The organism is Photobacterium nomapromontoriensis (assembly GCF_050336815.1).
Lineage (GTDB): Bacteria > Pseudomonadota > Gammaproteobacteria > Enterobacterales > Vibrionaceae > Photobacterium > Photobacterium nomapromontoriensis.
This window is the reverse complement of the sequence record NZ_JAKJSL010000015.1, coordinates 172,251-229,921: the sequence shown is the minus strand read 5'-3', so window position 1 is coordinate 229,921 and position 57,671 is coordinate 172,251. Positions and strand designations below refer to the sequence as shown.

Genomic DNA, 57,671 nt, shown 5'->3' with positions numbered 1-57,671 from the left:
TGGAGTAAGAGCTGTGGTCTATCTCGCCGTGAAGTCAGAGAGCAGGCTAACCATTGTTTTATTATTCTGGTTACGTGTTCTTAGAGACCCTTTAAGCTAAACACCATCATCAGGACGGTATTTAATTTAAAGCAGGCAGCAGCTTCCGTTCAGCTCCCAATGTTAAAACGTGCTAACTCTACCGCGTGATCTAGATCAGTCAAGTTCTTCTCAATGAACTTATTTAAGATTGTTAAAATTCATCGAAAAACGCGGTGTATACACGGGATTTGCACGTGATTTTGAAATATATTATTACACCTTTCAGATTACTTTGCGCTTCGTCAAGTTTTGCTTCAGATGGCGATGAACCTAGGAAATAGATGCAGTTAATATCACTTTTACATATTCACTTACAGTGTATTGTGACTGGTTCGAGTGCTTGTTTGAGCAATTGGGTAGGCAATCGGTGAAAACTGGTGGTATGATGAGTTAATAAAAATAGAGCAAGAAGCAACTGGAAAATTAATCAGATGGTAATAAAGGCTGATAGCCCAGCAACATTTGCTGAGAAATACATCATTGAGAGTATCTGGAATAATCACTTCCCACAGGGCTCAATTCTTCCTGCAGAACGCGAATTGTCTGAACTCATTGGCGTTACCCGTACAACCCTTCGAGAAGTGTTACAGCGATTAGCTCGTGACGGTTGGCTGACTATTCAGCATGGTAAGCCGACGCGGGTGAACAACTATATGGACACTTCAGGGCTGAGTATTCTTGATACATTAATTACCTTAGACGGACAGGATGTTCAGAGCGTACTGGAAGACTTATTGTCAGCACGTACTGACATTAGCAGCGTTTATATGCGTTATGCAATAAAAGGTAATCCTGAAGAGTCAGCTGCGCTGATTGCGCATGTGATTGAAGAGTGTGAGTCTTTACTCAAGGTAGAGAGCTTTGCTGATTTTATTGAAAACAGTGATGATAAAGTGGAGCTAGCACAGGAAATTAAGAAAATTGTCGATAAATACGGCAAAGAAGATCCTGAGCTGTGTGAAGCCGTTTGTCGCGCTCGTGCCTTCAATTATTATGACTACCGCATGTTCCAAGGTATGGCGACAAAATCAGGTAATACGCTGTATGTTTTGACAATTAATGGCTTGCGTAAAATCTATACTCGCGTTGGCGGTTACTATTTCATGTCGAAAGAGGCCTGTGAATTAGCATTGGCATTCTACCGTGATGTGAAATCATACTGTGATAATCACCAACCAGAATTGGTGGCTGATCGTATCCGTAAATATGGCCGTGAAAGTGGCACTATTTGGTATGCTAACCGGATTGAAATTGCGCGTTATTTGTATGAAGAAGAGCAGTAATAGTATTACTGTAAAATAAGTGAGTTGCCAAAAGGAGATGCTAAAGCATCTCCTTTTTTATTGGTGGAAAGCGAGCCTAGGCACTGTGAGTTACCGCGCTAAATTTCCGTATTGTACTGGTTTCTGGTCGGACAGGTGCCGATGATCTGAGTGCGCCCGTCGGTAAGCTCTTCTTCTAATGTGACATCAAAGCCCCATAGCCGATGCATATGCTTTAACACTTCCTGATGACCATCAGCCAGAGGGATTCGGTTGTGCGGTACGTAACGTAAGGTCAATGAGCGATCACCTTTGAGCGCTACATTCCAGACTTGAATATTCGGCTCGTTGTTGCTGAGGTTATATTGAGAAGACAACTTCTCCCGAATAGCCCGATAGCCTTCCTCATTATGGATTGCACTGACTTCAATATAGTTATGCCTGTCATCATCATTGACGGCAAACAGCTTGAAGTCACGAATAATTTTAGGCGACAGGAATTGGCTGATAAAGCTTTCGTCCTTAAAGTTTTCCATCGCAAAATGGAGTGTATCCAGCCAGTTTTTCCCCGCGATATCCGGGAACCAGTATTTATCCTCCTCAGTTGGGTGTTCGCAGATCCGTCGGATGTCTTGGAACATAGCAAAGCCAAGCGCGTACGGGTTTATACCGCTGTAAAATTTGCTGTTGTAATCAGGTTGTGCCACCACATTGGTATGGCTGTGTAAAAACTCAAGAATAAACCGCTCGGTAACAAGCCCTTCATCATAGAGATGGTTGAGGATGGTATAGTGCCAAAAAGTCGCCCAGCCTTCATTCATGACCTGAGTCTGTTTTTGTGGGTAAAAATACTGGCTGACTTTACGCACAATTCGGACTATTTCACGTTGCCAAGGCTCAAGGAGTGGAGCATGTTTTTCAATGAAATAAAGAATATTCTCTTGTGGTTCAGCAGGGTAGCGCTGTTCTTCAGTCACTGATTCTTTTTCTTGCTGGACAGGAATGGTTCGCCATAGTGCATTGACCTGAGTTTGGAGATAATCCTCTCGGGCTTTTTGACGGGCTTTTTCCTCCACCATGGAAATTTTTTGCGGACGTTTATAACGATCAACGCCATAGTTCATTAAGGCATGGCAGGAGTCGAGCAGCTTCTCGACTTCATCAAGCCCATACTTTTCCTCACATTCGGTAATATACTTGCGGGCAAATAGCAGGTAATCAACGATGGAACTGGCATCGGTCCAGGTTTTGAACAAATAATTGCCTTTAAAGAAGGAATTATGTCCATAGCAGGCATGGGCCATCACCAATGCCTGCATGGTGATAGTATTTTCTTCCATTAGATAGGAGATACAAGGATCGGCATTGATCACGATCTCATAGGCTAGCCCCATCTGGCCGTGTTTGTACCCCCGTTCCGTTTCGATAAAGCGCTTGCCGAATGACCAGTGGTGGTAGTTAATGGGCATCCCGATACTGGAATAGGCATCCATCATCTGTTCGGCAGTGATGATCTCGATCTGGTTGGGATAAGTATCAAGTCGATAATGATTAGCGACGCGATTAATTTCCACGCGGTATTGCTCTAACAGATCGAACGTCCAATCTGGGCCATCACTGAGTGTTTTTGACTTGGTGGTTGTCTCCATAGCACACTCCCCCTAAAGTGACATTAACTGACTTGCTTTTTAAAAAGCTCCCGGAACACAGGGAAAATGTCATCCACACTCCTTATGTTTTGCATTGCAAAATTGCCGTGGCTGGCCTGGAGTGCCTCATATTCTCGCCATAATGTTTGGTGGGCCCGACGTGTAATTTCGATGTATGAATAATACCGGGTGACAGGCAGAATTTGTTTATCCAGTAACTCTCGACAGCCTGGTGAATCGTCCGCCCAGTTATCCCCATCGGAGGCCTGCGCGGCATAAATATTCCATTCTGCAGGTGAATAACGTTTTTTGATAATTTCATCCATTAATCGTAAGGCACTTGAAACTATGGTTCCGCCTGTTTCCTGCGAGTAGAAAAACTCATGCTCATCCACTTCCTTGGCTTGGGTATGATGACGAATGAAGACGACATCGACATTTTTATAGGTTCGATTAAGGAACAGATATAGCAAAATATAAAAGCGCTTAGCCATATCTTTGGTTGCTTGATCCATCGATCCAGAGACATCCATCAGACAGAACATGACTGCTTGGCTGGTGGGTTGCGGCCGTCGCTCATAATTTTTGTAGCGTAAGTCAAACGTATCAATAAACGGCACTTTGTTGATACGGTCACGCAGTGTCAGAATTTCACTTTTGACACGTTCTTCTTCAAAAGGCTGAGCCGGCTCGGTGTTCATGAGTCGATCCAGTGCCTCTTCTAACTCATGCAGATGTCGGCGTTTCGCGGCGGTCATTGCCGTGCGTCGAGCCAGTGAATTCTGTAGTGATTTCACGATGGCAATGTTGGCCGGAACACCTGACGATTTGTAACCGGAACGGAATGTTTTCCATTCTACGACTTTGTTTAGCTGATTTTTTTCAAGATTTGGTAATTCTAAATCTTCAAAGAGTAGATCGAGATATTCATCTTTAGAGATCTGAAATACGAACTCATCCTGACCTTCACCATCCTGACTGGCCTGTCCTTCGCCGGCGCCCCCTTGTCCCGCCCCCCCTTGGGGGCGGTCGATACGGTCTCCGGGACTGAACTGGTCATTGCCTGGGTGGACAACTTCACGTTGTCCACCTCGGCCCTGGTGAAAGCTTGGCTCATGGATGTCACGAGAAGGAATGGTAATATCCTCCCCGCTTTCCACATCGGTAATCGAACGTTTGTTCACCGCATCAGCAATCGATTCTTTGATCTGTTGCTTGTGACGGCGTAAAAAACGCTGGCGGTTTACCGTGCTTTTATTTTTACCGTTGAGCCTGCGGTCTATAAAATGCGCCATAAGCTCTCCCCTTATTCATCCCATTCAATTGGTTATGATGATTTACGTACACGTAGGTACCATTCAGATAGCAGGCGTACTTGTTTACGGGTGTAGCCTTTTTCCATCATACGAGCCACGAAGTCATCATGCTTTTTCTGCTCGTCGGTGGAAGTCTTGGCATTGAATGAAATCACCGGGAGTAACTCTTCTGTGTTTGAGAACATTTTCTTCTCAATCACAGTACGCAGTTTCTCATAGCTGGTCCAATTGGGATTCTTCCCGGCATTACTGGCTCGAGCACGCAAGACGAAGTTCACAATCTCGTTTCGGAAATCTTTCGGGTTACTGATCCCAGCGGGCTTTTCAATTTTTTCCAGCTCATTGTTCAGGGCTGAACGGTCGAAGAGTTGGCCCGTTTCTGGGTCTCGGTATTCCTGATCTTGAATCCAGAAGTCAGCATAGCTGACGTAGCGGTCAAAGATATTCTGGCCATACTCGGAATACGATTCGAGATACGCGGTTTGAATTTCTTTTCCAATAAACTCAACATATTTCGGCGTCAGATACCCTTTTAGGTGCTCAAGGTATTTCTCTGCGAGTTCTTGTGGAAATTGCTCTCGTTCAATTTGCTGCTCAAGCACATAGAATAAATGCACAGGGTTTGCAGCCACTTCGGAATGATCAAAGTTGAATACACGTGACAGGATCTTAAAGGCAAATCGCGTTGATAGCCCCGACATACCCTCGTCGACACCCGCATAATCACGATACTCTTGATAAGATTTCGCTTTAGGGTCGGTATCCTTAAGTGTTTCACCATCATAAACTCGAATTTTCGAGTAAATACTGGAATTTTCAGGTTCTTTTAAGCGTGATAATACGGAGAATCGAGCCAAAATCTCTAACGTACTGGGTGAGCAAGGTGCGGCAGAGAGCTCACTACTTTGTAACAGTTTTTCGTAGATTTTCATCTCTTCCGAAACACGGAGACAGTATGGGACTTTGACAATATAGACCCGGTCAAGGAAGGCTTCGTTATTTTTGTTGTTACGGAAGGTTTGCCATTCTGACTCATTAGAGTGGGCGAGAATGATGCCATCGAATGGCAGCGCAGAGAGACCTTCTGTACCGTTGTAATTGCCCTCCTGCGTCGCTGTGAGTAAGGGGTGCAAGACTTTCAATGGCGCTTTGAACATCTCGACAAACTCCATTAGCCCTTGGTTTGCTTTACACAGGGCCCCAGAATAGCTGTAAGCATCTGGATCATCTTGAGAGAAGTGTTCAAGCTGGCGAATATCCACTTTACCGACCAGAGATGAAATATCTTGGTTGTTTTCATCGCCCGGTTCTGTTTTTGCAATACCGACCTGATCAAGTATTGATGGGCGTACTTTTACGACTTTGAACTGGCTGATATCACCACCAAAATCATGCAGTCGCTTAGCCGCCCATGGCGACATAATATTATTAAGATAACGCTCGGGTATGCCGTATTCTTTGCTCAGGAGTTCACCGTCTTCATGTTTGTCAAACAAGCAGAAAGGGTGGTCATTAACTGGGCTTCGTTCGCCATTTGCGGTTAGAACATAAATTGGCACTTTCTGCATCAAGCTCTTGAGTTTTTCAGCCAGTGATGACTTACCGCCACCAACAGGCCCGAGCAAGTAGAGAATTTGTTTACGTTCTTCGAGACCCTGTGCCGCGTGTTTTAGGTATGAAACAATCTGCTCTATGGCATCTTCCATGCCATAGAAGTCTTCGAACGTTTTATAACGAGAGATAACACGGTTCGAAAATAGGCGGCTCAAACGTGGGTCTTGAGCGGTATCAATCATTTCGGGTTCGCCGATTGCCATTAGCAAGCGTTCTGCTGCATTGACATAGGCACTGCGATCGTTGCGACAAATATCCAGGAATTCTTGCAATGAAAGTTCTTCATCCTTGGATTCTTCATAGCGCTGACGATAGTGGTCAAAAATACTCATGGTATGCCCCCTGAATCGTTCTTCAATCAATTAGAAAGGACGAAAACAAAATTCTTTCACATCCCTCATCTCTTAAGACTAGACCTAACTGATTAAATTGCTTTAGTGAGTTATTGGTTTATAAACTAAATTTCCAATTAGCCTATCGCCCAATAATCCAAATACCTCACAAACATAACTCCACTATCCTCCTATTCATGGTGCTTCGCAAGGAAATGCGGTCAAAGAATAACCAGTAATATGCACCTGACTTAATGGTTCGGGTGTAATGAAAATGGGTGGGCGGTTATTGCTATGTTTATGGCTTTCTTTGTTATATTTGGCTTAATTTAAGGAAATTATTAGGTTTAATACTGAGTTTTAAGGTGAACTACGGGGTAAAGTACTTTATTTAAGATAAAGCTTTGTTTTGATGTATATAGCGATAAAAAAAGCAAATTAGAGCCATCTTCTGCCAGTACACAGAGAGAGTGGTTGCTGTGAAATAAGTATGTGGCCTCCTTTCGTAATATCTGCTTCTAGATCTAACGGGGCAATATAAGCAACGAATGATCATTATTTTGTGAGCGAAATCAAAAACTCTGGATTAAGCTAAGAAAATGCAAATAGTAGGGAGCGCTTGAATAATGAGTATTTCTCGAGTAGATACCGTTTCAATACCAGTGACCGATCAAGGGTTAGCATTGGCATTTTATCGCGATGCATTGGGGTTTGAACTGATTCGCGATCACCAGGCAGATAAACATAAGCGTTGGATACAGTTGGCGCCTAAAGGCGCTGAAACCACCATTAGTCTCGTGACGCCATTCGGTGGCATGAAGGCCGGTTCTGTACAGGGGCTTGTTGTTCAGACCGATGATATTCATTCCACCCATGATGAGTTGTCTAGTCGCGGGGTGCCGTTATCAGAGATTGTTACTATTATTGGTGGACGATTTGCAACATTTGCCGATCCTGATGGGAATGGATGGGTATTGATTGAAGCCAATTCTCAGATGCTAGCCTGATAAGTTACTTCAGCATATAGACTGCGCAGCCAGTTATTACTGGCTGCGCAGGACTATTAGTGAGTAACTGATGCGGTGGTGGTGAGGGTATGAGATTCGCCAGGTGCCAGCGTGATGCTTTGACTGCCGTGAATAGTTGATTCCACGCAGACCATGGTTTCAAAGCTATTGTCAGCCATATCGGCCATACTTTCAGATAACGCCTGCCACGGATTCCAGATCACGGCGGCATTGTGGCCACTGTTGGTGACCTGTATTTTACGGTCATCGTGATCGGCAATAATGATGCTGGTTTCCGGTTGCGTATACACTCTGTCTACTTCACCGCTGAAGGTTAAGGTGTTATCACCGAGACAAGCTTTATCACCAAGCGTGCTGTCTGAGTAGCAAGGCCCCATTCCTGTAATGTCAACATGGTGGATATCAGTCACGGCAAAGTAGGTATGCAGAGCACCTGAATAATGCCATGGTGTGTCGTCGGTGTTGGTTGAGGTCAGCGATACTGTCAGTTCTTTTCCGATCTCAAACGTTAATAAATTACGGAATTTATGTGGCCAGATGGCCAGCGTTTCGGCACTGTCTTCAAGCTGTAGAGCGAGGATCACTCCATTACTATTTTCACGGTGTTCCAGCAGTGACCATTCGCTGGTACGTGCAAATCCATGTGATGGTGTGCCGGCTTTGCCAAACCATGGCCAGCAGACGGGAATGCCACCACGAATTGCTTTTGTCGTATTAAAGTCCGCTTTGTCACTGAGCCAAATCACATCATCTTCACCCGCTGGCTTGAACCAGATTAAGTGACCACCGTGTAGTGAGATACCTGCTTCAGCAGTATCATGAATGATTCGAATGATCTTTATCCCTTGATACTCACAAACAGTTACCGCATCAGATAATGCTGCGAGAGTAGGTAGGTTTCGAAGTGCCATTAGACTATCCCTTAAAAACGCAATGTGTATACCCAATTTACCTCAGCCTTTGGGCTAATACGCTTGAAGTAACTTGGGTATAATTCATTGCCATTGGTTTCAAATGAACAAAAATAGGACAAATTCACAAACTTAATTTTATTTAAAAAATATCAATAGAAATTAAAATTAATTTGTTAAATTTGTAAGTAAATTTTAGTCGATATTGACGCTAGCTGTGCCGTTTTGGCGTAATATAGCACCTAGCACCTAGCACCTAGCACCTAGCACCTAGCACCTAGCACCTAGTATTCCTGATTTTTACATACAAAAAAGGCGACACCGTAGCGTCGCCTTTTTATCTAGCTAAAAGCTTACATTACTTAGAGATGTGAGCGATTAGGTCTAGAACTTTGTTTGAGTAACCGATTTCGTTGTCGTACCAAGATACAACTTTAACGAATTTGTCAGTTAGAGCAACACCCGCTTTAGCATCGAATACTGAAGTCTGAGTTTCGCCGATGAAGTCTTGAGAAACAACTGCATCTTCAGTGTAACCTAGAACACCCTTAAGCTCGCCTTCTGATGCTTCTTTCATAGCAGCACAGATTGCTTCGTAAGAAGCTGCAGTTTTAAGGTTAACAGTTAGGTCAACAACAGAAACGTTAGCAGTTGGTACGCGGAAAGCCATACCAGTTAGAAGACCGTTTAGTTCAGGAAGAACAACGCCTACAGCTTTAGCAGCACCAGTTGATGATGGGATGATGTTCTGAGAAGCACCACGGCCACCACGCCAGTCTTTAGCAGAAGGACCATCAACAGTTTTCTGAGTTGCAGTCGTTGCGTGAACTGTAGTCATAAGACCAGATTCGATACCGAACTTGTCGTTAAGAACTTTAGCTACAGGAGCTAGACAGTTAGTTGTGCAAGATGCGTTAGAAACGATGTCCTGACCTGCGTAAGAGTTGTGGTTAACACCCATTACGAACATTGGAGTCGCGTCTTTTGATGGACCAGTTAGAACAACTTTCTTCGCGCCAGCAGTGATGTGCTTACGAGCAGTTGTATCGTCTAGGAATAGACCAGTTGCTTCAGCAACAACGTCAACACCGATTGCATCCCACTTAAGATCTTCTGGGTTACGCTCAGCTGTTACACGTACAGTTTTACCGTTAACGATTAGGTTACCGTCTACTACTTCAACAGTACCGTTGAAACGGCCGTGAGTTGAGTCGTACTTAAGCATGTATGCCATGTAATCAACGTCGATAAGATCGTTGATACCAACAACTTCGATGTCGTTACGCTCTACAGAAGCACGGAAAACAAAACGTCCAATACGGCCAAAACCGTTAATACCTACTTTGATAGTCATTACAGTTGCTCCACAACTTAATTTCTAATGAAAGATAACTGGTAGTAAAATTACAGAATCTAACGTGACGCTGCAAGTAAAAAACGAACTTAAATTGCGTAAGGTCAAAAAAAAGTTCGGATCTTTTTTACATTCCCACTACAACGCTGCAAATATGTACAGATGTTGTGTGAATATCCATCATTACCGTTATTAACTTTTAATATCAACACGTCGCTCAGATAAAATGTGCTTAAATGAGCAGTGAAGATGTAAAATTCTTTCGAGCAGGAAGTATGTGCCACAGATGGTCAGATTGGCAAATGGTTTCTAAAATATCGAAAGGAATAATGAGAGTAAGGATGTTGAATGTCATACAAAACAGATGATTACTGGCGAGATACGCTCACTGATGAGCAATACCGTATTTGTCGGGAGCAAGGCACAGAAGCGCCATTCTCGGGGACGTTGCTGCACAACCGAGAGACTGGCGTATACCGTTGTACTTGCTGCGAGACCCCCTTATTTCATTCTGACAGTAAGTATGATTCTGGCTGCGGCTGGCCAAGCTTTGATGCTCCTATTAACAAAGACGTGATCCGTTATGTAGACGATACGAGTCATGGTATGAGGCGTATTGAGATTCGGTGTGCTCATTGTGACAGTCACCTTGGTCATGTTTTTCCTGATGGCCCTCAGACAACGAATGAGCGCTACTGCGTTAATTCTGTTTCTTTGCTATTTCAGCCACCACTGGCAACAGAATAATGTGATGAGGCAATCTTTCGTAAAATGCCCCCGGACGTTGTCTAGACCGGACCGATCGCCTCAAGATGGTCTTACACCGTGAGGGCTCTAGGTTAAAGTGGGTGACTGGTGCAGCAATTACTGCACCATATTTGCGTTGAATTGTCCGTCACGAATGGCCTCGGCAATTTTTTCTGCCTTCAGATCTAATGTTTCTCGCTGCTGTGTTGTCATTGGATAGAACGTTGATAATTTTGCTTGGCTGGTGACGGGGATCGACAGTTCCTTGCCTATTTTAGCCCATAGGTAAGCCGTATTGGTGTGACCTTGCTGGTGGCTGAGAGTGGCCAGGCTTTGTATGATTTCAGGTTTAATGACTTGATTGGGCTGATACAGCTCCAGCGCATGCTTGAGTAGCCTGATGGTCTTTTCTTGATCCTTAGCCGTGTAGTAGCTGGCTAAGCCAAATTGAAGATCCGGCGTTTCTAATGAGGGTGAACCTTCTAACCTTAAGAATTGTCGAAGTGCGGCGCGCTCGCCTTGACTCCAGCGGAAATAGAGTATGTCAGGATCAGTGGAATGAGCCAGTTCTGTATTTAAGCGTTTTATTGAATCATAGGCATTGATTAGCGCGCGGCTACGATTCGTTTTTCGCTCCTTGAACTCTGTTGGTTCAATCCTTGCCGCGTATTCAAGGCATTTTTGATAGTCGTAGGTGAATTTCAGTTCTTGAAATTTTTCGCTATCGCTTGGATTTTTGTAGACATCATAGCGCTGCCATATCAGGCTCGCTCGTTGTAATCGGCATTGGCCATCATTCAAATTAGTATCGGCACAAAGTTGAGGGTAGCCTTCGCAGAGGCTATCGGTGGAACGGTGACGCTCGAAGCAACCTGATAAGAGCAGTATGCTTGTGAGTAGTGCGGTGTATTGAATAGTTGTACGTAACACTCGGGTCATAAGAGAGCTGAATTCTGTTGAGTAAGTCGATGACATATTACCAGATGTCGATCTCTTCAAGAACTTGCAAGATGACGAGGAAAAGATGTCGGTTTGTTGCAGTGTGATCTCATAGGCAATTTATTGACGCCTTTTGGGTGAGCTTTAGAGGAAACTGATATTACTGCTACATAAATTAATAGAGAGAACGTCAAATGGAACTTGAAACACTGCTTAAGGCGCTCACGCCTGAAATTTATCAACGTATGTCTGCTGCCGTTGAAACAGGAAAATGGCCAGATGGTACCTCATTGACAACCGAGCAACGTGATTCGGCGCAACAAGCTGTTATGTTGTATCAGTCTCGCCATAATCATGATGCGGAGCATATGACGGTGGATCAAAGCGGGGAGATTAAGTTTAAATCTAAAGTGGAATTGAAGCGTGATTTTGGATTTGATGAGGCGGAGAGTCAAGTGCCGTCACAGCAAGAGATCGTCCGGGTAGGGCACGACAAATTGTAGTCTTGCTGCTGTGATGACCATTTGTTGGTGCAGTATTTAGATTAAGAGTCGCCGCGAGACGGTGTGCCCAGGATCACGGGATGACAATAAAAACTGCCCAGTTCGTGATCTTCATTGCTGATCAAATTGGCAATCCAAGGTTCCTGCTCGATATGATTGAGGTAGGCATCAAGCCGAGGATAATGTGTGACTCTGAGTCCTGCCATCCAACCACTGCGCAATACGCTCCATAGGCTAATTTCCGCCATTGAAAAATGCTCACTAATGTACCCATCATGGGGTAGTTGTTCTTCTAGATAAGTCAGTGCAAGCGGTAAATGGTGCTCAAGGCAGAGCTCAACGGCTTCATTATCAATGTCTTTATTGAGCATTTTTCCTCGTAGGATGTTTTGATAGAACAACACCCCACCGATTAATGATGTCAGCCGTGTATCGGCATATTCTTCCAGCCATCGGATTTGTGCGCGTTCAGTGGCATTGCCTGGGTAGAGTGGCGGGACAGGGTAAAGGTCATCAAGATAGTGGGCGATAACCGTTGAATCAAAAATGTTATGCCCGTCATGCTCAAGCACTGGGACTTTTCCCATTGGATGACGCTTTTGAGCGAGCTCTTTTTCTACATAGGGGTTCAGAGGTTGTAGTTCATAGCTGATCCCTTTATAAGCCAGAGCCAACATGATTTTTCTGACCAGAGGGGAGATGGATGAACCATGAAGAATCATCATTTTTGCGCCGTCTCATCATTCATTGAATAGTGAAAGTGTAGCCGAGTTGGCGTAAAGCGGATGGGACGTTTGAGGATAATAAAACGGGAGCAACTTGCTCCCGTTTGGGTGTCATGATGAATGTCGGTCTGAATGTCCGGATCCGAGAAGTAGATTCGAGACGTTGGATATCAGATGTAACACGCAAAATTAGTGAGTGAGTTCACCGCGAAGATCTTGCTGCATCATGCTGCGAACGGTTTCTGTTGGCAGATCTTGGCTGAGCAAATAGTGCAGTTTGGCCAATGCCGCTTCCGGTGTCATGTCATAGCCACTCAGTACCCCGGCATCAGCCAGTGCACAACCCGTGGCGTAGCCACCCATATTGACTTTGCCTGATAAGCACTGGGTAAGGTTCATTACAATGACCCCACGCTCAGTAGCTGCTTTCAGTTGAGCCAGTAATTCCGGATTTTGTGGGGCATTACCGACACCAAATGTTAGTAGGATCATGGCATTCACTGGTTGAAGCAGTGTATTTCGGATCACTTCAGATGAGATCCCCGGATACATGGTGATTACACCGATAGGCTGCGGAATGATGTTGTGAACTTTAAATGGGCCTTCCGGCTTTTTATCGATCTCAACATTGTTCAGCTGAATGTTAATCCCGGCTTCTAGTAGCGGTGGCAGGTTCGGTGAAATGAAGGCACCAAAACCATCCGCATGCGCTTTAGTACTGCGATTACCGCGGATCAACTTGTTATTGAAGAATACAGTGACTTCGTTAATCGGATATTTAGCCGCAATGTGAAGGGCATTAAGCAAGTTGCTTTGACCGTCGGAACGCAGTTCTGCAAGTGGAATTTGTGAGCCGGTAACAATAACTGGCTTGTCTAAGTTTTCGAACATGAAAGACAGAGCAGACGCTGTGTATGCCATGGTGTCAGTACCATGCAGGATCACAAAACCGTCGAATTTGTCGTAGTTCGCTTTGATATCATCAGCAATGCGTTGCCAATCCGTTGGCGTCATATCCGATGAGTCGATCAAAGGATCATATTCATGGATAGTGAATGTAGGCATTTCTGCACGATGGAATTCTGGCATGCTTTCCAGTTGCTTTTCCATAAAACCAGCAATAGGAACGTAACCATGGTCTGATTTCTGCATACCAATGGTGCCGCCAGTATAGGCAATGTAAATGTTTTTTCTTTCCATAGTGAGGTACAGAATTATTGGTTTGGTGGGCGCATTATACGGTTAATAGCACGTAAAAAAAGCCCGACAACGCCGGGCTCGTCTCACTTTTAAAGATTGAGGCAGTTTATACAGAACGCATACTGGCCTTTTGGATCATTAAAGTTACTGAGGGTTGTTAGGTCTGTTACAACCTGTTGGCTGACAGGTTGCAGCGCCTCAGGTACCCCTCCCCAGATGACTTCCGTCATCCAAACTTTCGCATCTGCGGTAAATTGCTGCATAAAAAACTCGAAAGGGCTTAATGGCATCGCCATCCAGCGAAGTTGGTAATTGTTGTCTAAATTAGCCAGCTCGGCAGTACTCGCGACGGCATCATCGAAATCCCCCAGTTCATCCACTAAGCCTAATTCAAGCGCATCTTGCCCGGTCCATACTCGGCCTTGGGCGACGCTGTCAGCTTGTGCCAAAGACATGTCACGATATTGACTGACGAGGCCAATGAAGCGCTGATAACCGTGATTGATCCCTAATTGAAAAATCTCTGCAATCCCATCAGGCAGTGCTCGGGTGACGCCAACGCCGGTGAATGGGGTTGTGCCAACCCCATCACTGTTAATGCCCATTTTCTCTAACCCTTTTTCAAAGGTCGTCATGATGGCAAAGATACCAATTGAACCGGTGATCGTCGTGGGATCGGCTAAAATTTTATCGGCACTGGCTGAAATCCAGTATCCGCCAGACGCCGCCACGCTGGACATAGATACGACAACGGGTTTGCCGGCTTGTTTTAAGGCGTCAACTTCATTGCGGATCACCTCAGACGCGAAGGCACTTCCTCCCGGGCTGTCCACTCGAAGCAGAACGGCTTTCACATTATCATCAAAGCGCGCTTCACGAAGCAGGGCGGCTGTTGTATCTCCGCCGACATTTCCTTGCTGCTGTACCCCATCCATAATGGCGCCACTGGCGACGACAACGGCAATTTGGTTATCGCTGGTTGGGATTTCAGTTGGAAGCAACGTTGGCAGATATTCGTAGTAGCTGATCTTATTAAAACTGTGATTGCCGTCGCTGCCAAAGGCTTCAATCATCTTCTGGCTAAGTTGCGGACGCGTAATCAGCTCGTCGACGAGACCCATGTCGAGGTTGAGTTTGGCAAAATCGCCATCGACGGCTTTAAATTGCTCAATAAAGTTGTCTAAATCGGGACTGATCACCGCCGTGTCAATGCTACGATTGCGTGCAACATCAGAGGTGAATGCATTCCAAAGCTGGTTTAGCCAAACGGTATTGGCTTCACGGGCAGCATCAGACATACCGTTTAGCGTATACGGTTCAACAAAGGATTTGTAGGTACCGACACGGAAGACATGTGTGTTGATCTTAAGCTTTTCGAGCAAACTCTTGTAGTAGAGGCTATAAGTGCCATAGCCCTGAAGTAACACGCCACCATCAGGCGACATAAAGATGGTATCGGCATAGCTCGACAGGTAATACTGGCTTTGCTTGTAATTATCCCCATAGGCATAGACGGGTTTGCCCGTTTGCTTAAACTCTTCAATGGCTTTGGCGATATAGCGTAATTTAGTCAAGCTGGTCTCGGGCATACCCTTCAGGTTGAGTATCAAGCCTGTGATGCGATCATCGGTTGCGGCAGTACGCACGGTATCCACGATATCAAACAGAACATTTTCTTGTTCCGGTGGCTGGCCGAGTGCATTGTTGGTGATGGCATCAACCGGATTAATCGCAGAGCGTTGCTCTACAATTGGGCCGGCTAAGTCAAGCACCAGCGCGGCATGTTCGGGTAACTCTGGACCTTTAGCACTTTGATTAATGATGAAAAGCCATCCGCCAATAATGATGAAAAAAAGGAGGTTGACGATGACTTGGCGAGTGAAATTGATGAATTTCCCCATCCAGCGAAAGAGCGTTCCTATTCCTTTGAAGATCACTTTCATGAATATTCCTGAAATTTTTGTACGATTTCTTTTATCCTAACTGAGTCAGTCAGGAATGGCAGTAAGAATTCTTATGTATTAAGTGGTTTACAGAGGTAACTGCGGCAGACTACGCATCATTCTGCTATACGTTGACTGTATATAAATAGCGATCTACATCAATAATATGTTATCACAATGTAAACAAGTGTTTGATAAAAGCGTGTTTGGTTTATATACTGGTCAGACCATAACAACATAAAAGAATGGAAGCCATGGACGATAAATATTACCCGCATTTGTTAGCTCCGTTAGATCTTGGTTTCACTCAGTTGCGCAATCGTGTGTTGATGGGATCCATGCATACCGGGCTAGAAGAGTCTCGGGATGGATTCAAAAAACTGGCTGCTTTCTATGCGGCTCGTGCCAAAGGTGGCGTTGGTTTGATTGTCACTGGTGGTTTCTCACCGAACTTCCGTGGTCGGCTGCATCCTTTCAGTGCCGAATTTAGTTCGGCAAGAGCTGCACGTACACATCGGACGATCACTGATGCCGTTCATGAAGAGGGGGGTAAAATTGCCCTACAGTTGCTGCATGCCGGGCGATACGCGCTGCATCCCTTCGCGGTGAGTGCATCGGCCATTAAATCACCGATTGCAAAGTTCACACCTAAAGCGATGAGCCCTCGTCAGATCAAGAAGACTATCGATGCATTTGCTCGTAGTGCCGAACTGGCAAGGGAAGCGGGATACGATGGGGTCGAGTTAATGGGATCCGAAGGTTATTTGATCAACCAGTTTATCTGTAAGCGGTCTAATCACCGTACTGATGACTGGGGGGGCAGTTATGAAAACCGGATCCGTTTCCCGCTAGAGGTTGTTAAGGCTGTGCGGGCGCGGGCTGGTCGTGATTTCATTATTATCTTCCGCTTGTCGATGCTGGATTTAGTTGAGCAAGGCAGTACTCACGAAGAGGTTGTTCAGTTAGCGAAACAACTTGAGCTGGCTGGCGTGACGATTTTGAATACCGGTATTGGCTGGCATGAAGCACGGGTTCCAACGATTGCAACGCAGGTACCACGTGCTGCGTTTGCTTGGGTAACGGAAAAACTCAAGTCAGAAGTATCGATTCCACTGGTTACCTGTAATCGGATCAATACCCCGCAAGTGGCGGAGGATATTTTGGCTTCCAATCAAGCTGATATGGTCTCAATGGCCCGGCCATTTTTGGCTGATCCGGATTTTGTGCAAAAAGCAGAAGAAAATCGGGCTGATGATATTAACACCTGTATCGGGTGTAATCAGGCCTGTCTCGATCATGTTTTTGTGGGTAAGCGTGCCAGCTGCCTGGTCAATCCACAGGCCTGTTATGAGACTGAACTAATACTTACGCCAACAGCCAACCAGCGCAAAGTCGCCGTTGTTGGTGCGGGGCCCGCTGGGATGGCAACGGCGGTTGCGGCGGCTGAGCGTGGTTTCCAGGTCGACTTATTTGAAAAAAATGATCATGTCGGGGGGCAATTCAATTTGGCAATGCAGATCCCTGGCAAAGAAGAATTTAAAGAAACCATCCGCTATTTCACCCGTCGGCTTGAGCAAACAGGCGTTAATGTAAAATTAGGTCATGCGGTAGTGGCGGATGAGCTGGCCAATTATGACGAGGTCATTGTTGCGACAGGGGTGCAGCCACGTAAACCAGCGATCCCTGGGGTTGATCATAAAAAAGTGATTGATTATCAAACGCTGATTCGGGATAAAATTAAGCTTGGCCCTCGGGTTGCTGTGATTGGTGCTGGCGGCATCGGGGTTGATGTGTCAACCATGCTGACGGAGCCTGAGCATCAGAGTTTAGATGAGTGGTTAACGGATTGGGGAATTGATAAAACGCTCAATCATGCTGGTGGTTTGTTTGCACATGAGCAATATGTCAGTCAGCGTCAGGTTTGGTTAATGCAACGTAAACCTGGCCGGATAGGAAAAGGACCGGGGAAAACGACAGGTTGGGTCCATAAGAAAGTGCTTGAAAAGCGAGGGGTTGAGCTTCTTAGTGGTGTGAACTATGACAAGATTGATGATCAGGGGTTGCACATTACAGTAGAAGGGCAATCACGGGTCTTAGACGTTGATAACATTGTACTTTGCGCGGGTCAGACGTCGGTAGAGCTGCTATCAGACGCATTACGTAAGATGAATGTTAATGTGCATGTTATTGGCGGCGCTGATGTCGCGGGTGAAGTGGATGCGAAGCGCGTGATCCGCCAAGGGGTTGAACTGGCTGCGAAGTTGTAGTGAGTCTGTTTGTACTCCGCTGGCGTACAGTGAGAAGGGGAGCGACTGCTCCCCTTTTTGATCCCGATGGATGACAGGATCTGGCTGCAGGAGTAGAATCCACGCTCTTGTTATTTTATCGGAGCGTGTCATGGAAAATGTTCGCCTTACTCAATACAGCCACGGGGCTGGATGTGGTTGTAAAATTTCTCCCCAAGTTTTGGATACAATCCTTCACACTCAAATTGCTCCGTTTGTCGATCCGAACCTGCTAGTCGGTAATGAAAGTAAAGATGATGCAGCAGTTTATGATCTCGGTAATGGCACCGCAGTTGTAAGTACCACTGACTTTTTTATGCCCATTGTTGATGATCCGTATGATTTTGGCCGAATTGCAGCAACCAATGCGATCAGTGATATCTATGCCATGGGCGGTAAGCCAATTATGGCAATTGCGATTTTGGGCTGGCCGGTAAATGTACTGGCGCCGGAAATTGCCCAGAAGGTGATTGAAGGCGGCCGTGCTGTTTGCCGTGATGCGGGTATTGCATTAGCGGGTGGTCACTCAATTGATGCACCGGAGCCAATTTTTGGCTTGGCCGTCACCGGTATTGTCGATACTGATCGTGTTAAGCGTAACAACCAAGCGGAAGCTGGCTGTAAATTGTATCTGACTAAGCCATTAGGTATTGGCGTGCTGGCAACGGCTGAGAAGCAATCTAAGCTCAAGGCTGAACATCAGGGTTTGGCTCGCGATTGGATGTGTAAGTTAAATAAACCCGGTGCTGATTTTGCCGATATTGCTGGTGTTAAAGCAATGACCGATGTAACGGGCTTTGGTTTGATGGGACACCTGAGCGAAATTTGTGAAGGTAGCGGCCTGAAGGCGAAGATCCAGTTCGATCTTATTCCGCATTTGCCTGGGGTATTTGATTATATCGAGCAAGGTTGTGTTCCGGGTGGAACTGGCCGCAATTTTGCCAGCTATGGTCATTTCTTAGGCGCGATGACAGAGCAGCAGAAATCGCTACTGTGTGATCCTCAGACATCTGGTGGCTTGCTGCTGGCTGTTACTCCGGAAGCTGAACAAGACGTTCAGGCTGTTGCTCAACAACATGGAATTGAGTTAAACGCGATTGGTGAGCTGTTTACAGCGGCTGAAAGCGATGCTGTACTGATTGAGATTTGCTAGTTATGTCACGTCCAAATTGCGAAGATTTCCAACAACTTTTTGTTAATGATACCCCGTTGATGGATATGCGCGCGCCGGTAGAATTTGTCCAAGGGGCATTTCCTACTTCGGTGAACCGTCCGCTGATGTCGGATGATGAGCGTAAAGCCGTTGGTACTTGCTATAAAGAGCAGGGACAGGAGGCGGCGATTGCGCTTGGTCACCAATTTGTTCACGGTGATGTGAAAGCAGAGCGGGTAGCCCAATGGAAAGCGTTTTGTGAAGCAAATCCCAATGGCTATCTCTACTGTTTTCGTGGTGGTTTGCGTTCACGTATTACCCAGCAATGGCTGAAAGAAGCCGGCATTGATTATCCGATGGTGGTTGGTGGTTATAAAGCCCTACGCCGTTATCTGATAGATACCATTGACTCGATTGCTGAACAGCCAATGACGGTTATTGGTGGAAATACCGGTAGCGGTAAAACCATTTTGATCAATGAGATCAACAACGGTATTGATCTGGAAGGCGCCGCAAACCATCGAGGTTCATCCTTTGGCCGTTACGTGACCGCGCAGCGCACGCAAATTGATTTTGAGAATGTGCTGGCTATCGATATGTTGAAAAAACAGGCTACAGGTGCAACGCATTTTGTCTTTGAAGATGAAGGCAAAAATATTGGCTCAGTGAATACACCGTTGTCGATTAATCTTGCGATGCAAAAGGCGCCTGTTGCAGTGATAGATGATCCGCTAGATGTACGTTTAGGTCGTTTATTGGATGATTATGTGATCCGCATGCAGCGTGATTTTTGTACTGATTATGGCGAAGAGCTCGGTTGGGTGAAGTTTGCTGCATACCTGGAACGCGGTATGCTCGGTATCCGCAGGCGATTGGGTATCGAACGTTTTGATGTGCTATTAGTGGCTCAGCAAGCGGCGATTCGAGAGATGCAGTTAACGGGTGATCTTTCTGGGCATGAGGCATGGTTAAAGCCATTACTTGAGCAGTATTATGATCCTATGTACACCTATCAGTTGAATAAGAAAGCTGATCGTATTGTGTTCCGTGGTGATTATGCAACGGTTCAGGCATGGCTAGCTGATCGTTAATGTTAAAATAGTCGATCGTATTGAATATTCAGAATTGGATATTCAGGATTAAAAAAACACCCGGTGGATTTCTCCTCCGGGTGTTTTTATTTGTGCGGCGCGGGATCAAGATGAGTGAGATGGTGCGGTCATGTACTGACTGTCATCACGGATCATCGCTCGAATTTCGTTGACATATTTTTCGCCGATCTGGGAATAGTCAATTAATCCTGGCGCAAGCGCATCTGCGGTGAGTGGCAGACCGTCTACACGGCGCTGGGCACGGATATCACGCAAGGCTTGGTAGGCTGGGTTGGTATTGACGTTGGTAAAGTAGGCTTGGATAGCATCCGTCGTAGAGCCAAAGCGCTTCACTTCATGATAAGACCCGCTGGTTTCTTCATGAGGGAAGATCCCGCAGCCTTTGGTATAGCACCATTGGCCAAAGTAGTTGTTACCCTTAACGGCAAAGCGTGAGGTTCCCCAGCCTGATTCAATGGCGGCCTGGCTCATGACTAAAGGTGCAGGAATGATATCGACCCGTTTAAGGATCGCTTGTTGCCAGGCTTTATCCACGCCAGAGGGTGGAATTGGCAATTGGTATTGGTTTGCCATGGTTGTTAAAAACGAGGTGGTCGCAAAAGGCGTTGATGAGTGAAATTGGCTGATTAATTGGGTGCGATCATGCTCAATGCCGGCATTAACCTGATTAATCGCTGGAGAAAGGTAAGCAAAAAAGCGGGATTTTTTAGTCGCAACGTCTTTGATTGCGGCAAAATCAGGTTTGTGAGCAGTAGAAAGTGAGTGACTGATTGGCGTGCTGGCTTCTGCGGGTGTGGCATGCACATGCAATGCAACAGTGGCGGTCATACTGACGGCGGCAGCAAGTGTTATTGCGCCAAGGGTGTTTCGTGTAGTCATAGCGATAACTTCTTATAATATTTACAAATACCTTACGCTTATCTCTGTGGCACATCAAGCGAATGAATATTCCCCATAGGTATCACCCTTGGTCTTCTGCTGTGTATTTATCCAGTGTTTGGTTGCCGCCAACAGTACTTTTCGGTAAAGTCACGCTATTGAATTTGCAGTGTGAAGCCATGAATGAGTCGTTTGTATATTGCTGAAAAGCCGAGTCTTGGCCGCGCTATTGCCGCGGTATTGCCTCGTCCTCATAAAAACCAGAATGGTTATATTGAAGCGGGTAACGGCGATATTGTTACTTGGTGTATTGGCCACTTGTTAGAGCAGGTAGAGCCTGATGCGTATGATGAACAATACAAGAAGTGGAATCTGGCTGACCTGCCAATAATCCCCGAGCAGTGGTTACTGGCTCCTCGGAAAACAGCCAAACAACAATTGGCGGTAGTGAGGAAATTATGCAAGCAGGCGACAGAGGTCGTGCACGCGGGTGATCCGGATCGAGAAGGCCAATTGCTGGTTGATGAAGTGATTGATTACGTGAAATTGGCACAAGGGAAAAAAGCCGCAATGCAGCGGTTGCTGATTTCGGATCTTAACCCCTCGGCTGTAAAACGTGCGTTGGGTAAACTGCGTAGCAACCGTGATTTTATTCCGTTGTCGGTATCGGCATTGGCACGCTCTCGGGCTGACTGGCTCTATGGCATGAATATGACCCGTGCTTATACCTTGCTGGGGCAGAAAGGGGGGTATCGCGGGGTGTTATCTGTTGGCCGGGTACAAACGCCGGTACTGGGTCTTGTTACCCGTCGTGATGATGAAATTGCCAATTTTATACCTAAGCCATTTTATGAATTATTCGCGTTGATCCCTTATCAAGATATGGTGATTCGTGCACGCTGGAAGCCGAGCGATGCATGTCTGGCATGGCAAGATGAAGACGGACGGATCCTTAATCGTAAGCTGTGTGAGAACGTGGTGAGCCGGATCAAGGGCCAGCCCGCGGAAGTGACTCTGTCTGAACGTAAAGAAACTCGCCAGTCAGCACCGCTACCGTACTCGCTATCCGCGCTGCAGATTGATGCGGCTAAGCGTTTTGGCATGAGTGCTGCTGATGTGCTGGCAACATGTCAATCGCTGTATGAGAAACACAAAGTGATCACTTACCCGCGCTCCGATTGTCGTTATTTGCCCGTGGAGCATTTTAAGCAAGCCTCGGAGATCAGCCAAGCCATTGCAGCCATCGATAATGGCCTGTCGGCAGCGGTGTCAGGCGCAGATTTCAGTATCAAATCTAAGGCATGGAATGATAAGAAAGTCGGGGCTCACCACGCCATTATTCCCACCCCTAAAGCCATCAATGCCGCAGGCTTGAGCGCGGCTGAGCAGAAAGTTTACCAGCTGATCGCTCGTCAGTATCTGATGCAGTTTTATCCGCCTGCGGTGTATAGCGAGGCGAAGCTTGAGTTTACGATTGCGGGGGGCTTGTTTATTGCCCGTGGTCGCCAGTTGCTATCACCCGGTTGGCGCAAGTTATTGGGTCGTGATGATAAAACAGAAAATGAGTTGGATTTGGCGGATAAAGTCCCGCCGTTAGAAACAGGAACGGTATTAATCTGTCATGATGGCGAAATTTGCGACAAAATGACCGAGCCACCAAAAGCCTTTACTGAAGCGACGCTGCTACAGGCGATGACGGGCATTGCGAGGTTTGTTTCTGATAGCTCGTTGAAGAAAATCCTGCGAGACACCGATGGGTTAGGGACCGAGGCCACCCGAGCCGGGATCCTTGATATTTTATTTAAGCGCCAATTGCTGATACGGCAGGGGAAAAGTATTCATGCAACAGATGCAGGTCGGGGGCTGATCTATGCGTTGCCTGATGAGGCAACATACCCTGATATGACTGCGCACTGGGAGCATCAGCTGCAAGACATGGCTGAAAAAAAATGCGCCTACCAACCCTTTATGGACGCGTTAGAGTCACAGGTAAGCCGTTTGATGGATAAAGTGAAAACCAGCGATGTGCCGCAAAGTCTACGAGATTTAAAATCACCGGAACCGTTTACCAGCAAGAAAGGACGTTATAGTAAAAAAACGGGAAGCAGTAAAAGTGGAATTCGTCGCTCAAAAAACGCGACAGGAACAACCACCAAACGCCAAAGCAAAAAATAATGATAGGTAGTGATTATTTTTGTTGTCATTGTGGTTTGCTTAGCGCAGTACGATGCCATCGTCACTAGCCTTAGCGTTTACTCATGAAATACTGATTTCTTCCACGAGATTTGGCTTCATAGAGCGCCATATCGGTACGTTTGAAAAAATCAGCGGGTGAGCAACACGGGGTGGGGATAATGGTGCAGCCTCCGGCACTGATAGTGACAATATTGGGGGCGCTGTCAGCACCATTGACGCGGGGAAGTTTGAGTTTTTGGATGGCGAGAAGCACTCGTTTTGCTGCATACTTAGCGGCCAAATGGTCTTGGCCAGGAAGCAGTAATACAAATTCTTCCCCGCCATAGCGAGCGAATAATGCCCCCGCACGCCGCTCAATGGCTGCTAAGGTGCTAGCAATCGCCTTCAGACATTGATCACCAGCTGCATGACCATATGTATCGTTATAATTTTTAAAATGATCAACATCAATGATCAGCAGTGATAGTGGTAGCTGATGGCGTTCTGCTCGGCGCCATTCTTCGGCAAAACATTCATCAAAAACACGTCGATTAGCAATTTCTGTGAGAGGGTCTAGTCGGGAGATCTTTTCAAGTTTTTGATTAACTTGCTGTAATTCACCGGTGCGTGCCGCTACACGCTCTTCAAGTTCAGTATTGAGCTGAATGAGTTTCTCTTCCGCCTGCCGGCGAACAAAATGCTGCGACACAATAAAACCAAATTGTTTGAGTACTTGCTGGTGGTAATCATACATAGGAATGCCACTGAGCAGGTTGTCACAGGCTATCCAGCCAATAGGGGTATCATCATCCCAGAGTGAGAGATATGCGCTCCAACCAAACCCGACTTGTTTGAGGTCATGGATGAGTGGCGTATTTTTATTAACGACTAAGTATTCTTTATTTTTTAGAGTGTGGCTGGCAAACCACATATCCGGAATATCAGACTCAAAGTAATGCTCATCGACAGTCGCACCATGAATATCCGTGCCATAAGTTCCTTGCATACGCCCATTTTCTGTAAAAAGAAAAATCGCAAGCCGATCAATACATAAGGTTTTTTTCGCTTCATCGACAGCCGTGAAAAGTAGGTTATCAATGGAACTGGCCCGCCAGAGTTTAAAAGAGATATCGTGTAGTGCCTGAAGCTGTAAGTGCAGGCTATGCTGTTCATTGAGCGTGATTTGTAACTCACGTTCAGCAGTGCGTCGACCCGCATGTTCATCTTGAATGCTGGCATTAACTAGAGAGGCATCCAGTTCAGAGGCCAGTAATGTTGCTAATGGGATAAAATCGTTACTGGTTAGTGAGGCATTGGACGCAAGAGGTGGAAGGTCTATCACCAAACAGCCTATCGTGGTTGATCGTCGCTCAAGAGGGAGCAGTAAGCGGCGTATGGCATCTTGTTCAATGATAGTGGGCGTACGTAAGCGAATGGCTTTGGTAATTTGGTAAAATGGAATGTCTGATGAATCAGGGATCTCGATAGGCGGAAATTGATATTCAATACCGTCATTGTTCATTTCAAACAGCATCTTCCAATGCGCTTTATAAGCGACAACAAGCACAACTTTTTCCGCAGAAAAGCTTAAATAAAGGTTACGACACGTCAGCTCGCAAGTTGTCCGCAAGCCGTGTGCCTTTCCCCATTGTGATAATACACGCTCGTAAAAGCAGGTAAGATGTGCAGATTGCGCCAAGGCATATAATCCATTAGTAGTTCTGGTTTGCAGCTATTGTTACGGATTTCGTATGAGAAATTGACTATAAATACCGCAAAGTTGTACTTTCCCTGCAAGCAATTTGTAAAATTGCGAGCGAATACGCAACTTGAGTGAGGTTGTTTGAATCGATTTCCCTAATTTGTCTGAATATTCAGAAAGCTAACTCATTACATCGATCTCACCAAGGTAGGTATTGGCCTTGATAATCAATGAATTGGCCAGAGTCACTGGGGGTAATATTATCCAGTACTTGCTTTAACCCCATCGCTGAAGTCTGCGTATCGATGAGCGCATGTGGCCCTCCCATTTCAGTGTGTACCCAGCCCGGGTGAAGGGCCACAGAGATAATGCCTTCATCTAATAAGTTATTGGATAAGCATTTGACTATCGAGTTGAGTGCTGCCTTTGATGAGCGATAAATATAACCACCACCGCTGGTATTTTCTGCCATGCTGCCTACTTTAGATGAGAGACAGGCGATAACGCCGGGTATGCCTTGTTTGAGTTGGGGATAAAATGCCTCGACTATTTTTAGTGGTGCTATGGTGTTGATTTCAAAAACTTTACGCCATTCATCGACATTGGTGTGGCCAAATCCATAACCTTTAGGGCCGTAGTAGCCCGCATTGTTGATAAGTAAATTCAGTTTGAGTTGTGACAGTGATTGACTGAGGCGGCTAATTGATGCGTGGTCGGTCACATCCAATTCCAGCAAGGTTAAGTGGGGAAATAGACCTTGAAGGTGAGTGAGTGCATTGGCTTTAGTGATGTCACGGCAGCTGGCATAGACGTGCCAGCCATCTTGGAGATAGTTGAGAGTAAGAGCGAGTCCGATGCCTCTATTCGCACCTGTGATCAATACATTTTTTATCATGGTATACCCCCTGTAATGGCTTGCACTTGCCTTAAAGATAGCGGAGGTATCGAAACTAAGACAGCCAGTGATCGCCGAGAGTACTAGATTTTAAGCGTTAATATTCATATTGAAATCAGGATGATTATGCGTCTGTCATTATATTTGTTGGGGATTATTGGATCGATATCACTGCTGTTGGGATGTGCAGAAACACGTCATGATCGGCTTGCCGAGCTTGGTTTTACCCGCCATTATCTTGATGGGTATCAAGATGGCTGTAGTAGCAGAAAGCAAGAGGCGAGCACGTACCTCGATGGTTTTCGGCGAGACCCGGAGCGGGTAGTCAGCAATAGTCGTTATGCCAGTGGTTGGCAAGATGGGTATGAACAGTGTTATGCCGATAACCAACAGTATTATTAGCGAAACGAACGTTGATTCAATAAAAAGAGGCAGCCCGTTCAGATGGCTGCCTCTTTTGTATTTGGTGATTGCACTTAACGTTACATGCTAAGTCGGCTAATCCGTCTGATTAAAGCGTTTCATCTCGTGCATTGCTTGCATCAAGGTTGATAGCTTGGGTTTCACCGAATGCTGGCGTTTATAGTTCTGGTCAAAGACGCGATAATTACCATATTTATCTACAACAATGGTCGATTTTGGCTGGATCATCACGATATCGTCTTCGTTCCCCGCAAGGATCCAGCGGCGCTTAGCCACCTGATTAAATAGGCTGGTTCCGCTGCTGTAGGCCGATGTTGGTGTTGTTGAGCTCAGCAGTGACTCCATCAAGGTTGGTACGACATCAAGGTGGCTAGTCAGTCGATCCGTTGTCGATGCAATGCTGTCTGGCCAATGGATGATCATCGGTACCTTGAGTTGGTATTGGCTGTAGTTACTGTTTGAGCCCCAGCTGTTTGTCCCTGTCTCGTTGAACTCTGTGCCATGATTAGCGGTAATGATGACGATAGTATTGTCCATCATTTTCTTTTTCACCAGCTCATCGAAAATGGTGATCAGTTGCTCATCAATGTGGTAAGCCGCATTGCGGTAACTGTTCTTCATTAACACATGGGTGTTTTGCCCGATCACATTGGTTGAACCCAGTGAGGGCTTAAACTTCGGTTGATAGTCGCCACCTTCTTCAAAACTCTCCAGAGAGGTAAGCTCGAGATAGCTAAACCACGGCGCAGAAGCATCTTGGGTGTTTAACCATGTTTCCCAGCCAGCGAGGGCGCTTGCATCACTGTGGGGCTTGTTGGTCTCCGGCGGAAGCAGATCATGGAATATTGCCTCGCTGTAAATCGGCTCATCGTTAAGATCATGACCACTGAATAAACCGAATTGGTAGCCCCGCTTTTCTAAAGTGTTAATGAGTAATGGCCGGGTACCTGCAGAGCGGACACTATTAATGTAGCTTGTGGGTAAGCCATAAAATAGGCCAAATACGCCAGCCGTATTATCATTGCTGCTACTGTAATGATTGCTAAAGTCGACGTTTTGTCGGGCAAAAGCAGACAAATATGGCATCGTTTCAGGATCGACCATATCACTGCGCAGCCCATCGACCATGATGATCAATAGATTCTGACCTGTGCCGGGATCATTGAAGACCATTTTTTCTAACGGATAATGGATCGCTTCACTGGAATCAATACCTTGAGCATTAAGACGCTCGGTATATTCTTGACGGTCAAGCAGGCCATGTTTTTCCATGAAAGATTTCGCCGTCATGGGGTATGACAACGGGAAATTAGAGCGCTGAGCTGTAATTGGACGATACAGGGTGGCGTCAGCCCAAATGTACATAAGGTGGCTGCCGATAAAGCAGGCACCAAACACCATGGCAATAGGAACGCCGACATGTTTACGGGTCAGTTTTCGGAGTTTGCGCCATAGCCACTCCGACAACAATAGTTGCAGTAGGAAAATGACTGGGACGGTGACAAACAGGTATTGCCAGCGGGCATTCAGCTCGGTTCTTTCACCACTCAGTAGTAAGTCCCAGACTAGAGGACTAAGGTGTAAATCAAGCGATTCATAGGCGTGAGTATCCAACAGCAGTGCTGTTAACCCGATAGTGCCGACCAAAACCCCAAACAATCGCATCAAACGCTGAGATGGGATCAGGAAGCTTGCAGGAAAGAGGATCAGAATGTAGAAGCCAAAGACGAGAAAGCCAAAGTGTCCTACCCAGCTCAAGGCGAGGTAAAGCTGACCTAGGAATGAATCCGGCCATTCAGAAAAGATAATATATCGCGTACCCAATAACATGGCTGCGATGATATTAAAGAAGCTGAACCAATGCCCCCAGCTAATTAGCTGGGAGACTCTTTCTTTGTAGTTGTTACCGCTGGAGACCATAAATGTCAGTGTTTCCCAGTCTTATATTGCTGTGACGCAAGCAAACAAGATTAATCTTCTTTGATTGAGGATTGCAGGGCCTGTGAGAATTTCTCTGCAATAGCTTTCCTTTGCGATGCAGGCATGTCAGCATTGATAATATTAGTGGCAATATTGCCGACAACCATCAGGGCTAGTTCTGCGGAAGCATCATGCTTCTCTAGTACATCGAACACGTCATCGATGATTTGTTCAATTTTTTTATTGGTGTATTTTGAAGTAATTGGCATAGGAAGTCTTGTTTAATCTTGTTTAATGTTAAAGAAAGCGACTTATAATAACCTACACTTTAGATTTACTGAAATTTTTCCATTATGAGTCTCACCCTATCAAACGTCATTCTGCATCAATTGGTCAAGAATGGTAACGATGAACTTGAAGTTCATCTTCGAAAACAAACACTTGAAAACAATGCTGCGGCGGAGGATTTTGTTGCAGAATTGCACCGAATTTACAGCAGTAAAGGCACAAAAGGCTTTGGGCATTTTGCCGAGGACAGTGAATTTAGCCACTGGTTGAAGCAAGTTCGTCGCAAAGAACTCGATTTTTTGACATTTTCTAACCAATCTGCCCAACGTCTACAGAGTGAACTGGCAAAATACCCATTTGCAGATGTCGGTACACTGGTGATCGCAGAATACCAGTCGTTAGCGACGGATTATCTGTTTATTGGCCTACTGCCAACCTGTCATAGCATGAAAGTCACAGAGCAGTTGGATATCAGTGCGACTGATTATCTTGATGTGGCCAAAATGGACATTGTGGCTCGAATTGATTTGTCATCATGGGAAACCGATGCTGAGTCAAACCGTTACTTGACCTATATCAAAGGGCGTGTTGGCCGTAAAATTGCGGATTTCTTCCTGGATTTTCTTCAGGCAGAAGTCGGCTTAGATGTGAAAGTGCAAAATCAGGTGCTAATGCAGGCCGTTGAAGATTTCTGTGCTGACTCACGGTTAGATAAAGAAGAAAAGCAGCAATATCGTAAGCAGGTTTATGATTACTGCAATGGTCAGCTGCAGTCTGGCGATGAAGTGACGATCAAAGAGCTGGCAGCTGAGTTGCCAGAGTCGAATGATGGCACAGATTTTTACCAGTTTACCTCGCAGCAAGGTTATGAGCTGGAAGAGAGTTTCCCTGCTGATCGCACCGCAATGCGTAAGTTAACCAAGTTTGTTGGTTCTGGCGGTGGCGTGACCATTAATTTTGACAGTACGTTACTGGGTGAACGCATTTTTTATGATGCAGAGACAGATACCCTGACCCTGAAGGGGATCCCACCAAACTTAAAAGATCAGTTGCTGCGCCGTTTAAACAGCGATAACTAAGTTCGCTCCTGCCTTGCACGGGTGATACATCATTTTGTTTCACCCGTCACTCTATTCATCCTTCGATTTGCCGCTTTTTCTTATTATTGTCTACAGTAAAATGTATGGTTTCCCATGCATTTGTTTCATGGCTTTCAAATGAGTATTTTAGCTGATTTTACCGTTACTCATTGAGTGCGTAAGTGGGGCTTCGTGTTTGCGCTCACAATGGATGAGAGGAGTTACGATGAAGGAACGATCTTATCTGAGAATAACATCTTACCCGTCACGCTTTGCTGGATTTTCGATACTCAGCTTGTTCATTGTTATGATGGCGATATCTGGTTTGTATTTCGGCATTTCTACCTCTAGTCCGTTAGGGTACGTGATTATTTGCGCCTCTGTGTTTGCGCTAATCAGTGTGCTCGGCGTTGCGGCTAAGCAACGTTATGGCGACCTATCAGAGAGTCAAAATTCACTTACAGTAAGTAATGAGTGCCAACCTGCTCATACTCAGAAGGGGGCTGCTGATATTTTGGATGATATCAATACATCTGACGGGCCAGATCAAGGTATATTTAATGCGGCGTATTTGCTCGATAGTATGGATGGCGATCATGAATCAGTGATTATGATTCTGGACGTTTTTCTCGATGAACATATCGAGGATGGTAAAAAATTCAGACAAGCGTTGATCGAGGAAGATCGTGATAAGGCTCAAATGATAGTACATAGCCTAAAAGGGGTGTCAGCTAGCTTAGGCGTGGAATCATTAAAAGATATTGCTGAGCAGCTTGAGAACGATATCCGAGATGGGGTTGAGCAATTACAACCATTATGCCGACAATTAGATGATAATTTAGAAAAACTTAAGGTCGCAGTGAGTGCGTATTTGCAACAACACCGTAGTGAAATAGATCAAGTCGTTAATGATAGTACGGTTGTTGATGACCATGTTGAATACGATATAACGGTAAATGATGTGGTCATCGAGGAGTATGATGCCGCCGAGCCTGCTGTATGGATACAGCGAGAGAAAAACAGGCCGATGATGGAGAGTATTACGGACGAACAATGGATCGATATCGATGCCTTGGTACATTCTCAGAACGGCGATCATGATGCAGTCAAAATACTGTTAGATATGTTCGTTGAAGATAATGCAGATGACGGTACAACGTTTGTAAAATTAGTCAATCAATCAGGTCAAGAGACTCAAGCTATATTGTTGCTGCATGGGCTAAGAGGTGTGGCGGCAAGTATCAACGCAAACCCATTATGCGCGAAATCGGGTGAGATTGAATTACGGTTGAAGCGGCATGAATCGGTTGCTAATAATGACTGTGATTCTCTCATCCATATCATGGATATGACGGTGAAGTATGCCAAAAATCATAGAATAGAGGTTGTTGAGAAAGCGTAATAACAAAATTATCATTAATCTAACCAATTGATTGTTATGTGTTAAATTTAAACCATTGTATGTTCGTTAGGCTAAATTGATCTAGATCAGAGGAATACACCACTGACGGTGGATAATACCGTCATTATGATCGAACAAATAAATAGTCCAGCTTCTCAGCAGCGTGAACTGGATACTGCTAAAGCGATGATTCGTCTTTACTGTAAAACGCTGCATCGCGGTTCAGTGATATGTCCGGAATGCGAAGGCTTGAGTGACTATGTTGAATCGCGCATGACAACCTGTCGATTGGGCAATGAGAAGCCAAATTGCTTACAGTGCCAAAGCCACTGTTATCAATCTGCAAAGCGCTTACATCTTACTCATATTATGCGTTGGACAGCGCCTAAGTTTAGCTGGCGTAGCCCATTGCAAGTACTGAAATTCAAATTGGATTGCTTGCGGCGAGGTGAAAGCGTCGACACTTCTAGGGCATCTCAGCTATAAATAAAAATGGTAGCAATTTTTGCGTTAATATTCGGGCTGTATCGTACAGCCCGTTTGTATCTGCCAATTATTTAAAATCGATAGAGTAGGTTATAACCCCAGAGATACCAGCCAAGCAGTTATACGCTCATCAGTCAGTTCAGGTTGACGATCTTCATCCAGTGCTAGTCCAACAAACTTATCACCGCGTAAACTCCGTGAGTCATTGAAGGTATAACTCTCTGTTGACCATTCACCGATCAGTTCGCCACCGGCCTGCACCACAAGCTCTGCCAGATCGCCCATCGCATCAAGGTAGCTATCAGGGTAGTCAATTTGATCGCCCAGGCCAAACAGCGCCACTTTCTTACCGCTCAGATCCGCCTCTTCCAGTTCGGGCACGAAGTAGTCCCAGTCCGGTTGCATTTCACCATAGTTAGCGGTTGGTGTGCCTAAGATCAGAAAATCATATTCGTCAAAAATATCATGGCTGTTGCCTGCTATATCCTGCGCGGCTAATCCAAGACGTGTCGCGATTTTCTCAGCAACCTGTTCGGTGTTACCTGTATCACTGCCGAAAAAAATACCAATGTTAGCCATGTTGAGCTCCAATAAAAATGAGTCATCCAGCCACACCGTACGCTGTGGCTAGGTTGATGATTAAATTCTAATGATTTGAATTGTCTGTTTTGCTTACGGCTGATCAGCTGCAGGCGTCCAAAGCGCAAGCTGTTCGAGTAAGCGGTGTTTGTTAGTTACCTGCTGACGCAGTTTCTCAATGTTCTGCTGATAGCGTTGTGGGTCACGGCGCTGGATTTGGGTAAAGCGCGCTTCCTGGCTGACAAACTCTTCCACATCTTTCTTTGGTAACTTTGAATCCATCTGTAATGCCGCTCGGCTTTTAGCTGTCCGGCGTGGATCAAAGCGGAATAGCGGCCAGAGGCCTGTATCGACCAGCAGTTGCTGATGCTCAACACCATGGGCCATATCAAAGCCATGGGTGATACACGGTGAATAGGCGATGACCAGTGATGGACCCGGATAAGCTTCTGCTTCCTGAAGTGCTTTAATGGTCTGATTCACGTTGGCACCTAAGGCGATTTTGGCGACGTAAACATTGCCATGCATCATCATATTGAGTGCGAGATCTTTGCCATTGCTGATCTTGCCTTGGGTTGCAAACTTCGCCACGGCACCAGTTGGCGTGGCTTTGGATTGCTGCCCGCCAGTATTGGAATAGCCTTGGGTGTCCATTACCAGAACATTGACGTTATCACCGCCAGCCAGAACGTGATCCAAGCCACCAAAACCGATGTCATAGGCCCAGCCATCACCGCCTACAATCCAGTTGCTTTTCGCGACAAGATCGTCGGCTTTAAGATCAAGCTGGCGGTGCGAGTAAGGTAATTCTGCACGCAGACGCGCAATGTTGCCTCGTTGACGCACGACCGCTGTTTCGCTGCTGTCGAAGGCGTCTTGCTTGATCTGATCGAGTAATTCATGTGATACAAAGTCAGAGGCCGTTTCTAACTGTGCCAGAGCATTATTGCGCTTGCTGTCCAGCGCCAGACGCATACCCAGCCCAAATTCGGCATTATCTTCAAACAGTGAGTTTGCCCATGCTGGCCCCCGGCCGTTTTTATCAACGGTATATGGCGTGGTCGGTAAGTTACCGCCATAGATGGATGAGCAGCCTGTCGCATTAGCAATCAGCAGGCGATCACCAAACAGCTGAGTAAGCAGTTTGACATATGATGTCTCCCCACAGCCAGAACATGCGCCTGAGTACTCAAATAAGGGTTGCAGCAACTGGCTGGTACGGGCATCAATGCGTTTGATATCAATACGCTCAGCTTCCGGCAGCGCCAGGAAGTAGTCATAGTTTTCCTGTTGCTGCGCAAGTTGCGGCTGCTTCGGTGCCATGTTGATTGCTTTACGGCTAGGGTCATTTTTATCACTGGCTGGGCAGGCTGTTGTACAGAGATTACAACCCGTACAGTCCATGGGTGACACTTGCAGGGTATAAGCCTTACCTTTGAAGTCGCGTTGCTTGTAGTCGGTATGCTTAAAGCCGTCAGGTGCATTTTCTAGCTGTGTCGGCTCGACGGCTTTCGCTCGAATCGCCGCGTGTGGGCAGACTAAGGTACAGATATTACATTGGGTACACAGATCATCTTCCCATACTGGGATTTCCTGAGCGATATTGCGCTTTTCCCACTGGGTGGTAGCGGTTGGCCAGCAGCCATCGACAGGGAAAGCACTGACTGGCAGTTGATCCCCTTTATCTGCCATCATCATCGCGCTGACGCGTTTTACCAGTTCAGGTGCATTCCCACTCACCACTGGAGGGCGGCGGAAAATACTGGTGGTCTTGGCCGGGATGATGACGGCCTCTAAGTGAGCGACTGTGGCGTCAACGGCGGCATGGTTTGCTTCCACAATGGCAGGGCCACGTTTGCTATAGCTTTTCTCAATTGCCTGCTTGAGTTTACCGATGGCCTCTTCCAGTGGCATCAGATCGCTAAGGGCAAAAAATCCCGTTTGCATAATGGTGTTAATGCGGTTTTTCAGGCCAAGTTGACGAGCAAGAGCGACAGCATCAATCACATATAATGTTAACTGTTTGTCGATGATAACCTGCTGAACTTCCTGAGGCAGGTGATCCCAAACGGCATTGGCGGCATGCGGGCTATTGAGCAGTAAGGTTGCCTGTGGAGCCGCTTTCTCAAACATTTCCAGCTTGTTGATAAACTGGAATTGATGACAGGCAATAAATTCAGCCTGCTGGATCAGGTAAGGGGCTTCAATCGCTTGAGGATCTATGCGTAAGTGGGAGGTCGTGATCCCGCCTGACTTTTTCGAGTCATAGACAAAATAACCTTGTGCATGTAGAGGAGTATTTTCCCCCAGCACTTTGATTGTATTTTTGTTGGCACTGACCGTACCGTCGGCGCCTAGGCCATAGAACAGGGCACGCAGACGAGTGCGTGGCTCTGTCTCAATATGAGCCGCTTGTGGCAGTGACAGATGGGTAATGTCGTCATTGATGCCAACGGTGAATGAGTGCTGGAGTGAACCCGATGCTATCGCCTGAAAGATGCCGACAGCATCAGAGGGGGTAAACTCTTTGGATGATAAGCCGTAGCGACCGCCATAAACGGCGGGTAGCTGCGTCAGGCGTTGGTCACTGAGCGCTTGCTGCAGGCTAGCGATAATATCTAGATACAGCGGCTCACCAATTGAACCTGGCTCTTTGGTGCGATCTAACACCGCAATCGTGGTAACGCTTGTTGGCATTACGGCGATTAAATGATCCAGTGAGAATGGGCGGTATAGATTAACGGTTATTACGCCAACTTTGTGGCCCAGCTTGAGCTGGTGATCAACGGCCTGCTGAACTGTCGATGAGGCGGATCCCATGACCACAATAATATCAGTGGCTTCAGGGTGGCCATAGTAGTCAAACGGCTTATATTCGCGACCCGTCAGTGCGGAAAATTGGGCCATTTTCTCAGCCACAATCCCCGGGCAGGCTTGATAATAGAGATTGGCTGCCTCTCGCGCCTGGAAAAATGTATCTGGGTTTTGTGCCGTACCGCGAATGCTAGGTGCATCCGGTGTTAAGCCTCGCTGGTGGAATGCATCAACCTGATCTTGGTTGATCATTGCGGTTAGCGTTTCGTCGTTGATCAAGGCTATTTTGTTGATTTCGTGTGAGGTTCTAAAACCATCAAAGAAATGGACAAAGGGAATTCGGCTCTCTAGTGTTGCCGCCTGACTGATCAGGGCAAAGTCATGCGCTTGTTGTACGCTGCCCGCTGCGAGCATGGCAAAACCGGTTTGGCGGACGGCCATGACGTCTGAATGATCACCAAAGATAGACAGCGCATGGGTAGCAATAGTACGGGCGGCAACATGCATCACAAACGGGGTCAGCTCACCCGCAATCTTGTACATGTTAGGGATTTTAAGTAACAACCCTTGCGAGGAGGTGAAGGTGGTTGCCATCGCTCCGGCCATCAGAGCACCGTGTACCGCACCCGCCGCGCCGCCTTCTGATTGCATTTCAATCACGCGAGGCACTTGGCCCCAGTGGTTGGTTTTCCCTTGCGATTCCCAGACTTCACAAGATTCAGACATCGGAGATGACGGGGTGATAGGGTAAATACCAATGACTTCATTACAGCGATACGCAATGGCGGCAGCGGCTTCGTTACCGTCTATCGTCGCATAGGTAGTGGGCGATAACGGTGTTAATGGGAACGTTGATTGGGAATGGATAGGCATAGCGAACTCCAGCGAACGGGCACTGTAATGGCAACGAGGAAACTTTCCTCTGATAAGCAGTTGTTTTTTCGAAAGGGAGAGTCGATCTCGGGCGATCAGCACAGGACCGACTCAAGGGGTGGGGAGGTTACACCTCAACCACCGTTAGCTGAGGTTGCGGGTTCAGCATGTTTTCCAGATCTACTTTCGCATCGCCTGTTAGCTGCAGGTTAAATTGCTGCTGTAGGAAGGCAAAGATAGCCTCGTTAACGAATTCTGGTGGGTTAGGGCCCAAGTAGATGTTCTTAATGCCCAAATTAAAGAGCGCCAGCAGGATTAACACCGCTTTTTGCTCCATCCAAGAGAGAACAATATTCACAGGTAAATCATTAACCGGTACGCCCATCGCATCACTCAAAGCCAAGGCGATCATTACCGCACCGTAGCTGTCGTTACACTGACCAAGGTCGAGGTAACGTGGGATTTCAGTACCAGGTACTGTTCCGAAGTCGTGGTCGTTAAAACGGAACTTTCCACATGATGAGGTCAGAATGATGCAATCATCAGGGATAGATAGCGCTAGTTCACGGAAGTAATCATTTGGTTTACCCGGTTTGTCACAACCAGCAACCACGAAGAACTGCTTAATTTTTCCTGCATTTACCGCGTCTAGGATCTGTGGTGCTAAGCCAAGAATCGTCTTGTAGTTGTGGCCAGTCATCAGGGTCTCTTCACTGTCGAAGCCCTCGATATCCGGCAGACTTAGCGTGTGCTCAATAATTGGCGCAAAATCATCTTCTAACTGGCGACAGTTATCGATACCGACAATACCGTAGCTATAAAGACGATCAGCGTAATCAGCGCGGCCTGTTGGTGGCACAATACAGTTAGTCGTCACAATGATGGTACCGTTCCATTTCTGGAATAGTTGTTTTTGGTCGAACCAAGCTTTACCTACATTACCCTTTAGATGGCTATATTTACGTAGCTCTGGGTAGCCGTGAGCGGGTAACATTTCAGAGTGGGTATAGATATTGATGCCCTTGCCTTCAGTGGCAATCAGCAAACGTTCAAGCAGCTCAAGATCGTGACCTGTTACGAGGATACCCTTACCTTCCGCTTGGTTTTGCGGTACGCAGACAGGAGTAGGGATCCCGAGGCGGTTATGGTGGGCTTCACCAAGGCGTGACATCATCTCACTACCCGCGCCACCAATTTTCATTAGCTGGGCAATATGTTGGTCGAAGCTGAAGTTCACATTGGTTAAAGTGAAATACAGTGTTTCAGCAATGACATCATCAACAGATTTGGTATCGGCACCAAGGTCGTTGGCGTGAGTACGGTATGCTGACAGGCCTTTCAGGCCAAAAATCATAATATCCTGAAGGCGAGATAGGTTTTCATCTTTACCGCATGTACCTTGAGTTTTACCGGTACTGCCACAACCACCCGTTTGTGCCATTGAGCACTGGTGGCAGAACATTGCTAGGTTCGACATGATTGCATTCCTTAAAGGTGTATTTGTTTTGCAACTTATAGGGCGAGAATACGAGGATGATCTGTATCCGTCATTGATCAAGATCATTTATCGACAAATAACATGTATATTAAATGTCATTTTTAAGTCCGCTGGTGGATTTCTATGCGTTGATAGGCGTCGCGGTTAATATATTAAAATGCACCTGAAAGCATATGATTATTACGTATATCACCAGTTGGGCAGGCGAGGTATCGTTGAGAGACGAAAACAGGGGAAATGAAGTCGGGGGCTTGCTATTAAAAAAGGACGCGAGGCGTCCTTTAACGGGGGAATGTTGGTGTTAACTAATCGTGCTTAGCCAGCGATCTTAGTCAGGATTTTCTTCAGTAGCTGAATACGCGGCTCGATGCTATCTAGCTCTAGGTATTCGTCAGCACTGTGGAAGCCTGCACCTATAGGACCAAGGCCATCCAGTGTCGGGATACCCAGCACGGCTGTCAGGTTAGCGTCTGAACCGCCACCTACAGACTGCCAAGTAATGTCGATACCCACTTCTTTACCCGTTTCTTCAACCATCGCCATCAGTACTTCGGTTTTTTCTGATGGTACCATTGATGGTTTATGCGCTTCACGGTCAACGGTGATCGTAACGCCTTCAACGAATGGGGTTTCAGTCAGTGCGCGGATAGTGGCATCAGCCGCTGCGTACTCATCGTTATCCCAGAAACGGACATCAATGACGGCTTCTGCGTGATCCGGAACGATGTTCGCGCCAGCACCGCCTTTCACAACACCTACATTTAGAGTGGTGCCTGTCTCGAAGTTAGTCAGGGCATTAACGGCTAGAATCCAGTTTGCCATTTCAGTGATTGCACTGCGGCCATTTTGCGGTTCATTACCCGCGTGAGCCGCTTTACCAGCAAACGTCAGACGGTAGCGAGCCATCCCTTTACGGGCTTTAACCAATGAGCCATCGGCACGAGCCGCTTCTGCAACCAGTACGTTTTTCGCGTTTACCGCTACGCTCTTAAGCCATGTTTCAGAATGCAGAGAGCCGATCTCTTCGTCTGGGTTCATACATACGCAGATAGACAGTTTATCGAGGGTTTCTTTGTCCATTTCACGCAGTACGTAAACGACGTTCAGCAGGCCAGATTTCATGTCTGAAACGCCTGGACCATACGCGCGTTTTTCATCAAAGGTCATCGGACGTGCAGCAACAGTACCAATTGGGAAAACGGTATCCATGTGGCCAATTAGCATCACATCAATTGTCTCAGCATCTGGCTTATTACGGACTTCAAGACCGGTGCCTGCAATACCGCAGTCAATACGCTTAACGTTCCAACCTAAGTCGAGGTACTTCTCTTCCATTTGGTTAGCAATCACTTCGATACCTTCTTTAGTTAGGGTACCGCAGTCCACATCGATCAGTGGGCGTAGTTCTTCCAAGTAATCTGGTAGTGAGAAACTCATAGTAGCTCCAGAAATATTCCCTTTAGTGGGAGGGTATGAATAGTGATAGAAAAGAGGAGGCAAGCCCCCTCTTTTGACAAATTATACGAACAAGTTCATGACCAGCATGGCGCCGAAGGCATTCACAACAGAAATGGCGATCATGATAGGGATATAACGGCCTTCTGTACCGATAGGGCCAAGGATACGGCCAAGATACTGAACCTGAGAACCCATCAAGTAGATCGCAGGCGCTAAGATTGCAATGTGGCTACCGTCTAGGATACCGGCATCAAACAGTGAAATAACCACACCAACAGCGCCACCCATTGACATCCATGCACCAATCAATACGGCAGCAGCTTCGCCAGGAAGACCAAATACCGCCATAACAGGAGAGAAGACGCTACCCATCAGGTCAAGGGCACCTGTGATTTGAAGCGCTTTGATGATAACGAAAGCCATAAGTACGTTAGGAACCGTCGACATAGTCGCAATGTTCCAGCCTTTCTTGGCGCCTTCAACGAAAATATCAGTCACCATTGGTTTTTTAGCTGCGCTCATTATGCGGTCTCCCCTTTTAGTTCTTCATTTTTGTCAGATTTGCCTTCAGTAATATTCAGGTAAACGCGGAACAGGTTTGCACCGACAAATTTGAACGCGAACATCACGATAACAGCCATACCAATAGAGGCCGTAACCGCAGGGGTACCGTCACTGTTAGCAAGGGTGAACAATACGGCGCCAGAAGAGAAGAAATTAACAATGGTTGCGCCAGCAGAGAATTGGAACATAGTGAAGATATCAGCTTCACGCTTAGTCAGGTGACCTTCATCTTTTAGCTGACGGGTCATTGCTGCGCCTGCATCGGTACTTTGTAGTGATGCAATCAAAGCCAGACCAGTGCTGCCTGGAATGTTCATTAGAGGGCGCAGAAGTGGAGTAAGAAGTTTACGCGCCGCGTCTAGTGCACCGTAGTGCTCCAGTACGTTGATCATACCAAGGGCAAACATAACCGTAGGGATCAGTGTCAGGGCAAACATGAAGCCGTCACGTGCACCGTTACCACCTTTACCACGCATGCTGGTTGTCGCAGTTTGAATGCCATCGGCGGTTTCATTGACGGTATGGACTAGGCTACCAAACGAACCGTTTAGGGTCGTGAAATCGAAAACACCGTACCATTCGTTAGACTGCAGTGCGCCTGAGAAAAAGACCACGGCAAAGGCGAGGGCAATGTAACTGCCGATTGTAACTTTGCGACCCTGCTCTGCGGGATTGCTCATATATACCTCTTGGGAATCAAAAAAAGCCAAATTGGCAAAACTAAATCAAGTAACAACATTTCACATCCTGTTAAGAAGATGCTGTTGATGAAAAGCATTAAACGCGGCTATTTTCGCTGATCATGCGGGGAATAATTTGACTGGGGTCAATCTGTGCTACTGAAAGTGTATGTCGGCAGGGAAATGACTAAGATTTGTGAGCTTGATCTACATTAATATCCCATTCACATAAGTTTACAATTAAAGTTGCCATTTAAAATGCTATATGAATGTTTTTTCATTATTAATTAGTTGGTTAAATAAGGTGAAATCATCGTATATTGGTGCTGTTATACCGTTATGCCTGCTAGAAATATTTAATTATGACGGCTTCATCTTAGTCAGCTGATATAACGCTAATATATAAATTCAGTTGCTTATGGTGCAGTATTATCGAAAAAAAAAGAGCACCGAAGTGCTCTTTTTATATCAACAACGGTAGCGGTTATGCTGTTTGCTGCTGACCAACAATACGTGCGTTATCGTCTTCTTGAGACGCCTCGACGGGTGGGCAGCGGTCAACAAACCAACCCATGTAAGATGTCACAATAGTCACAATGATACAGACGAAGCTGAGCCACATGAACGGTGCGTAGGAGAAGGTTGCAACACCTAAGATACTCGCCATATAAATACCGTTATCACTCCACGGCACCATACCAGACGTTAGCGTGCCACCGAATTCAGCATTACGCGATAGGTTCTTGCGCTGGTAACCTAGGCGATCGTAGTTTTTCGCACAGATTTTTGGTGTCAGGATGAGAGAAACGTACATCGCTGAGCCAAAAACATTCCCTAAAAATGCAGTAGCAATGGTTGATACAGACAGGCTACCTGCCGAATTTACACGGCTTTCGAAAAGTTTGGCAACAGTTTGTAGAACACCCACTTTGTCTAGCAGTCCACCGAAGCCCAGACCAAATACGATCACAGCCACAGAGCTTAGCATCGATGCCATACCACCACGATTTAGGATTGAATCAATGAAGTCCACGCCTGAATCGATAGAGAACGGTGCCCATGCGGTGTTAAAGGCAAGTAGCGGATCCATACCTTGAACCATGACGGCCCAAACAATGCCCAGTAGTGAACCTAGCGAAATAACTGGGAATGATGGAAGGCGCATCGCTAATAGCGCAAGGACGATAATAACAGGCACAAAGGAAAACGGAGAGATTACAAATTGCTGATCCATTGCTGCAATAACCATATCTACCTGAGACATGTCGACATTGCCTGCATAGTGGAAACCTACCGCAGTGAACAGGATTCCGGTGATGACATAGCTGATCAGTGCGATGGGTAGCATCCCCTTAATATGCTCAACAATTTCAACGTTTGACATTGAAGAGGCGAGGATCACTGAGTCAGACAGTGGTGACATTTTATCACCGAAGTAACAACCAGACAGTACCGCACCGGCAGTCATTGGCGCTGGGATCCCCAGGCCTTGACCAATACCCATCATGGCGATACCAGCAGTACCCGCCGCGCCCCAAGAGGTCCCGGTTGCTAATGCTGTCATCGAACAGATGAGCATTGTCGCGAGAAGGAAAATAGACGGGTCAATGGCTTTTAGACCGTAATAAATGATGGTCGGTACGATACCACCTGCAATCCAAGTGCCGACGAGTGAACCAACAGCGAGCAGAATCAATACCGCACCAAGTCCATTTGAAATTCCCGTCGTCGCCGCTTTTTCGAGCGATTTATAGCTATGTCCTAGCTTGATGCCCAGCGCCATGATGATAAACCAGCCGATGTAGAGAGCAAGCTGGATCGGTAAATTGAGTTTTGCGGTGAAAGAGAATGCCAGCGCAAGAAACATACCAAGGGCAAGTATAACCTGTGCTATCGATGGCAGTTTTACAGTCTGTTTGTTCATGCTTTTAACCTCGTAAGTTAGAGCCTGTAATGGAGAAGCCTCGTAATGTTGTGTAATAGATGAGGCTAATTATTAAACAGTGTTATGGCCAAATGACCAAATGTAGGGTTACAGGGGTAATTCCCGGCCACTCTAACGGATTGTACTTAGCGGGGCGATAAATAATGTCACTTTCTGTGATCTTGTATAGATATTGCTGTGAGGTGTATAAAAATTCATATTAATTCTTTGGTTTATTGTTAATTACGCGTGTTAATGTTGTGTTGCCGCTGGTCTCTTAAAGAAACTCAATTTATTAAAACTCTCCAATTGTTAGACGATTAAACCAAGATTCATCGGAATGCCTAGTGTTGTATCTAACATTAGATGTGCTTTATAGGTTATCAGTGTGATGGGAAATGATCAAAAATAGTGTTGATTTCAAAAAAGGCAACTATATAGCAAAATGCCTAATTGATAGCCATAAGTGGTAGGTAACGTGATCTAAACTGGCTTTATTACTTTATTTTGCTGCGTTCTAGCCCGATAATTCACCAAGTGTTTGCTGGTGGTTATATGGAAATAAAGATCAAATGTGATGAGCTTTGCCGTTTTGGTTTACATTAATGTGAATATTTTTACGGTTTTTTTGCATATTCTGCTTGTGTTTCGAGCCTGAAATAATTATAGATGGGAGCTGTTTGTCGTTATAACTATCGGTAATCGCTAGTATGTTTGTTATCAGTCTTTGCCAATAGTTATACCGATAGATAATGTTCAGGGAGTGTTGTGCACATGATGAAAGTAGGTTTAGTGGGTTGGCGAGGCATGGTGGGCTCTGTCCTTATGCAGCGTATGGTGGAAGAAGGTGATTTTAATGTTATTGAGCCTGTATTCTTCTCAACGTCTCAGATTGGGATTCCAGCGCCAAATTTTGGTAAAGATGCCGGAGTTCTTCAGGACGCATTTGATGTAGAAAGCCTGAAAAAGCTGGACGCTATCATTACCTGCCAAGGTGGCAGCTATACCGAGCAAGTGTATCCGGCACTGCGTCAAGCTGGCTGGAAAGGATACTGGATTGACGCCGCATCCACGCTGCGAATGAAAGATGACACGATCATCGCACTTGATCCGGTGAACTTCGATCAGATGCAACAGGGTCTGCACAATGGCGTGAAGACGTTTGCGGGGGGCAATTGCACCGTTAGTTTGATGCTGATGGCGGTTGGCGGTCTTTATCAAGCGGGTTTGGTCGAGTGGATGACATCTCAAACCTACCAAGCAGCCTCAGGCGCTGGCGCTAAGAATATGCGCGAGTTGATCAGCCAGATGGGTGTAATCAATGATGCGGTATCGAGTGAGCTTGCTGATCCATCGACATCAATCCTTGATATCGATCGTAAAGTGGCTGATGTTATGCGCTCAGCGTCTTTCCCATCACAAGAATTTGGTGCACCACTTGCTGGCTCATTGATCCCATGGATTGATGTGAAGCGTGATAATGGTCAGAGCAAGGAAGAGTGGAAGGCCTCTGTTGAGACCAACAAGATCCTTGGTCTAGATGGTCAGCCTATTCCAATTGATGGCACCTGTGTACGCATTGGTGCGATGCGTTGTCATAGTCAGGCGTTGACACTGAAGCTGAAGAAGAATGTACCGCTTGATGAAATAGAAGAAATCATCGCGTCTCATAATGACTGGGTAAAAGTGATCCCGAATGACCGTGACATCACGGTACAAGAGCTGAGCCCAACAAAAGTGACTGGCACGCTATCTGTACCTGTAGGTCGTCTGCGTAAACTGGTCATGGGTGATGATTACCTGAATGCCTTTACGGTCGGTGATCAGTTGCTATGGGGTGCTGCTGAACCATTACGCCGTACGCTGCGTATTATTCTGGCTGAGCAGCAGTAACCATTTTGGTTTACTGAGATAAAAAACGCCTGCAATTGCAGGCGTTTTTTATGAATGTCGTTTATCGACTGGAATTATGCAGCTAGGTTTTGAGCTACAAATTCCCAGTTAACCAGTGCCCAGAAACCATTCATGTAGTCTGGACGTAGGTTACGGTAATCGATGTAGTATGCGTGTTCCCACAAATCAACAGTTAGAAGCGGTGTTACACCGTCTTCTGTCAGCGGTGTCGCTGCGTTAGACGTATTAACGATATCGAGTGAACCGTCCGCTTTTTTAACTAGCCAAGTCCAAGAAGAACCGAAATTGTTGATCGCTGAATCGGTGAATTTTGCTTTAAATGCGTCAAAAGAACCGAATGCTTTAACAATCGCATCTGCAACTTCACCTGTTGGCTCACCGCCGCCATTTGGGCTTAGGCAGTGCCAGTAGAAGGTATGGTTCCAGATTTGAGCCGCATTGTTAAATACGCCACCCGTTGATGTCTTGATGATTTCTTCTAGTGATTTCTCAGCAAGCTCAGTGCCTTCGATAAGACCATTCAGTTTAACCACGTAAGTGTTGTGGTGTTTGCCGTGGTGGTACTCAAGAGTTTCTTGTGAGATGTGTGGCTCAAGAGCATTAATTGCGTAAGGTAGAGCGGGTAGTTCGAATGCCATTGCTCGATTCTCCATTTGAGTGAAGGGGGACCCCTCGACATTGCTTCCAGTTGGCTGAGGCCAACTTATTATTTGAAACTGACTAGCCTCACGTCGTTCATTATACCAATAGGGAGATGGCGGATGTGTGACTGTGAAAATCATTTTAGCAAGTTTTTACTTTATTAAAAGAGTTGAGTGAAAAAAAGATGAGGAAAAAGCGTTTACAGTGATGGCGTGCTATCTTGCTATAAAAAATAGCCTTACAACTAATAGGCGTTTTTTTCCGGCGCGTGACCAAGTAGAATGAGTGTTGTAACATTCAATTTATAAGTAAAAGGTCGTAAGAGGAAGCTATGGAAACCATCGACAAAATTAAACAGCAGATCGCTGAAAATGCTATTTTGCTGTACATGAAAGGTTCGCCAAAACTGCCAAGCTGTGGTTTTTCATCTCAAGCTGCTCAAGCGCTGATGGCATGTGGTGAAAAATTTGCTTATGTCGATATCTTACAAAATTCAGATATTCGCGCCGAGCTACCTGCTTATGCACAATGGCCAACATTTCCTCAGCTATGGGTTGACGGTGAACTCATTGGCGGTTGTGACATTATTATCGAAATGTTCCAGAAAGGTGAGCTTCAGCCATTGGTTAAAGAAGCGGCTGAGCGTCGTGATAGTACCGCTGCTGAATAATTAGTCATAACAACCCTGTTATTGATGAAATAATATCGTGGCTGGTTAGACATTAGAAATACCCTTGGAAATCCCTGCTAATGGGCATCAAGGGTATTTTTTTTGATATATTCCCGAACCTATTCACCCAGTAAATCTTGTTGTTGCAAGATACGGCTACGCTCACGCAATGTTGATAATGCATTGCTATCAGCGTCAAGTTGATGATTTATCGCATCTTGTTCAATTAACGCCAGAGGTTGAGCCAGCCATTCGCATTCGAGCATGCGCGCAGCCCCTTTCATTCGATGGGCTATATCGCTGACAGCGGTGACGTCATTTTTTCGAAATGCTTGTTCGAGGCGTGCTAAATCGTGCTGGTGGTTATCTCTAAACTCTTCCATTAAGTGATCTGCTACTAAAGGGTCATCAAAGATGGCGATAATTTTGTCGCGATCTAATTGGTGATTTGACGTTGTTTTATTGATTGATAATGTGGGTATATGAGTGCTAATACTCGGAGAGATAGCGGATAGCTCATCGGGCTGAATATCGGTGTTGTTGCTCAGGTCATGGGTGATATCACCAAATAACAGGCCAAACTCATTGGAGGTATTGGCTTTCACTTGATCATGAGTCTGCTTCATTACCGAGGTTTGCCATTTGCTGATCATTTGACCCAGATGACTCAGTGAAACGGGCTTGATCAGGAAGTCACTCATTCCGGCTTTAAAGCAGCGGTTATCTTCGTCCTGCATGGCGTTGGCAGTTAATGCAATAATGGGCAGGCCATTGACCGGTTCATCGAGAGGTGAATCAACATCATGTTGCCAGAGATAGCTTTGTGAGAGGGTTGGGCCAAATTGTTGATTCAGCGACTTCGCCAAGTCCTGAGTGTTGGTTGACTGGGCTTGGTGACGAATATCAATTTCTTGCTGGCGTATTGTCGTCGCGAGGGTGTAACCATCCATTTCCGGCATGTGGCAATCACTGAGCAGTAAGCCATATTTGTGGGTTGCCAGCGCCTCAATGGCGAGCTGTCCATTATTGACAATATCGGCATGAATACCGAGTTTGGTTAATTGCTTGGCAATTACCTGCTGGTTTATCGGATGGTCTTCAGCCACCAGTACCAGTCGATTATTGGCTTCAGCTGCCTCTCGGCTTTCGGTCATCGCGGTGGTCAGTATGGGAGCCATTGATACTGACGATACATTGCTGATGGGGTATCTCATGACATGGTATAAATTATCAGGAAGTAATGGATTGACTGACAAACACCAGTGATTATCTCTTGGCTCTGGTGATAGCATGGGGTTTTGATTGATGATAATGAGCGTTGATGATGCGGTATTGCGAGCAGGCTTATTGAGTGATGAAGCAAGCTGTTGCCATATCGATAGGGCGATAAATACATAATCGGGTTGCTGCGATGCAATGATATCAATAATGGCTTCGGTTGGCATTTGGGTAATGAGCTTAACCGTAATACCTTGATATTGGAGGTAGTGATATAAATCTTCTCGTTGAATAAAGTAGCCAACCACTAACGCGTTACGTTTTTTGTGAATAGTGGGATCGGTGGGCGTCGTAATGGTTTCTGCTACGACAGGTAAGGGAACCACAATACTGAATGTACTGCCTTTGCCTACTTCACTACTGAGACCTATTTCGCCATGCATTTGTTCCACTAATTTCTGCGCAATGGCAAGCCCTAAACCGGTACCGCCAAAGCGACGACTTGTGCTTTGATCGGCTTGTTCAAACGGTTGAAAGAGCGTTTGCTGTTGTTGCTCAGAGATGCCGATACCTGTGTCTTTGACACTGAAACGGACCCGTTGAATCGATTCTATTTCCTGATTATGTTCATCTTCAATGACGTCAACGTTCAGCGAAACGGTGCCTTGTTGAGTAAATTTGATGGCATTATTGAGGAAATTATTCAGAATTTGATGCAGCCGGATATCGTCAACCAAATGAGTCTTCGCCAGAGCCGGATCTTGCCAATAGCTAAAGGCCAGGCTTTTTTGCTGGGCATGTATTGACTGAGGCTGGATGATTTTGGCCAGAGCCTGACTGAGATTAACTTCGGTTGGATCCAGTTCTAGTTTTCCTGCTTCAATTTTTGAGAAGTCTAAAACGTCGTTAACAATGTGCAGCATGTTACGGGCTGACTGGGTCAGACCACCGTGTAAGTTGAGCAGTTCGTCATTGAGTGGCTGAGCGGCCATCAATTCCAGTAACCCGAGAATACCGCTGATCGGCGTGCGAACTTCATGGCTGATGGTGGCTAAAAACTGAGATTTGGCAGCGGTCGCCTCTTCTGCTTTATGGCGGGCTGACTCTAGTGCTAGTTGCTGTTGTTTTAATAGTGAAATATCGGTAATGACGGTATTCCAGTAATATCCGCCTTCTTCACGGGGGGTGATGCGAGATTTCAATTGTATCCATTTTGGGGTACTGTCTTGCGTACTGCTAATCGCCACCTCTCTTTCCCAGTGCCCTAACGTGCAAGCGGTTTTCATAGTGCATTCAAGTTGTGTCAGATCGTTGATTTGTAGTTGACGCAACAGAGTATCGGGTACATGAAAGAGTGTCTCTGCTGATATATTGAGCAATTCACGGACTCTGGCACTGATAAATGTATAGTGAAATTCGAGTGGCGAGTCAGGATCAGACTGAACATGTTGTAATACGATCCCATCCAGATTATCAGCAAGGTGTTGTAGTCTTTTTTCAGCTCGTTTGGCACGTTTTTCAGCGGCTTTTCGTTGTTGGATCTCTTGTGCCATTTTTCGGTTCCAGCTAATGATTGCAATAAGAATAATCATGCCAAAGGTAATAAGCAGCGCGGCCCACTTTGCCACCTCCATTGGCGCGAGTCCTTCCTGATAGTCGAAGGTCAGCCATTTATGCTCAAGTCGGTTGATCTCTTCGGGCGGGATACTGGCCAGCGCTTTATTGATGATATTGAGTAGAATGGGGTGGCGGTAATTGACCGCAAAACGCAGCGGTAGCAGGTTTTTTTCTTCGATTTGCCCCATCATTCTGAATTGACCAATATAGTCGCTTTGCAGTAACGGCGAGGCATGATGTAGTGATGTCAGAACTTGGTCTATATCCTCTTTTTGCAATGCTTGAAATGCACGGGCCTGATTGATGAAAGAGACGGCTTTACAGTTTGTGCATAGCTCAGGCAGTTTGTCGATGCCATCCGATCCTGTGATGATACCCACCCGGGTGGCTTGGTGACTTAACAGGCTGCTGAGAGAGCTGTCTGCCAGACCAAATAGCACCCAAGGCTCATTAGTATAAGGGGTTGAAAAATACATCTGCAAGCTATCTGTCGGCGTTTCTGATACCGATGAGAGCATCATGATGTTGCCGTTAATAAACGATTCTCTCAGCTTAGGATAGCTGCGCTCAGAGATAATATTGAATTTAATGCCTAGTTCATTACTCAGGATTTTCAGCAAATCGGCACTCAGGCCGGAATGGCGCTGTTGGCTATCGAGAAAATCAAAGGGGGACCAGTCGGCATGAACGCCGATAGAAATATAAGGATGGCGATCTAGCCAGTTTCGTTCTTCTTGGCTGAGCTTGAGATGGCCGTAATTGGTAAACATGTTGATCTGCTCTGGGCTTAGCCATTGGTTGTAGATCGCATTGAGGCGATTCTCTCTGAGGTCTTCTAGTGCAAAGTTAATCCGGGTGATGAGCTTATGTTTTCCTTTGGGGGTGGCAAAATGCAGGTGATTAGTGGGGAGATCTGGCAGAATAGAGAGCTCAAGACCAGAAGTGGTGGTCTGTTGCAGTAGGTCAGATAACACTACGGTATCGCCGATATAGCCGTCAGCAGCGCCTGTCTTAACTGCTTTCAGCACATCTTCGCTCCCCGATACGGTGAGTAATTTCGCCGTTGGCAAGAAGCCAGGAAGCAGTTCCTGAAGTGCAAACCCTTGTTCGGTAGCAATGGTTTTCCCTCTCAGCTCCTGATAGCGATTAATGGGATTATTGCGAGTGATGATGCCCCGACGAATGGAGAAGATGGGTTCACTGAATGTCATATATTGCTGGCGGTTAAAGGTTGAGGTGACCCCTGGCAGTAAATCTAAATCGCCCTTTTGGAATGCTGCGAGCACTTCGTCATAAGAGGGATAGATCCTGATTTGTACGGTGAATTCAGCGTGGTCGGCAACCTGTTTGATAATATCAATCAGCAGCCCACTGATTTCATTTGATGTCACATTCGTTCCCTTGGTTTTTATATTCGTCGTGACCGATGGGCTGATAAAGCTGTAGGGCGGCATATCAAAGCCGGGTAATCCCACCCGAATAACCGGCTTAGTGTTGACATATTGAGTAGAAACGCTCTGCTCGGCATGGGCAGCTGGTAGGAAAATCGTCACGATAAACAGGGTCAATAAATAACCCGTTAGGTTAGCGCTAGTGAGTGGGAATAAAGCGCGTTGCATCATCGAATCCTTGCGTTTGAGGCATCGTCAGGTTTGCGGATGAACCGCTAGCTTGATACCGGCTGGGTGAGCAGCGGTTGCGGTTTGAGTGTTGTCACTGCGGCGGCCTGCAGCCGTGACAGGGTGGGAGCAGTAGAACGCTGGATCGTATCGATTATCTGGCGTGTGGCTTGTGTCCCATCGGTATGTTCTAACTGGAGGTAGCCTCTAAATAAAAGGTAACCAGCTTCATAATCGATGATCTCTGTTTCATTGACCTGGTTGAATAATGCCAGTGCTTGCTGATGATTGCCGATCAATAGAGCCCGCCAACCAAGCAGAGTTTTCAGAATACCTTTTGAGTTAATTCGGCTTTGGGGATTCTTGCAAATCCGCGCCCAGGCTCCATCTGGTTTCCAGTTTTTCAGAGCTTGCTCTTCGTCTTGATGTTTAAGGGTCACGAGATCGGCAAATAGCACCATACCGCGACGACCTGCGCCGTCCCACACGGAGTGAGGTAACATAAGTGCACTTTTGAATAGCAGTGGTGTTGCCTGCACAACATCATTCTTCAGGATATACAGCCAAGCAAGGTTGAGGGTTTGCTCAATATTGCTGGGGTGGAGCTGAAGAATCTGGAGGAATGTTTGCTCGGCCTCTTCCCAGCACTCAGACTCAATGCAGATAGTGGCTTTGAGGGTAAGTAATCTGACATTGTAAGGGTTTTGTTCGATCAGCTCGCTTATCTGTGTCAGCGCAGTAGCGCACTGACCTTGGTCGTTCTGGATCTCCACTCTTTTGATTTTAGCGGGCAGGAAGTCATGCACTTGCAATAAGCCCGTCAGCATTGCTTGAGCATCATCAAATTGTTGCTGAGCTCGGAGTAAATCAGCGACAAATAAAATGCCGTATTTGAGTGCCATTGTGTCTGGCGCTTTGCCGAATAAGGGTTTTACTTTCGCCAGGCCACCCGTATTAAATGCCGTTTCCAGTTGTTCACAGAAGGCACGTTTTAGTAGCCCGGATGATACTCGCTTGATGATATCTTCGGAACGAATGGGTTTGATCAGATAGCCATCGGGTTCCAATTGAGAATAACCGAAAAAGACATCTTGGCTATCGTTTGCGGTGACGATAAAGACTAATGTTCGCTGCTGGAGTAGTTGCTGATCATGAAGATACTCGAGCAGCTGCAGACCGGTGCTGCCACTGCCTAAGTTATGATCAATCAGTAAAATATCAAAATGACGCTTGCCACAGGCTGTAATCGCCCCCCTAGCATTGGAGGTACTGATGATGTTGTTCATCGGCACGCCAATTTTCATCAGCAGCGCGCGAGTGGCACTTTGGATAATATTGCTATCGTCAATAATAAGGAAGGTTGACTGGGTGAGTATATCCATATAGTCATCCCTGATAATGGTAGTTCTAATAACTATAGAACAAGGATTTACAGGAATTCGCGTTGCGACAGATTACGGTAAAAAGAGTGATGAATGACACATGGTTAGCGATGTTACTCGCAAAAAAAGCCCCCAATAATGGATTTTCCAGCTATTGGGGGCTTTTTATTCAGTGGTCTTTGGGTTGACTGGGTACTCTGGGTTTACCGAGCATTTGGATACTTACAGAACCATTGACGCTAACCAACCTGATGCAATTAATGGCAGGTTGTAGTGAATGAAGGTTGGAACCACACTGTCCCAGATGTGTTCATGCTGGCCATCTGCATTCAGGCCTGATGTTGGGCCTAAGGTAGAATCAGAGGCTGGAGATCCCGCATCACCCAGCGCAGCGGCTGTACCCACTAATGCCACGGTCGCCATTGGTGAAAAGCCAAAGGTAATGCACAGCGGAACATAAATAGTTGCCAAGATAGGAATGGTTGAGAATGACGATCCGATCCCCATGGTAACGAGCAGGCCAACAACGAGCATTAACAGAGCTGCCAGCGGTTTGTTATTACCGATAACATCAGCCAGAGAACTGACCAGCGTTTCGACCCCTCCTGTGGCTTTCATTACCGAAGCAAAACCGGCAGCAGCAATCATAATAAAGCCGATCATTGCCATCATATGAACCCCTTTGGTGAACACATCGTGGGTCTCTTTCCACTTGATCACCCCACCGAAGGTAAACACCATAAAGCCCATCAGACCGCCGACAATCATCGAGCCACTGTAAATTTGTGCGCCCAGAGCAGCCATGATCGCAATCACCGCAATGTAGACGTGGCGCATATTGATTTCTCGGTGCTCTGGCTCGTTGGCAAGGATCTTCTCTACAGAATATTCGCGTGGTTTGCGGTAGCTGAAGAAAACAGCAAGCAGAAGGCCGAATACCATCCCCATCGCAGGCAGTAACATCGCATACGGAACTTGTGCTGCGGAGACATCCAGCCCGTTATCATGGAGGTTTTTAAGCAGAATATTATTGAGGAAAATACCACCAAAACCAACCGGTAACACCATATAAGGGGTGACTAAACCGAAGGTCAGTACACACGCGATCATGCGGCGGTCAATTTTTAATTTAGCAAATACATGCAGCAGTGGCGGGATCACAATCGGGATAAAAGCAATGTGGACCGGAATGACGTTCTGTGAAGAAATGGCAAGAAGCACCAGAATGGACAGTACGGAATATTTTACCCCGGTTGCCGCCGCCGCATTTTCGTGACCGCTGATACGTTTGATGACACTCTGTGCCAGAACATCCGTAATACCAGATCGTGAAATTGCAACGGCAAAAGTACCGAGCATGGCATAGCTTAGCGCTGTGGTTGCACCACCGCCTAAGCCGCCTTCAAAGGCAGAAATGGTTTCTGCCAACGGCAGGCCACCAATAAGTCCACCTATGATGGCACTGAAGGTAAGCGCGACCACGACATTTACTCGCATTAAGGCGAGTAAAAGCATGACGCATACCGATATAACAACAGGGTTCATATATTAAGATCCATCGGTTGGGTTATGTCGTAAATTTGCATGACGCTCACATTTCGTGTGTGAGGTCTGTTCTTGTTTGGTTATGTTGTGTTGCTTTAGAACATCCAGTTTGCTGAAAATTTACAACATGTCGAGGAAAAATTAAGACTTAACCTGTATTTTATTAATATGGACGTAGTGCGATGGCATTGTGGTGAAAATTAGACGCTAAAATGGTGCTCTAGTATGCAATTTTGAATAAAACTTTCAGTTTTGTTGTGATGGCATTCACAAGAAAGCCAGCTGATGAGCTGGCTTTTTATTGGGATTATCGTGGATTCGCTTAGCGATAATACCGTGTTACGGGGCTGGTGTTAGGGAGAGAATCGCGCTATTTGTGACGGTGAGACTGGTGCCGTCACCGTTGATCAGGCTTGCCGATTGTCCCTGCATTTCTGGTGTCGCAGGCTTACCAGGGGCGAGGATGGTTTCAGTCATAAAGCTGCTGTGCCCGCCTACGGTAAAGAAAGCCGCTGCTTTAAGAGGACTATCGCCAGAGATACTGGTGGTTGTTGGTGTTAAGCCGAGCTGATCCTCTGAAACAAGGTTAACCGTCCCTGCAAATGGCGAATAAGGTTGCAAGATGGTAGTGCCTTCAACGACCGAACCGGGTGTGCCAGGTACGGGAAGGGCGTTGGGTATGGTGCTATCACCTTGTGTCATCGATAAGTAAACCGGCGTTGACTCACTGACTAACGGTGCATGGTTGAGTGGATCTACCGTGTCCAAGATAGTTTGCGCCGCGTAGGCAAACTGTGAGAACAAGCTGTAGGTCATCGCCAATTTTGTTAGTGACTCTTCCGTTCCTGCATTAATTAAGTCTTTCTCATAGCGTGCATAGCAAAGGGGGTAGGCCATAGGGTTCTCACAAGACTGTTTAAACTCGTCGTTGCTGGCTGCTAATAAGTTACCTTTGACAAAATCACCAAATGCGCCTGAACCAAGTAATAAATACGGAATACCCGCTCCGGGGTTTGCCAGTGCCAGTTTGTTGATGTTGAAGAACACAGCATCTGCTTGCGGATCCCCCACAGTTCTATTTGCCACGTAGCCTAAATCAATTCCGGTCATTGCCCCTAATGAGTGGCCAACAAAATCGACCTTCTCCGCCGGATTTAACCAACCTAGCTCCCCCATTGCTGTGCCATTACCTGTGGCAATATTGGCCAATAGCCGACCGATAGCCACCCGCAAGTTAACTTGATCGGTAATGCTTTGGCGTAAGTTATCTCGTCCTACTGGTAGGTAACTCAAATTGAGGTAGATGCTTGGATCCGATGACGCATTGATCGTTCCGGTAGGTGTTTTGATCCCTCGAGTACCGTGTAGCGGCAAGTCGATAGCAAAAATAGCATGGCAACCGCTCCCAATGATCTGATCGGGGAGGTTACTGCTCGCTAAGACCTTTTTGCTGGAGGTGATGCCATGCTGAAAAATAGTGACGCTATTTGCCCCTATATTGTGACACTTTTTATCACTAGGGAAAATAACGGTGTACTCGACATCTTGCACCGATTTTAGCTTGGGGACGGGACTATAACGGGTGATCAGGCGTTCTTCGTCCAGTTGGCTACCGTCAGATAAGGTGATGATCTGCCCCGTGAGCAAGGGTAATACTTTGAGTTGTACGGCCGGATCCGTTGCAACGTTTTCAAGATCGTCGGCACTAATGCCGAGCTCTGTGAGTTGCTGCATCACAGTGGCTTTATCGGCGTCACTGGCGTTGGCCATCACATGTTTAATTTTAGCTAGACTTGGCATACCACTTTGCCATGGAGTCGCCGCAAATGTTGCTGGGTTGGTTTCAAGGTAATAAGGCAAGCTGACGGTGCCGGTGTAAACCTGATTATCCGCTGCTGTCGTTGGTTTTTCAGTAGAGCGCGCCGGGGGCGTCATATTGAAAATTTTAGCGAGATCACCCGCGGACACATTCTTATCGATCGCGGTTCCGGTCCAGACGTTTTCAGCGCCTTCGGACAGTGCCAGCGCTGAGGCCGCTTTTGCTGCGTACATCACATCACCGACAGAAGCGGTCGTAAACCAATTGGTAAAGATGATCTTATCTTTATCGACGCCAGTGGCGGCAAACGTTGCTTCACTGAGATGAGCAATTTGCTGAGCGGGCTCAAGGGCCATATCTGGCGTAGGGGTCGTTGATTTTAGTACCGCGTAGGTGTTGCTCATCCCGACCGGATTGCCTTTGGCATCTTTCAAATCCGCCGTGATGGCAAATTGATACTGACTCGCCGGTTTGAATGGTTTCAGCGGGATAACCGTTAGTGTGGTGCCTGACGCGGTCACCATAAAGTCGCCATTGGCTGCCGTCAGTGGGGTGGGTGAGGTGTTGACGTAGTCTGGTGATGTTGGATCGGCAGTTTCAAGTAAGTAGAAGCCTGCTTGTGCCGTTGTTGGGTCAAGATCGTGACCTGTAAATTCAATCAGGATAGGCTGATTGGTACTCCAGCCATCCGTTTTACCGAGGGCGACAGACGGGTCTGAAATATCGGTCAGGTAATTTTGGGATCCCACATCACCATCGGTTTTAATGGTGCCATCGACCGTATCCATCGCAAGGTAGGTCGGGGTAATTATCACCGGGTTTGACGGATCACTGATCAGATCGAATTTAATTTTGGTTTCAGCTTTAAGGCTTTCACCGATGTTTGGATCTAAGGTGGGATCGCCTGAAACAGTCGCATCATCGCCGCAGGCTGTCAGGCCCAGTGTTGACGCAATGATCAACGCAAGTAAGTGTTTGTTCATGTTATATTTCCTTTCAACTTAATAGGATGACAGCGTTAGAATTTGTAGTTAATTTGCGCAGCACCAAGCCAGGCATCATTTTCCGTACTAAATTCGTAATCTCGCCCATCCACATATTCTTCCGTGAAGGTACTTTTCTTGCCGTAAAGGTAAGTCACACCGACGTCAAAGGATAAGTCGCGGTTATAGATATAGGTAAAGCCTGCAGAATACCAGTAGCGATCCCCGTCTGGGATGCTGAGCGTTGCTTCACCGCCTTGCTCGTCGAAGGCAAAACCGGCGCGAATGATCCACTCAGGGTTGAGGGTATAGGTTGCCCCGACGGAATAGCGCAAGTTGTCGTCGTATTGCTCTTCTTTGAGTAGGCAAGTATTGTTGATGCAGTCAGCACTGGTGGCTTTTAGCTCCGTGAACTTACTCCATTGTGTCCACTGTACGCCGTAGTGAATGGCCCACTCTTTATTTAACTGATGAAAGCCACCAAATTCAGCGATGGCTGGCAAAGGCACGGAAAGATTACCGTCAGCCTTTTGGGGATTCGTTGGTGTTGCCCCTGGAATACCACTGCCTTGATAGTCGGTGAATACGCCATCAAACGATAAATCGACTTGGGAGCGATAGCTTAGGCCTAATCGGTTATTGTCATTGATCTCCCATAACGCCCCCATGTTCCAGCCCCACTCCCAAGTGTCTCCTTCAAGGTTAAGCAATGTTTGGCTTGGGTCAGTGCCGTATACTGGGGCGAGGCTGCCAAAGTGTCGAGTCAGTTCGGCATCGGCATACACGAGTGAGAAACCGAGACCGACGCTGAACTGCTCATTGATTCGCCAGGAAATATTAGGGTTAATATTCAGTGATAGGAGATCGGTCATGCCACCTAACGCGCCAAAATTACCATCTGCGGGGTAGTCGGTTGCAAAGCCGTAGTTAGAAAATAGCCCCACGCCCCATGCAAATTGGTCATTAATGGGTTGAATAAAATAGCCCGCGGGCACTTCGGCAAACGGTGCGACATTTTTGTAGGTTTGACTCGGACTGATATCGTTGGTTGACACATTAATAGCAGGGTCAATCAGCGATAGACTGCCTGATATCTCAATGCGATCAAACATCGCCATTGCTGCCGGATTTCGCGCCAGCACCGAGGCGTTATCCGCAACAGCCACTTCACCGGAAAAAGCCCGTCCAAGTCCTGATGCAGAATGTTCATTAACTTGGAAGCCAGCCGCTTGGGCGTTGATGCTCAATAGCGCGGCAGAGACGGCTATTGCAGTGTAGGAGATTCTCTTTTTCATTATTATGTTTGCCTCTTCGATCCATGAATGAAAAACGCAAGTTGGAAGTACTGAATAGGGGGATTCGAGACTAGCCATTGAGGGCTGTGGCTATGATATGGTGTATTGACGACAGTGATCGTCAGGGTGATAAATTGCCAGGGTTTATCTTTAATACCATGCCATGACAGGAAACACTCTGAAACAGTTTGGCCAGTATAAAAAGGGAATTTAGAAATGTTAATCTAGTGTAAAGTATTGTTTTGTAAAGGATGTATAATTGTTCAGTGTTTGATTGTGTGGTGTTTGACTAAATTATCGAAATTGGGGGTGTTTTTTTGATAGAAGTGTGACCAAGCCAATGTTTACGAGGCTTGGTCAGAGGTCTAATGAGTTGTTTTTGTGTTAATTATTGGTTGTCAGTCGGCTCTTCCGCTTGGGCGTCAAACAGTGGCCAGCCGCCCAGCCTCTTCCATTTGTTAACAATTTCACAAAATAATTCAGCCGTACGTTCCGTATCGTAAAGTGCTGAATGTGCCTCTTTGTTATCAAAGGGTATGCCAGCAGTGGCGCATGCTTTAGCTAAAACGGTCTGTCCAAACGCTAATCCGCTGAGAGCGGCAGTATCAAATGTAGCAAAAGGGTGGAAAGGATTGCGTTTCAGTTTGGCTCGCTCAGAGGCCGCCATCACAAAGCTATGATCAAAGTTCGCATTGTGGGCGACCATGATTGCACGAGAGCAATTTTCTGCTTTCTGTTCTTTGCGGATTTGCTTATAGATCTCTTTGAGCGCCGTTTCTTCAGAGACCGCCCCCCGTAATGGGCTGAAAGGGTCACGGATACCGTTAAATTCCAACGCTTCTTTATGTAGAACGGCACCTTCAAAAGGAGAAACGTGAAAATGTAAGGTGGTTGCGGGTTTTAGCCAGCCATCTTCATCCATCTGCAAAGTAACCGCACAGATCTCTAGAAGCGCATCGGTTTTAGCGTTGAACCCTGCGGTCTCAACATCCACTACCACAGGAAAGTAGCCGCGAAAGCGACTTTTTAGAGTATTTAGTTCGTTATCTTGGCTCATAACACGGCAAAAAATAAAAAAATAGTCGGCTATTATGTCAGATTCAGCCACTGAGCTAAACCTTTAGCTTTCAATGAACGTCTCATAATAAAAAGCGCGATGATTAAAGATTTTTTC

At 46.3% G+C, this 57,671-nt stretch carries 42 protein-coding genes; 14 read left to right on the top strand and 28 right to left on the bottom strand.

The features are described from left to right. The first annotated feature begins 512 nt into the window (after nucleotides 1-512). Nucleotides 513-1,364: a fatty acid metabolism transcriptional regulator FadR gene (gene fadR / locus L4D12_RS01705; protein ID WP_428446081.1), complete on the top strand. Its 852-nt coding sequence runs from the start codon at nucleotides 513-515 to the stop codon at nucleotides 1,362-1,364. A gap of 98 nt (nucleotides 1,365-1,462) precedes the next feature. Here fadR and L4D12_RS01700 read toward each other — a convergent pair whose 3' ends face one another. From L4D12_RS01700 to L4D12_RS01690, 3 genes are read right to left on the bottom strand one after another with little or no spacing between them, the layout of a single operon-like run. Beyond that, nucleotides 1,463-2,992 carry a SpoVR family protein gene (locus L4D12_RS01700; RefSeq protein ID WP_428446080.1) on the bottom strand — a complete coding sequence of 510 codons (1,530 nt, stop codon included), beginning with the start codon at nucleotides 2,990-2,992 and terminating at the stop codon, nucleotides 1,463-1,465. A 23-nt stretch (nucleotides 2,993-3,015) separates the two neighbouring features. Beyond that, nucleotides 3,016-4,287 carry a YeaH/YhbH family protein gene (locus tag L4D12_RS01695; protein ID WP_428446079.1) on the bottom strand — a complete coding sequence of 424 codons (1,272 nt, stop codon included), beginning with the start codon at nucleotides 4,285-4,287 and terminating at the stop codon, nucleotides 3,016-3,018. Between the two features lie 32 nt (nucleotides 4,288-4,319). Next, complete coding sequence (locus L4D12_RS01690; protein WP_428446078.1) at nucleotides 4,320-6,254, bottom strand: PrkA family serine protein kinase; 1,935 nt, start codon at nucleotides 6,252-6,254, stop codon at nucleotides 4,320-4,322. Nucleotides 6,255-6,880: 626 nt separating this feature from the next. On the opposite strand from L4D12_RS01690, the gene L4D12_RS01685 reads away from it, so the two are divergent. Beyond that, on the top strand, nucleotides 6,881-7,261 hold the full coding sequence (locus L4D12_RS01685; RefSeq protein ID WP_428446077.1) for a VOC family protein: 381 nt from the start codon (nucleotides 6,881-6,883) through the stop codon (nucleotides 7,259-7,261). Between the two features lie 56 nt (nucleotides 7,262-7,317). Here the strand turns inward: L4D12_RS01685 and L4D12_RS01680 are convergent, their stop codons facing one another. Continuing rightward, on the bottom strand, nucleotides 7,318-8,193 hold the full coding sequence (locus L4D12_RS01680; protein ID WP_428446076.1) for a D-hexose-6-phosphate mutarotase: 876 nt from the start codon (nucleotides 8,191-8,193) through the stop codon (nucleotides 7,318-7,320). Nucleotides 8,194-8,551: 358 nt separating this feature from the next. Further along, nucleotides 8,552-9,547 (bottom strand): type I glyceraldehyde-3-phosphate dehydrogenase, encoded by a 996-nt coding sequence (gene gap / locus L4D12_RS01675; RefSeq protein ID WP_428446075.1) that lies wholly within the window; start codon nucleotides 9,545-9,547, stop codon nucleotides 8,552-8,554. A 348-nt stretch (nucleotides 9,548-9,895) separates the two neighbouring features. Between gap and msrB the strand changes: the two genes are divergently transcribed. Then, entirely contained in the window at nucleotides 9,896-10,294 is a 399-nt protein-coding gene (gene msrB / locus L4D12_RS01670) for a peptide-methionine (R)-S-oxide reductase MsrB (RefSeq protein WP_428446074.1), read from the top strand. Between the two features lie 117 nt (nucleotides 10,295-10,411). Here the strand turns inward: msrB and L4D12_RS01665 are convergent, their stop codons facing one another. Then, nucleotides 10,412-11,233, bottom strand: coding sequence for a DUF2989 domain-containing protein (locus L4D12_RS01665; protein ID WP_428446073.1), 822 nt, complete (start codon nucleotides 11,231-11,233; stop codon nucleotides 10,412-10,414). Between the two features lie 194 nt (nucleotides 11,234-11,427). Here L4D12_RS01665 and L4D12_RS01660 point away from each other — a divergent pair, with 194 nt between their 5' ends. Further along, entirely contained in the window at nucleotides 11,428-11,736 is a 309-nt protein-coding gene (locus L4D12_RS01660) for a YeaC family protein (protein ID WP_428446072.1), read from the top strand. 41 nt (nucleotides 11,737-11,777) lie between these two features. Here the strand turns inward: L4D12_RS01660 and L4D12_RS01655 are convergent, their stop codons facing one another. From L4D12_RS01655 to sppA, 3 genes are all read right to left on the bottom strand, one after another. Beyond that, a complete protein-coding gene (locus L4D12_RS01655; RefSeq protein WP_428446071.1) occupies nucleotides 11,778-12,461 on the bottom strand; it encodes a glutathione S-transferase family protein in 684 nt (227 codons plus the stop codon). A 189-nt stretch (nucleotides 12,462-12,650) separates the two neighbouring features. Next, complete coding sequence (gene ansA, locus L4D12_RS01650) at nucleotides 12,651-13,661, bottom strand: asparaginase (RefSeq protein WP_428446070.1); 1,011 nt, start codon at nucleotides 13,659-13,661, stop codon at nucleotides 12,651-12,653. A gap of 89 nt (nucleotides 13,662-13,750) precedes the next feature. Continuing rightward, complete coding sequence (sppA, locus tag L4D12_RS01645) at nucleotides 13,751-15,604, bottom strand: signal peptide peptidase SppA (protein ID WP_428446069.1); 1,854 nt, start codon at nucleotides 15,602-15,604, stop codon at nucleotides 13,751-13,753. Nucleotides 15,605-15,858: 254 nt separating this feature from the next. Here sppA and L4D12_RS01640 point away from each other — a divergent pair, with 254 nt between their 5' ends. The 3 genes from L4D12_RS01640 to mnmH all read left to right on the top strand — a co-directional run bounded on the left by L4D12_RS01640 (nucleotide 15,859) and on the right by mnmH (nucleotide 20,133). Continuing rightward, nucleotides 15,859-17,871 carry an NADPH-dependent 2,4-dienoyl-CoA reductase gene (locus L4D12_RS01640; protein WP_428446068.1) on the top strand — a complete coding sequence of 671 codons (2,013 nt, stop codon included), beginning with the start codon at nucleotides 15,859-15,861 and terminating at the stop codon, nucleotides 17,869-17,871. 130 nt (nucleotides 17,872-18,001) lie between these two features. After that, on the top strand, nucleotides 18,002-19,042 hold the full coding sequence (gene selD / locus L4D12_RS01635; protein ID WP_428446067.1) for a selenide, water dikinase SelD: 1,041 nt from the start codon (nucleotides 18,002-18,004) through the stop codon (nucleotides 19,040-19,042). A gap of 2 nt (nucleotides 19,043-19,044) precedes the next feature. After that, on the top strand, nucleotides 19,045-20,133 hold the full coding sequence (gene mnmH, locus L4D12_RS01630; protein ID WP_428446066.1) for a tRNA 2-selenouridine(34) synthase MnmH: 1,089 nt from the start codon (nucleotides 19,045-19,047) through the stop codon (nucleotides 20,131-20,133). A 105-nt stretch (nucleotides 20,134-20,238) separates the two neighbouring features. On the opposite strand, the gene L4D12_RS01625 is transcribed toward mnmH, so the two are convergent. Further along, complete coding sequence (locus tag L4D12_RS01625; protein ID WP_428446065.1) at nucleotides 20,239-21,033, bottom strand: glucosaminidase domain-containing protein; 795 nt, start codon at nucleotides 21,031-21,033, stop codon at nucleotides 20,239-20,241. Nucleotides 21,034-21,216: 183 nt separating this feature from the next. Here L4D12_RS01625 and L4D12_RS01620 point away from each other — a divergent pair, with 183 nt between their 5' ends. Further along, nucleotides 21,217-23,208 carry a DNA topoisomerase III gene (locus L4D12_RS01620; RefSeq protein WP_428446064.1) on the top strand — a complete coding sequence of 664 codons (1,992 nt, stop codon included), beginning with the start codon at nucleotides 21,217-21,219 and terminating at the stop codon, nucleotides 23,206-23,208. 70 nt (nucleotides 23,209-23,278) lie between these two features. On the opposite strand, the gene L4D12_RS01615 is transcribed toward L4D12_RS01620, so the two are convergent. Both L4D12_RS01615 and L4D12_RS01610 read right to left on the bottom strand, forming a co-directional pair. Next, nucleotides 23,279-24,775 carry a sensor domain-containing diguanylate cyclase gene (locus L4D12_RS01615; RefSeq protein WP_428446063.1) on the bottom strand — a complete coding sequence of 499 codons (1,497 nt, stop codon included), beginning with the start codon at nucleotides 24,773-24,775 and terminating at the stop codon, nucleotides 23,279-23,281. A 334-nt stretch (nucleotides 24,776-25,109) separates the two neighbouring features. Further along, complete coding sequence (locus tag L4D12_RS01610; RefSeq protein WP_428446062.1) at nucleotides 25,110-25,805, bottom strand: SDR family oxidoreductase; 696 nt, start codon at nucleotides 25,803-25,805, stop codon at nucleotides 25,110-25,112. A gap of 126 nt (nucleotides 25,806-25,931) precedes the next feature. Here L4D12_RS01610 and L4D12_RS01605 point away from each other — a divergent pair, with 126 nt between their 5' ends. Then, on the top strand, nucleotides 25,932-26,207 hold the full coding sequence (locus L4D12_RS01605; RefSeq protein ID WP_428446061.1) for a hypothetical protein: 276 nt from the start codon (nucleotides 25,932-25,934) through the stop codon (nucleotides 26,205-26,207). A 96-nt stretch (nucleotides 26,208-26,303) separates the two neighbouring features. Here the strand turns inward: L4D12_RS01605 and L4D12_RS01600 are convergent, their stop codons facing one another. Further along, nucleotides 26,304-28,148, bottom strand: a complete 1,845-nt coding sequence (locus L4D12_RS01600; protein WP_428446060.1) for a DUF3413 domain-containing protein — start codon at nucleotides 28,146-28,148, stop codon at nucleotides 26,304-26,306. A gap of 50 nt (nucleotides 28,149-28,198) precedes the next feature. Then, nucleotides 28,199-28,417, bottom strand: a complete 219-nt coding sequence (locus L4D12_RS01595; protein WP_428446059.1) for a YejL family protein — start codon at nucleotides 28,415-28,417, stop codon at nucleotides 28,199-28,201. A gap of 84 nt (nucleotides 28,418-28,501) precedes the next feature. On the opposite strand from L4D12_RS01595, the gene yejK reads away from it, so the two are divergent. The 3 genes from yejK (at nucleotide 28,502) to L4D12_RS01580 (ending at nucleotide 31,403) form a co-directional block, all read left to right on the top strand. After that, on the top strand, nucleotides 28,502-29,515 hold the full coding sequence (gene yejK / locus L4D12_RS01590) for a nucleoid-associated protein YejK (protein ID WP_428446058.1): 1,014 nt from the start codon (nucleotides 28,502-28,504) through the stop codon (nucleotides 29,513-29,515). A 226-nt stretch (nucleotides 29,516-29,741) separates the two neighbouring features. Then, nucleotides 29,742-30,917, top strand: a complete 1,176-nt coding sequence (locus tag L4D12_RS01585) for an Hpt domain-containing protein (RefSeq protein ID WP_428446057.1) — start codon at nucleotides 29,742-29,744, stop codon at nucleotides 30,915-30,917. 126 nt (nucleotides 30,918-31,043) lie between these two features. Further along, nucleotides 31,044-31,403 (top strand): nitrous oxide-stimulated promoter family protein, encoded by a 360-nt coding sequence (locus L4D12_RS01580; RefSeq protein WP_428446056.1) that lies wholly within the window; start codon nucleotides 31,044-31,046, stop codon nucleotides 31,401-31,403. A 90-nt stretch (nucleotides 31,404-31,493) separates the two neighbouring features. On the opposite strand, the gene fldA is transcribed toward L4D12_RS01580, so the two are convergent. The 7 genes from fldA to nhaC form a co-directional block, all read right to left on the bottom strand. After that, nucleotides 31,494-31,982, bottom strand: coding sequence for a flavodoxin FldA (gene fldA / locus L4D12_RS01575; protein ID WP_428446055.1), 489 nt, complete (start codon nucleotides 31,980-31,982; stop codon nucleotides 31,494-31,496). Between the two features lie 93 nt (nucleotides 31,983-32,075). Beyond that, entirely contained in the window at nucleotides 32,076-35,669 is a 3,594-nt protein-coding gene (nifJ, locus tag L4D12_RS01570) for a pyruvate:ferredoxin (flavodoxin) oxidoreductase (RefSeq protein ID WP_428446054.1), read from the bottom strand. 127 nt (nucleotides 35,670-35,796) lie between these two features. Then, nucleotides 35,797-37,146: a hydroxylamine reductase gene (hcp, locus tag L4D12_RS01565; protein ID WP_428446053.1), complete on the bottom strand. Its 1,350-nt coding sequence runs from the start codon at nucleotides 37,144-37,146 to the stop codon at nucleotides 35,797-35,799. A gap of 336 nt (nucleotides 37,147-37,482) precedes the next feature. Beyond that, nucleotides 37,483-38,604 carry a M20 family metallopeptidase gene (locus tag L4D12_RS01560; protein WP_428446052.1) on the bottom strand — a complete coding sequence of 374 codons (1,122 nt, stop codon included), beginning with the start codon at nucleotides 38,602-38,604 and terminating at the stop codon, nucleotides 37,483-37,485. An 81-nt stretch (nucleotides 38,605-38,685) separates the two neighbouring features. Then, entirely contained in the window at nucleotides 38,686-39,147 is a 462-nt protein-coding gene (locus tag L4D12_RS01555) for a YjiG family protein (RefSeq protein WP_428446051.1), read from the bottom strand. After that, complete coding sequence (locus tag L4D12_RS01550) at nucleotides 39,147-39,869, bottom strand: nucleoside recognition domain-containing protein (protein ID WP_428446050.1); 723 nt, start codon at nucleotides 39,867-39,869, stop codon at nucleotides 39,147-39,149. The genes L4D12_RS01555 and L4D12_RS01550 overlap by 1 nt, the downstream gene beginning before the upstream one ends. 484 nt (nucleotides 39,870-40,353) lie before the next feature. Next, the gene (nhaC, locus tag L4D12_RS01545) at nucleotides 40,354-41,793 is read right to left on the bottom strand and encodes a Na+/H+ antiporter NhaC (protein WP_428446049.1); all 1,440 of its coding nucleotides are present in this window, start codon (nucleotides 41,791-41,793) and stop codon (nucleotides 40,354-40,356) included. Between the two features lie 777 nt (nucleotides 41,794-42,570). Between nhaC and asd the strand changes: the two genes are divergently transcribed. Continuing rightward, nucleotides 42,571-43,686, top strand: a complete 1,116-nt coding sequence (asd, locus tag L4D12_RS01540) for an aspartate-semialdehyde dehydrogenase (protein WP_428446135.1) — start codon at nucleotides 42,571-42,573, stop codon at nucleotides 43,684-43,686. 74 nt (nucleotides 43,687-43,760) lie between these two features. Here the strand turns inward: asd and sodB are convergent, their stop codons facing one another. Further along, nucleotides 43,761-44,345 carry a superoxide dismutase [Fe] gene (gene sodB, locus L4D12_RS01535; RefSeq protein WP_428446048.1) on the bottom strand — a complete coding sequence of 195 codons (585 nt, stop codon included), beginning with the start codon at nucleotides 44,343-44,345 and terminating at the stop codon, nucleotides 43,761-43,763. A 335-nt stretch (nucleotides 44,346-44,680) separates the two neighbouring features. Here sodB and L4D12_RS01530 point away from each other — a divergent pair, with 335 nt between their 5' ends. Continuing rightward, nucleotides 44,681-45,019 carry a Grx4 family monothiol glutaredoxin gene (locus L4D12_RS01530; protein WP_428446047.1) on the top strand — a complete coding sequence of 113 codons (339 nt, stop codon included), beginning with the start codon at nucleotides 44,681-44,683 and terminating at the stop codon, nucleotides 45,017-45,019. 119 nt (nucleotides 45,020-45,138) lie between these two features. Here the strand turns inward: L4D12_RS01530 and L4D12_RS01525 are convergent, their stop codons facing one another. The 6 genes from L4D12_RS01525 to rnt form a co-directional block, all read right to left on the bottom strand. Then, nucleotides 45,139-49,476 carry a transporter substrate-binding domain-containing protein gene (locus L4D12_RS01525; RefSeq protein WP_428446046.1) on the bottom strand — a complete coding sequence of 1,446 codons (4,338 nt, stop codon included), beginning with the start codon at nucleotides 49,474-49,476 and terminating at the stop codon, nucleotides 45,139-45,141. Between the two features lie 44 nt (nucleotides 49,477-49,520). Beyond that, the gene (locus tag L4D12_RS01520) at nucleotides 49,521-50,855 is read right to left on the bottom strand and encodes a response regulator (RefSeq protein ID WP_428446045.1); all 1,335 of its coding nucleotides are present in this window, start codon (nucleotides 50,853-50,855) and stop codon (nucleotides 49,521-49,523) included. A 222-nt stretch (nucleotides 50,856-51,077) separates the two neighbouring features. Further along, the gene (locus L4D12_RS01515; RefSeq protein WP_428446044.1) at nucleotides 51,078-52,400 is read right to left on the bottom strand and encodes a Na+/H+ antiporter family protein; all 1,323 of its coding nucleotides are present in this window, start codon (nucleotides 52,398-52,400) and stop codon (nucleotides 51,078-51,080) included. Nucleotides 52,401-52,739: 339 nt separating this feature from the next. Next, nucleotides 52,740-55,202: a VolA/Pla-1 family phospholipase gene (locus tag L4D12_RS01510; protein WP_428446043.1), complete on the bottom strand. Its 2,463-nt coding sequence runs from the start codon at nucleotides 55,200-55,202 to the stop codon at nucleotides 52,740-52,742. 35 nt (nucleotides 55,203-55,237) lie between these two features. Continuing rightward, nucleotides 55,238-56,497 (bottom strand): outer membrane protein transport protein, encoded by a 1,260-nt coding sequence (locus L4D12_RS01505; RefSeq protein ID WP_428446042.1) that lies wholly within the window; start codon nucleotides 56,495-56,497, stop codon nucleotides 55,238-55,240. A gap of 388 nt (nucleotides 56,498-56,885) precedes the next feature. After that, nucleotides 56,886-57,554 carry a ribonuclease T gene (gene rnt, locus L4D12_RS01500; RefSeq protein ID WP_428446134.1) on the bottom strand — a complete coding sequence of 223 codons (669 nt, stop codon included), beginning with the start codon at nucleotides 57,552-57,554 and terminating at the stop codon, nucleotides 56,886-56,888. Between the last annotated feature and the right edge of the window lie 117 nt (nucleotides 57,555-57,671).

Bases quoted from the DNA above. Each gene is read 5' to 3' on its own strand.
- L4D12_RS01625 (WP_428446065.1), bottom strand. From the start codon at position 21,033: ATGACTACACGAAACACCCTTGGCGCAATAACACTTGCTGCCGCCGTC.
- L4D12_RS01620 (WP_428446064.1), top strand. From the start codon at position 21,217: ATGAGTCGTTTGTATATTGCTGAAAAGCCGAGTCTTGGCCGCGCTATT.
- L4D12_RS01555 (WP_428446051.1), bottom strand. From the start codon at position 39,147: ATGAGCGCAGCTAAAAAACCAATGGTGACTGATATTTTCGTTGAAGGC.
- fldA (WP_428446055.1), bottom strand. From the start codon at position 31,982: ATGGCTAACATTGGTATTTTTTTCGGCAGTGATACAGGTAACACCGAA.
- hcp (WP_428446053.1), bottom strand. From the start codon at position 37,146: ATGTCGAACCTAGCAATGTTCTGCCACCAGTGCTCAATGGCACAAACG.
- L4D12_RS01640 (WP_428446068.1), top strand. From the start codon at position 15,859: ATGGACGATAAATATTACCCGCATTTGTTAGCTCCGTTAGATCTTGGT.
- L4D12_RS01665 (WP_428446073.1), bottom strand. From the start codon at position 11,233: ATGACCCGAGTGTTACGTACAACTATTCAATACACCGCACTACTCACA.
- L4D12_RS01695 (WP_428446079.1), bottom strand. From the start codon at position 4,287: ATGGCGCATTTTATAGACCGCAGGCTCAACGGTAAAAATAAAAGCACG.
- sppA (WP_428446069.1), bottom strand. From the start codon at position 15,604: ATGAAAGTGATCTTCAAAGGAATAGGAACGCTCTTTCGCTGGATGGGG.
- gap (WP_428446075.1), bottom strand. From the start codon at position 9,547: ATGACTATCAAAGTAGGTATTAACGGTTTTGGCCGTATTGGACGTTTT.
- L4D12_RS01600 (WP_428446060.1), bottom strand. From the start codon at position 28,148: ATGGTCTCCAGCGGTAACAACTACAAAGAAAGAGTCTCCCAGCTAATT.
- msrB (WP_428446074.1), top strand. From the start codon at position 9,896: ATGTCATACAAAACAGATGATTACTGGCGAGATACGCTCACTGATGAG.
- L4D12_RS01700 (WP_428446080.1), bottom strand. From the start codon at position 2,992: ATGGAGACAACCACCAAGTCAAAAACACTCAGTGATGGCCCAGATTGG.
- L4D12_RS01605 (WP_428446061.1), top strand. From the start codon at position 25,932: ATGCGTCTGTCATTATATTTGTTGGGGATTATTGGATCGATATCACTG.
- L4D12_RS01560 (WP_428446052.1), bottom strand. From the start codon at position 38,604: ATGAGTTTCTCACTACCAGATTACTTGGAAGAACTACGCCCACTGATC.
- L4D12_RS01595 (WP_428446059.1), bottom strand. From the start codon at position 28,417: ATGCCAATTACTTCAAAATACACCAATAAAAAAATTGAACAAATCATC.
- L4D12_RS01680 (WP_428446076.1), bottom strand. From the start codon at position 8,193: ATGGCACTTCGAAACCTACCTACTCTCGCAGCATTATCTGATGCGGTA.
- L4D12_RS01610 (WP_428446062.1), bottom strand. From the start codon at position 25,805: ATGATAAAAAATGTATTGATCACAGGTGCGAATAGAGGCATCGGACTC.
- L4D12_RS01690 (WP_428446078.1), bottom strand. From the start codon at position 6,254: ATGAGTATTTTTGACCACTATCGTCAGCGCTATGAAGAATCCAAGGAT.
- L4D12_RS01550 (WP_428446050.1), bottom strand. From the start codon at position 39,869: ATGAGCAATCCCGCAGAGCAGGGTCGCAAAGTTACAATCGGCAGTTAC.
- nhaC (WP_428446049.1), bottom strand. From the start codon at position 41,793: ATGAACAAACAGACTGTAAAACTGCCATCGATAGCACAGGTTATACTT.
- L4D12_RS01525 (WP_428446046.1), bottom strand. From the start codon at position 49,476: ATGATGCAACGCGCTTTATTCCCACTCACTAGCGCTAACCTAACGGGT.
- L4D12_RS01660 (WP_428446072.1), top strand. From the start codon at position 11,428: ATGGAACTTGAAACACTGCTTAAGGCGCTCACGCCTGAAATTTATCAA.
- L4D12_RS01685 (WP_428446077.1), top strand. From the start codon at position 6,881: ATGAGTATTTCTCGAGTAGATACCGTTTCAATACCAGTGACCGATCAA.
- yejK (WP_428446058.1), top strand. From the start codon at position 28,502: ATGAGTCTCACCCTATCAAACGTCATTCTGCATCAATTGGTCAAGAAT.
- L4D12_RS01585 (WP_428446057.1), top strand. From the start codon at position 29,742: ATGAAGGAACGATCTTATCTGAGAATAACATCTTACCCGTCACGCTTT.
- mnmH (WP_428446066.1), top strand. From the start codon at position 19,045: ATGTCACGTCCAAATTGCGAAGATTTCCAACAACTTTTTGTTAATGAT.
- sodB (WP_428446048.1), bottom strand. From the start codon at position 44,345: ATGGCATTCGAACTACCCGCTCTACCTTACGCAATTAATGCTCTTGAG.
- L4D12_RS01580 (WP_428446056.1), top strand. From the start codon at position 31,044: ATGATCGAACAAATAAATAGTCCAGCTTCTCAGCAGCGTGAACTGGAT.
- L4D12_RS01515 (WP_428446044.1), bottom strand. From the start codon at position 52,400: ATGAACCCTGTTGTTATATCGGTATGCGTCATGCTTTTACTCGCCTTA.
- asd (WP_428446135.1), top strand. From the start codon at position 42,571: ATGAAAGTAGGTTTAGTGGGTTGGCGAGGCATGGTGGGCTCTGTCCTT.
- L4D12_RS01510 (WP_428446043.1), bottom strand. From the start codon at position 55,202: ATGAACAAACACTTACTTGCGTTGATCATTGCGTCAACACTGGGCCTG.
- L4D12_RS01505 (WP_428446042.1), bottom strand. From the start codon at position 56,497: ATGAAAAAGAGAATCTCCTACACTGCAATAGCCGTCTCTGCCGCGCTA.
- L4D12_RS01655 (WP_428446071.1), bottom strand. From the start codon at position 12,461: ATGATGATTCTTCATGGTTCATCCATCTCCCCTCTGGTCAGAAAAATC.
- L4D12_RS01520 (WP_428446045.1), bottom strand. From the start codon at position 50,855: ATGGATATACTCACCCAGTCAACCTTCCTTATTATTGACGATAGCAAT.
- ansA (WP_428446070.1), bottom strand. From the start codon at position 13,661: ATGGAAAGAAAAAACATTTACATTGCCTATACTGGCGGCACCATTGGT.
- rnt (WP_428446134.1), bottom strand. From the start codon at position 57,554: ATGAGCCAAGATAACGAACTAAATACTCTAAAAAGTCGCTTTCGCGGC.
- selD (WP_428446067.1), top strand. From the start codon at position 18,002: ATGGAAAATGTTCGCCTTACTCAATACAGCCACGGGGCTGGATGTGGT.
- L4D12_RS01530 (WP_428446047.1), top strand. From the start codon at position 44,681: ATGGAAACCATCGACAAAATTAAACAGCAGATCGCTGAAAATGCTATT.
- fadR (WP_428446081.1), top strand. From the start codon at position 513: ATGGTAATAAAGGCTGATAGCCCAGCAACATTTGCTGAGAAATACATC.
- nifJ (WP_428446054.1), bottom strand. From the start codon at position 35,669: ATGCCTATCCATTCCCAATCAACGTTCCCATTAACACCGTTATCGCCC.